Genomic DNA, 56751 nt, shown 5'->3' with positions numbered 1-56751 from the left:
CTCCGGCAAGATCCGCGCCGACAGCGTGACCTCCGGCGGCACTGCCGTTACCAGGATCGATGTCGACCTGAAGCGCGACGGGGACTGGACCGGCTTTTCCGGCGGCGCCACCGTGAAGAACATTCCGGCGAAAGCGGCCGGCCGGGTGAAAGTGGCGAACGGCACGACGACCGTCGAACTCGCGTCGGGCCAAGCGACGGTGCAAGGCATCAAGGCGGCGATCGCGCAGGCCTCGACCGTGACCATCGCCAACGGCGCGACGACGCTCGACCGGCTGGTGCTCAATCTCGGCGGCGGTACGGCGACGGTGATGGGCAAGGTCACGCAGACGCTCGACATCAACGCCAATCTGGCCAGGGTGCCGGTCTCGCTCGCAAACAGTTTCTCGCCTGGCCTCGATGCGGCAGGCTCGATCTCGGGCACGGTCAAGGTCTCCGGCGCGCCGGCCACTCCGACGGTCGCCTTCAATGTCGATGCCTCGGGCGTGCAGACTTCGCAGACGCGGGGCGCAGGCCTCGGCGGCATGAACGTATCCTCGTCGGGAACCTTTGCCGGCAGCAAGCTTGCCTTCGACGCCAACATCAGCGACGGCGCGGGCCTTGGTCTCAAGGGCGGCGGCACGGTGACGACGGCAGGCGGGCCGACCCTCGCGCTCGATTTCAAAGGCAAGGTGCCGTTTTCCTTCCTTGCCTCGAAACTCGCCGTGCAAGGCCTGGCGCTCAACGGAACCGCCAATGTCGACGTGCAGGTGCGCGGTCCTGTATCCGCGCCGGTGATCAGCGGCAAAGTCACGACGTCGGGCGCCCGTCTCATAGACGCGCGCTCCGGGCTGGCGGTCAACGACATCGGGGCCGACGTCTCGATCGGCGGCGGCGTCGCCAGGATCAATCGCCTGACGGGCACGTTGTCGACGCGCGGCAGCCTTTCGGCGAGCGGCACCGTCGGCATCATGCCGGCGCAAGGTTTTCCGGCCGACCTGTCGATAAAACTCACCGACGCCCGCTACACCGACGGCAGGGTGGTGACCGCCAATCTCGGCGGCGACCTGACCATCAAGGGGTCGCTCGTGTCGGCGCCGGTGCTCGCCGGCACCATCAATCTGGCGAGGACGGTCATCACCGTGCCGGACAAGCTGCCCGGTTCGCTCTCGGAGTTGGATGTGAAGCATAAGAACCCGCCGCGCGCGGTGCGCGCGCAGGACAGGGCACTGAACCCGCCGACATCCAGCAGCGGAGGCAGCAGCGGCAGCGGCCTTGTCCTCGACGTGACGGTCAACGCGCCGAATCAGATCTTCATCCAGGGCAGGGGCGTCGATGCCGAGCTAGGCGGCTCGCTGAAGCTGACCGGCCCGGCATCCTCGCCGCAGGCCGTCGGAACCTTCACCTTGCAACGCGGCCGGCTGACGATCCTTGCCAAGCGGCTGACCTTCACCGAGGGCACAGTCGGGTTCCAGGGTTCGCTTGTGCCTTACCTCAACCTGACCGCGACCACGACGACCAGCAGCGCCACCGTCACCATCGTCGTTTCGGGCGAAGCGACCAACCCGAAGTTCAACTTCTCCTCCGCACCGGCGCTGCCTGAGGACGAGGTGCTGGCGCAACTGATCTTCGGCCGCTCGATGTCCAATCTCTCGCCGCTGCAGATCGCCCAGCTTGCCGACGCGGCCGCGCAATTGGCAGGGGCCGGCGGCACGACCTCGCTGCTGGACAATCTACGCAGCGCGATCGGCATCGACGATCTCGACGTGACGACCGACGAGAAGGGGGGCACCGCGGTTTCGGCCGGCAAGTACCTCAACGACCGTACCTATGTGACAATCCAGAAGGGCGACAAACCGGGCTCCGGCAAGGCGACGATCGATCTCAATGTCGGGAGGGGCGTGAAGCTGCGCGGCGAGGCCAACGACGCGGGCGAAGCCAAGGGCGGCGTATTTTACGAACGCGAATATTGACGGTGTTGCCCGCCCGGCAGGCTGAAGAGGACGTTTGGCGCGCGCACGAGTCCCTGTCCGCCGGCAATGTCTTGATTTGATTGCCCTGTTAATTTTCGGAAATGTGCGGTGGACTAACAAATTTGCGTCAAGGCTGTCGCTATCACGCCAACCGGCCCAATTCCAAAGTTGCACATTCCCCACCATGTTCCAATTCCAAACCGGCTTTTGACATCACGGTCTGGATGCGGAATGTTAAAAGGCAGAAAGCCAAACAATGGGAGTCAGTCATGGCAATCTATAAAAGTAACGGTGACCGCGTTCCGGACCACATCCTGGCGATGGCCGAAGCGGCCAAGTCGGGCACGGTGGACCGCCGTGAATTCCTGGCTTTGGCCAGCGTTTTCGGTGCATCGACGGCAATGGCTTACGGCATGCTCGGTCTCGCCGCGCCGACGCCGGCCAAGGCCGAGGACGTGCAGGGCAAGAAGGGCGGCGTGCTGAAGGTCGCCATGTCGATCAAGGATCCCAAGGATCCACGCACCGCCGACTGGTCGGAAATTGCGAACGCCGAGCGCCAGGCGCTCGAGCCGCTGGTGAAGTACACGAAGGAGTACACCTTCGCGCCTTACCTGCTGGCAAGCTGGGATATCAACGACGACGCCACCGAATACACGCTGCATGTGCGGCCAGGCGTCGAATGGAATAACGGCGACAAGTTCACCGCCGACGACGTGATCTACAATTTCACCCGCTGGGCCGACAAGGCAGCGGAAGGCAACTCGATGCCTGGCCGCCTCGGCAGCCTGGTCGACGACGGCACCAAGAAGCTGCGCGAAGGCTCCGTCGTCAAGGTCGACGACATGACGGTCAAGCTCAAGCTGAGCAAGCCCGACATCGCCATCATCCCGAACATGTGCGATTATCCGGCACTGGTCGTGCACAAGACCTTCGATGAGAAGGGCGCCAACTTCAAGAATTGCCCGATCGGCACCGGTCCGTTCGAGCTTGTCTCCTACGATGTCGGCCAGAAGGTGGTCTACAAGCGCCGCGAGACCGGCAAGTGGTGGCAGGGCGAAGCTTTCCTCGATGGTGTCGAGTTCATCGATTACGGCACCGATCCGGCGGCGACGGTTTCGGCTTTCGAATCCGGCGAAGTCCAGACCAACCACGAAACGACCGCCGACTACATCAAGATCATCGCTGATGTCGGCGCGCCGGTTTCGGAGGTCGTCACGGCCGCCACCGTGGTGTCGCGCTTCAACATCACCCACAAGCCGTATGACAACCAGAAGGTTCGTCAGGCGATGTTGCTTGCGGTCGACAACGCCACGGTGCTGCAGCTCGGCTACGGCAATGCCGGCACCCCGGCTGAAAACCACCATGTCGCGCCGATCCATCCGGAATATGTCAAGCTGCCCGAGGTCAAGCGCGACATCGCCAAGGCCAAGCAGATGCTGACGGAAGCCGGCGTGATCGATTTCGAGCACGAACTGATCAGCAACGACGAAGACTATCACAAGAACACCACGGACGCGATCGCGGCCCAGCTGCGCGAAGCGGGCATCAAGGTGAAGCGCACCGTGCTGCCGAGCTCGACCTTCTGGAACGACTGGACGAAGTATCCGTTCTCGCAAACCAACTGGAACATGCGCCCGCTGGGCATCCAGGTCATCTCCATCGCCTATCGCTCCGGCGAAGCGTGGAACGAGACGGCCTACGCCAATCCCGACTTCGACAAGAAGGTCAACGAGGCGCTCGGCATCGCCGATGCGGAGAAGCGCAAGGTTGTGATGAAGGACATCGAGCAGACCCTGCAGGATTCCGGCATCATCATCCAGCCTTACTGGCGCAAGCTCTACATCAACATCAAGCCCGAGGTGAAGAACCACTCGATGCACCCGACCTATGAGCACGACTTCGGCAAGGTCTGGCTCGAACAGGCGTGATCCTTTTGCGACAAATATGAGGGGCGTCAGCCCCTCTTATTTGCAGCTTCGTCGCCGTTGCGTATTGTGCAACGGTGGCGGAGCCTCACAAGGTATCCGACACAGGGTTGAACCTATCTGACCCCAACCCGGCCGGCAGGGGAGCGCGCATGTTCTCATTCATTGCCAGACGCATCGGCACGATTCTGCTCACGATGCTATGCCTGACGCTGGTCGTCTTCTTTCTCGTCAATCTCGAGCCCAACTTGAAGAAGCTGGCGATCAGCCAGACCGAGATGCACACGTCGGCCGAACAGCTCGAAAGCTGGCTGGTCAATCACGGCTACCGGCAGAACTTCTTTGCGCGCTACGGCCAATGGCTGGGCGTCCTGCCCAAGCAGCCGATCACCGATCCTGCCACCGGCAAGGTGACGCAGCGCTTCTCCTTCTGCAACGACCCGGTCGAGCCGAAATTCTCCGGCGTGCTGCAGGGCGATTTCGGCTGTTCGACCAAGTTCAAGACGACGGTCGCGGCCAAGCTGTTTCCGGCACTCGGCGCCACCGGCATATTGATGTTCTGGGTGCTGGCGGTGATGGTGCCGATCTCGCTGCTCATCGGCATCCTTGCCGGCATGCGCGAAGGCTCGCGAACGGACCGGACCCTGTCGGTGGCCTCGATCGCCTCGACGGCGACGCCCGAATATGTGTCGGGCGTCATCTTCACCGTCATCTTCGCCTCGTGGTTGGGCTGGCTGAACGGCTCGGCGGCATCCGCCAGCCAGGGCATCACCTTCTACAATTTCACCCTGCCGGTGATCACTCTGGCGATCTACGGCACCGGCTATATCGCGCGCATGACACGGGCCTCGATGGTCGAGGTGATGACGCAGCAGTATATCCGCACGGCCCGCCTCAAGGGCCTCTCCTTCGGCAGTGTGGTGATCAAGCACGCGCTACGCAACGCGCTGATCGCGCCTTTCACCGTCATCATGCTGCAGTTCCCGTGGCTGCTCACCGGCGTCGTCATCGTCGAGGTGATGTTCCGCTACCAGGGTTTCGGCTACACGCTGGTCGAGGCCGCCGGCAACAACGACATCGACCTTCTGCTCGGCTGCTCGCTGGTCTCGGTATTCATCGTGCTGATCACCCAACTCATCTCGGATGTCGGCTACGCGTTTCTCAATCCGCGCATCAGAGTTCAATAGGGGGCAGGGCGGATGCAGATCGAATATATCGGTGCCTTCGATGTCGTGCTCGGCGTGCTTTGGCGCTTCTGGCCGGTATGGGTCGCGCTTGTCCTGGTGATGGGCGTTAGCTTTACCTACAAGAAGAAGCTCGGGCTCTACGGCCAGCTCTTTGACAGCGGCGTCGGCATTGCCGGCGTCGGCATCTGCCTGTTCTGGCTGTTCACGGCGATCTTCGCCTCGACCATCTCGCCTTTCGATCCGCTGGCCCAGGTGTCGATCATGAAGGATACGCTGCCCGGCGCGATCGAGCCGACATCGAAGCTCGTCTACTATTTCGGCGGCGACAAGCTTGCCCGTGACGTGTTCTCGCGCATGGTCTATGGCAGCCAGATCGTGCTGATCATCGCGCCGGCGGCGACCGGTTTTGCGCTGATGGTCGGCATCACGCTCGGCCTGCCGGCCGGTTACTACGGCGGCAAGATCGACACGGTGCTGTCCTTCCTCGCCAATCTGGTGCTGGCCTTCCCGGTGATCCTTTTGTTCTACCTGCTGGTGACGCCAGGCATCATGGATACGCCTATCCCGTACGCCCTGGCGGGGCTGTTCTTCCTGTTCCCGATCATCTTCTTCTGCGTGCTGTTCTGGACCCGCTACAAGAACCGGCCGGACCGGCTCTATCTCCTGCTCGGCCTGACGCTCGTCATCGGGGGCTGGATCTATACGGGCCTCGTCTTCGACAAGGATCCGCTGAGGATCGTCCACATCGATCCCAACCAGCTCAACATCTTCGTGGCGGTGGTGTTCGCCTCCAGCCCCGGCGTGTTCCGCATCGTGCGCGGGCTGACCATGGATATCAAGACACGCGACTACGTGGCGGCGGCGCAGACGCGCGGTGAATCGCCCTGGTACATCATGCTGTGGGAAATCCTGCCCAATGCACGCGGACCGCTGATCGTCGATGCCTGCCTGCGCATCGGCTATACGACGATCCTGCTCGGCACGCTAGGTTATTTCGGCCTGGGGCTGGCGCCCGAGAGTCCCGACTGGGGCACGGCGATCAAGGATGCCAGTCGGCTCTTGCGCTCCTTCATCCACCCGGCGCTGCCGCCGACGATCGCGCTGATGTCGTTCGTGCTGGGCCTGAACCTTTTGGCGGATTCGCTGCGCGAACAGTCGATGAAGGATTGATGGCGGGGCTTCGGGCCCCATCTTCCAGGAAGCAAGGATTGGAGCGACCCATGAACGAGGCAGTTCGAGATCCAGCCAAGACGACCAATGGGCCGATCATCGAGATCGAGAACCTCTCGATCTCCTTCTTCACCCGCAAGGGCGAGATCCCGGCGGTGATGGACTTTTCCTGCACGGTCATGCCCGGCGAGGCGATGGGCATCGTCGGCGAATCCGGCTGCGGCAAGTCGACCGTGTCGCTCGGCATCATGCGCGACCTCTCAAACATCGGAAAGATCGTCGGCGGCCGCATCAAGTTCCAGGGCAGGGACATGGGCGAGATGTCCGACGAGGAGCTTCGGGCCATCCGTGGCAACAAGATCGCCATGATCTATCAGGAGCCGATGGCGAGCCTCAATCCGGCGATGAAGGTCGGCCAGCAATTGATGGAAGTGCCGCTGATCCACGACAAGGTCTCGAAGGAAGAGGCCCATAACCGTGCACTGGAGATGGTGCGCGCGGTCAAGCTGCCCGATCCGGAGCGCATGATGCGCTCCTATCCCCACCAGCTTTCGGGCGGCCAGCAGCAGCGCATCGTCATCGCCATGGCGCTGCTGTCGAAACCGGCGCTGCTGCTCCTCGACGAGCCGACGACGGCGCTCGACGTCACCGTCGAGGCCGGCATCGTCGAACTGGTCAAGGGGCTGGGCCAGAAGTTCGGCACCTCGATGATCTTCGTGTCGCACAATCTCGGCCTCATTCTCGAGACCTGCGACAAGATCACGGTGATGTATTCCGGCGAGGCGGTCGAGACCGGCAAGATCGAGGACGTGTTCGACCGGATGCGCCACCCCTATACGCAAGGGCTGTTCCGCTCGATTCCGTTGCCTGGCGCCGACAAGAATTCGCGGCCGCTGATCTCCATTCCCGGCCAATTGCCGCTGCCGCATGAGCGGCCGAAGGGATGCAATTTCGGACCCCGCTGTCACCATTTCGTCGAGGGCGTCTGCAACGCCGCCGAAATTCCGATGGTTGCCGTCGAGGGGCATGAGGGCCATTTCTCGCGCTGCGTGCGTTTCAACGAGATCGACTGGGAAGCGCTGCCGCCCGGCGCCAAGAAGGTCAACGAAAAGGTCGAGCCCGGCGCGCCGGTGCTCAAGATCGACAATCTCAAGAAGTATTACAAGGTCGGCGGCAGCGAGGTGTTCGGCTCCAGCGAAGGCCGCGTCGTCAAGGCCAACGAGACGATTTCGTTCACCGCGCGCGAGTCCGAAACGGTCGCGATCGTCGGCGAGTCCGGCTGCGGGAAATCGACGCTCGCCAAGGTGCTTCTGGGGCTTGAGACCGCAAGCTCGGGCACCGTGACGCTGGGCAACAAGGAGATCCAGTCGACCGGCATCGAGAGCCGCAATGTCGAAACGGTGTCGTCGATCCAGATGGTTTTCCAGAACCCGTTCGACACGCTGAACCCCAGCCATACGGTCGGCTCGCAGATCATCCGCACGCTGGAGAAGTTCAATGTCGGCAAGACCGTCGCCGAGCGGCGCAAGCGCATGCTGGAGCTGCTCGACCTGGTGAAGCTGCCGCGGGCGTTCGAGACCCGCAAGCCGCGCCAGCTCTCAGGCGGCCAGAAGCAGCGCATCGGCGTGGCCCGCGCCTTCGCTGGCGACGCCAAGGTGGTGGTGGCCGACGAGCCGGTCTCGGCGCTCGACGTCTCGGTGCAGGCGGCGGTGACCGAACTCTTGATGGACATTCAGCGCAAGAACAAGACGACCATGCTGTTCATCAGCCACGACCTGTCCGTGGTGCGCTACATCGCCGACCGCGTCGTCGTCATGTATCTCGGCTATATCGTCGAGCAGGGGACGACGGACCAGATATTCTCGCCGCCCTACCATCCCTACACCGAGGCGCTGCTCTCGGCGATCCCGATCGCCGACACCAGCGTGGTCAAGAAGCACATCGTGCTCGAAGGCGATATCCCATCGGCGATGAACCCGCCGACCGGCTGCCCCTTCCAGACGCGCTGCGGCTACAAGAAGCTGGTGCCGGACAATCTGTGCGAGACGACGGTGCCGCCGGTGAAGAATCTCGGCAACGGCCATATGAGCCTGTGCTGGCTGTCGGACGATGTCTTGGCGAAGATGGAGCCGGTCATCAAGTTCGACAAGGAGCATGCGGCACATGAAGGCGTGCCGGACGACGCGCCGCACGGCACTGGGCCGGGCTTTGCCGGCACCCCGCCCAAGCGCCCGAGGGGCAAGAGGCCGAAGCCGAACTAAAACTTCGCCGGGTCCCGGCCTCAGTTCCCACATTGCCGCAACTGGGCGGCGTAGTCGCGGGCCATTTGGTCCGTGGCGCGCGCGTAGTTCTGCACGCCGGCATCGCCGCGATTGCCGCGTCCGTAGGCCGACCAGCCGAGATAGTAGGCGAGATAGAGACTGTAGGTGTCGTTGCGGGCGACGCCGAAGCTGTCGACAGTCTTGGAATGATACCAGCCGACGAAGTCGATGGCGTCGGCGAAACGGCTGCGGCGCGCCGCCCAGTTGCCGGTCTCCATCTGATATTGCGACCAGGTGCCGTCCAGCGCCTGCGAATAGCCCACGGCGGTGGAGACATGTTTCCAGGGAATGAAGCCGAGCAGCTTGGTGCGCGGTGGCCGGGCGTTGCTCTTGAAGCCGGATTCCTTGCGCACCGTCGCCATCAGCACCGGAACGGGAATGCCGTATTTTTGTTCGGTGCGCTCGGCGGCGGACTGCCAGTTGTCGAACCAACCGTCATTCTGGTCGAAGACGGCGCAGACATTGTTGATGTGGCTGGGCGCCGTCGCGCAGGCCGAAAGCGCCAGCAGCACAGAGACAACGACAGTTTTACTAAAACTCGAGCTAGGCATCGGAAGACGAATAGGGCGAAATCATAAAAGGAATCTTTCGAGCTTCCTTAACGCCGACCGAGGCTCCTCGATCTGGGCTCTATCGATATTTCGACTTCACTCGTCGCATTTGTCTTCATCAGAACGAAAAAATGCCGCCTTAGCTAAAATCACGCCGGCAAATGGCGAATTCCTGACAGCTCGCGCCTGACGTCGGCGCTCTGATAGACGCATGACCGAACCAAGACGAAAACGCGGCGCCGAACGGACCAGCAACCGCGGGCCCGCCCCCATTCCGCAGCTGCCGCCACGGCGTGTGGTCAACCCTTACCCGCCCATGGCGGTGCTTTCGGCCGACCAGATCGAGTCCATTCACCAGGCCTCGATGCATATTCTCGAAAGTTTCGGCATCGAGGTGATGAGCCCGCGAGCGCTCGCGCTGTTCGAACGCGCCGGCGCCAAGGTCGATCACAGCTCGATGAATGTGCGCCTCGATCGGGGCATGGTCGACGAAGCGCTGAAGACGACACAGGCCGGCTACACACTTACGCCACGCAACCCGGCTCACGCCGTTTATCTCGGCGGCAACACGATCAACTTCACGCTGGTGGCCGGGCCGCCCAATGTGCACGACATGGAGCGCGGCCGCCGCGCCGGCAATCTCGCCGACTATTGCGATCTCGTCCGGCTGGCGCAGCATTTCAACTGCATCCATATGCTGGGGAACCAGGTCTGCGCGCCGATCGAGCTGCCGGCGAATTCGCGGCACCTCGACACCTACTTCGCCAATCTGACGCTGACCGACAAATGCTTCCATGTCTCGGCGATCGGCCGGGGCAGGGCGCTGGACGGCATCGAGATGATGGCGATCGCGCGTGGCTTGACTCTCGACCAGATCGGCCGGGATCCCGGCGTCACCACCATCATTTCCGTCAACTCGCCGCGCCGCTTCGACGAGATGATGGCCGAAGGGCTGATGACCATGGCCGAGTTCGGCCAGTCGGTGGCGGTGACGCCGTTCACGCTGATGGGCGCGATGAGCCCGGTGACGCTTGCCGGCGCGCTGGCGCAGCAAAATGCCGAGGCACTGTTCGGCATCGTGCTGACCCAATTGGTGCGGCCCGGCGCGCCGGTGATGTATGGCGCCTTCACTTCCAATGTCGACATGAAGTCCGGCGCGCCGGCCTTCGGCACGCCGGAGAACACCAAGGCCAACATCGCCTCCGGGCAATTGGCGCGGCGCTACAATCTGCCGTACCGCACGACGCCGGGCTCGGCGTCCAATGCCGCCGATGCGCAAGGCGCCTATGAGACGCTGATGGCGCTGTGGGGTGCCGTGCTTGGCCACGGCAATCTCGTCTATCATGCCGCCGGCTGGCAGGAGGGCGGACTGACGGCCTCATTCGAAAAACTCATCATCGATGTCGAGATGATGCAGCACATGATGGAATTCCTGCGGCCGATCGTGGTCGACGAAGGCGAATTGGCGGTCGACGCATTGGGCGCCGTGCCCACCGGCGGCCACTTCTTCGGCGAGCCGCATACGCTTGAACGCTATGCCACCGCCTTCTATCAGCCGATGCTTTCCAACTGGCAGAACTACGAGGCCTGGCAGGAGGCCGGCGCGCTTGACACGACGGCGCGCGCGACCCGGCTCTGGAAGAAGGCGCTGGGAGAGTACGTTCAGCCGACAATGGACCCAGCCGTGCGCGAGGCACTTGAAGCCTATATGGCGCGCCGCAAGGAAGCGATCGGGCACGGCGAGCCGTGACTTTTCCGTCGGCGCGAGGCACCCCCCTCTGTCCTGCCGGACATCTCCCCCTCAAGGGGGGAGATTGGATGTCACCTCGGCCTTCGCCAATCTTCAGCGCGGGGAATTTAGCGAGACGCATGAACTGCCAATCTTCTCCCTTGAGGGGGAGATGGCCGGCAGGCCAGAGGGGGGTGCCTGGTGCTGCCTTTCCGATTCAATTTGTCTTCCCAACTCACTGAGATAACGAGAAGAACCCATGAAGTCGCATGCAAAGGTCGTGGTCATCGGCGGCGGTGTCGTAGGATGTTCCGTGCTGTTCCATCTTGCCCGCCACGGCTGGACGGACGTGGTGCTTCTGGAGCGCGATGAGCTGACCTCGGGCTCGACCTGGCATGCGGCCGGCGGCATGCACACCATCAACGGCGATCCCAACGTCGCTAAGCTGCAGAAATACACGATCTCGCTTTACAAGGAGATCGAGGAGCTTTCCGGCCAGGCTACAGGCGTGCATCTGACCGGCGGCGTGCTCTTGGCAGCAACCGAGGCGCGGCTCGACTGGCTGCGCGGGGTCGTCTCCAAGGGCCGCTATCTCGGCATCGACCTCGAGGTGATCTCGGCGAAGGAAGCGGCCGAGTTGATGCCGCTCATCGATCCGAAGCAATTCGTCGGCGCCGTGCGCAACAAGGAGGACGGCCATCTCGATCCCTCCGGCGTCACCCACGCTTACGCCAAGGCGGCGCGGAAGCTGGGCGCGGAAGTGGAGCGCTTCACCAAGGTCGAGGACATCGTGCGCCGGCCCGACGGGCTTTGGCGCGTCATCACCAACAAGGGCGATGTGATCACCGAGCATGTCGCCAACGCCGGCGGTCTTTGGGCGCGCGAGGTCGGCCGCATGGTCGGGCTCGAACTGCCGGTGCTCGCCATGGAGCACATGTACCTGATCACCGAGGACATGCCGGAGGTCGCCGACTGGAACAAAAAGACCGGCACGGAAATCATCCATGCGGTCGACTTCGACGGCGAGCTCTATCTGCGCCAGGAGCGCGGCGGCATGCTGATGGGCACCTACGAGAAAGCCAACAAGGTCTGGTCCGAATTCTCCACACCCTGGAATTTCGGCCATGAGCTCTTGGAGCCGGATATCGACCGTATCGCGCCTTCGCTCGAAATCGGCTTCCGTCACTTCCCGGCCTTCCAGAAAACCGGCATCAAGCAGATCATCAATGGACCTTTCACCTTTGCGCCGGATGGCAATCCGCTGGTCGGTCCGGTGCGCGGCCTGCCGGGCTTCTGGGTCGCCTGCGGCGTCATGGCGGGTTTTTCCCAAGGCGGCGGTGTTGGCCTGGCGCTCGCAAACTGGATGATCGAGGGTGATCCCGGCGCCGATATCTGGGCGATGGACGTGGCGCGCTACGGCGACTGGGCGACGATGGCCTATACCAATGCCAAGGTGCGCGAGAATTACTCGCGCCGCTTCTCGATCCGCTTCCCGAACGAGGAACTGCCGGCCGGGCGTCCGCTAAAGACAACGCCCCTTTACGACACATTGTCGGCCAAGGGCGCGCAATGGGGCGTCGCCTTTGGGCTGGAAGTGCCGCTCTGGTATGCGCCCGAAGGGGTCAAGGACGAGTTCTCCTGGCGGCGGTCGACCGATTTCGACCATGTCGGCAGCGAAGTGGCCGCCGTTCGCAACGGCGTCGGCCTCTCGGAGATCTCGAGCTTCGCCAAGTACAAGGTGACGGGCGAGGGGGCGGCAGCCTGGCTCGACCGTCTGCTTGCCTGCAGGTTGCCGAAACCCGGCCGCATGACGCTGGCGCCGATGCTGAAGGAAGACGGCAAGCTGATCGGCGATTTCACGCTCGCCAACATCGACGACAGCGACTGGTTCATCGCCGGCTCCGGCGTCGCCGAGCAGTACCATATGCGCTGGTTCGAAGCGCATCTTTCGAAGGACGGCTCGGTGGAGATAAAATTGCTGGGGCAGAAGCTCACCGGCCTAGCCATCGCCGGGCCGAAGGCGAGGGCGGTGCTGGCCAAAGTCACCCGCGCCGACGTCTCCAGCGCGGCGTTCCCATTCATGGCCGTCGCCAGGATGGATATCGGCATGGCGCCGTGTCTTGTCGGCCGCGTCAGCTACACCGGCGATCTCGGCTATGAGATCTGGGTGGCGCCGGAATATCAGCGCGCCGCCTACCAGGCGCTGGTCAAAGCGGGCGAGGAATTCGGCATCGGCCTGTTCGGCTCACGCGCGCTCAATGCGCTCAGGCTCGAAAAGAATTACGGCTCATGGGCGCGCGAATACCGGCCGATCTACGGACCGGTCGAGGCCGGGCTCAACCGTTTCGTCGCCTATGGCAAGGAGGCCGACTTCATCGGCAAGGAAGCAGCACTTGCCGAGCGCAAGCAGGGCGGCAAGCTCCGGCTGCGCGCCTTCATCGTCGAGACCACTGATGCCGATGTCATCGGTGACGAGGCGATCTGGCATGACGGCGTCGTGCGCGGCTGGGTGACGTCCGGCGGCTATGCGCACAATGCAAAAAAGTCCATCGCCATGGGCTACGTGCCGAAGGAGATCGCCGACAGGCCCGACGGCTTCGAGATCGAGATCCTCGGCAAGCGCCACGCCGCGCGCATTCAGGCAACGCCGCTGTTCGATGCCAATTTCGAGCGGATGCGCGCCTGAAAAACAGGCGCGCGTCCGCACAGGGCATCAGGCGCTGCGGCGGTTGTCGAGCGCGAAAGCGCCGGGACCGGCAAAGACCAGATAGAGGAAAATGAAGCAGAACGAGATCGCCGCGTCGCCGCCATTGTTAATGGGGAAGAAGTCGCGCGGGAAATGCGCCATGAAATAGGCGATGGCCATTTCGCCGCAGAGCAGGAACGCCACGGGTCGGGTCAACAGCCCCAGCGCCAGCAGGATGCCGCCGGCGAATTCAAGGATTGCGGACGTCGGCGCGAGCCCCGTCAGCGCCCCGGCATGGGCGCCGGCGGGGAAATTGAACAGCTTCTGGGTGCCGTGCTCGGTGAACTGCAGCGCCGTCATGATGCGAAGCACGCCCAGCGCCTGCGGCTGATAGCGGGAGAGACCTTCTAAAAGCTTCATCTAAACTCCATCTTGCCCTTCCGGACCCGCCATAAATTATCGCCCGGAAGCGGACCATTCACTTCCCATGCCCTGCCATCAACAATCGGTGAGTGGGCATGAGTTCACCTCTTCCGGCTTATTCTCGCCGTGGTTGCAATTGTCTCTCATAAGTTGTATTGATGCGCGGATACACCAAATCATCCGGGAATCCATCGCCATGAAAAAATTCGCCATCAGCCTCTTCGCATTCCTTGCAGGCACGAGCTTCGCCATAGCTGCCGATGCTGGTTGTGATGCTTTCAAATGGCCGGTGACACGCGAGCAGGCCCTGTTTCCGTCAGCGTCCGCCGCCCAGTCCGGCGCGGCCCTGACAGTCGGGCAAGCGGCGGATTTCTCACTTGCAGCGGTCGACACGATCGGCTTTGAAGTTCCGCCTGGACGTGCACCGGCAGCCGGCACGTTCGGCGCGATGGCAAGCGTGACCGTACCGGCTGAAGGTGAGCTCCAGTTCAGCCTGTCCGATGAGGTCTGGATCGATGTCGTCCAAGACGGCCGCGCCGTGAAGTCGGCGGGCTTCAGCCGCGCGAAGACCTGCCCAGGCATTCGCAAGAGCGTGCGCTTCAAGCTGTCGGCCGGTCCGGCCACCGTGCAGCTCAGCGGCGCCAAGAAGGCCGATCTCAAAGTGGCGGTGCTGACGCCGGAGTGACGCCCAAGAGGGCGACGCTGGCGCCGGGCCAGCGCTCCCCTCTGCCCGGCCCGACCTCCGCAGCAGCTGCGCCGCGGCTGCGGAGGGTGGACCGGACATCTCTCCAACAAAGGGAAGCGGCAGTTTCTACCGCCCAGGCGCCAGCAGCGCGAAATGCGCGCCCTGCGGGTCCTGGCATTGGATGATCCACTGCGCGCTCGGCACCTCCATCGGTCCCATCAATACCTTGCCGCCATTGTCGGTGACGCGCTTGGCGGCGGCGTCGATTGCGTCGACGTTGAAATAGAACTGCCAGACCGGGACCGGGATCTGCGGCGGCTTGTTCATCATGCCGCCGCCGGATTCGGGGCCGGCGCCGAAGGTCTGGTAGATGCCCATCTCGCCCATGTCGAACTGACCGGCGCTCTCCCATCCGAACTGGCTGGAATAGAAGTCGAAAGCGGCTTTCCAGTCCGAGGTGTAGAGCTCGTGCCAGCCAACATGGCCGGGCGTGGTAGCGGGTACCGGCGGCTGCTCGGGCTGGTTGGGCTGCAGGAACATGAAGGTCGCGCCCTGCGGGTCGGCGACGACGGCGAAGCGACCGACGCCGGGAATATCATCCGGCGCGCGATGAACGGCACCGCCAGCGTCCTTGAGCGCCTTCGTCGAGGCATCGACGTCCTTGGTGTAGATGTAACCGAGCCAGGCCGGCGGCATGCCCATCTTGGCGGCATCCTCCGGCATCGTCATCAATCCGCCGACGCCGCGCAGGCTGGAATTCACCACGATATAGCGCGGCATGCCCGGCGCCTTGTCGAAGGGCTCGGCCCGCCAGCCGACGACAGCAGTATAAAAAGCCTCGGCGGCGTCGAGGTCGGTGGTCATCAGTTCGTACCAGAAGAAGGGTTTTGCGGCATTCGGCATGGTCGGTCTCCTCACCGGTTCAGGCAGCGATCGCGGTTCCGATCCATCGTAGGACGATCTCGGCGACAGAAATCCGACATCTGGACCAGAAATCGAGAACGGCAAGGCGCTCATGCATGTCACTCAAAAATGCGCAGCGGTTTTGGGCGGCCGACACGCATCAAATCGGAGCTTGAAGCGCGTCGGCCTATCCGTTCTGCGCGAAGCGCCATAGGAACGGTGATCTTGCATGGCCCGGGGTTTTAGCCTTTGCTGCGGGCAACGAGGGGCTGTCTTCCCTGCGTCGAATGTCGCTTGCGCCCAAGAGCGGCTTTGCCATCGCGAGGAGCTCGACCCTGGTCCGAGCGGGGACTGGACCCAGCTTAACGACGACGATTTCCGCGCGCTCGCCTCGCGCCTGTCAGACGAGGCCGACGAGGGGCCGCTCTGGGTGTTCGCTTATGGCTCGCTGATCTGGAAGCCGGCGTTGGAATCCATCGAGCAACGCCGCGCCTCCGCCTATGGCTGGCATCGCTCCTTCTGCCTCGACATGGTGCGCTGGCGAGGCAGCGCCGCGCAGCCGGGGTTGATGATGCTCGAGCGCGGCGGCTTTGTGACGGCGTCATCTATCGTCTGCCGGACGGCGAGAAGCCCGCCCAGATCGAGAGATTGCTGCGGCGAGAAATCGACGATCATGAAAGCGTCAGCTCGGTCCGGTGGGTTCCGGTACGCACGGCGCAAGGATCGCTGCGGGCGCTGGGTTTCTGGGTCGGGGTACGGGTAGGGGCACGTCGCTCAGGCAGCCGCTCGAAAGGGTGGCAAAGATACTGACACGCGCGTGCGGCCATGTAGGTTCCGGCGCCGAATATCTTTACTACACCGTCAGCCACCTCGAAACATCCGGCATCCATGACCGCAATCTGTGGCGCCTGCAGGAGCTCGTGGCCGACGAGATCAGGTCGATCCATCCCTCCAGGATTGAATGCGCTGAACCGACAGACATCGGCGTGGCGAAACATGACTGATATTATCATGTTTTTATGCAAGTAATACAGCAGCTTGGCCGAAAATTGACCAATTGATAAAAAAATAAAACGTGCTAGCCTTCCTCAAAACAAACAAGGGGAACTGGAATGGCGACTGGTCATTTCATCGAAGGCATAGCCGGCGGCCGGCTGTCTGCCGAGCAGTATGCCGATAATTTTTCCGACCTGCACCCGCCGCTCGATCATCACGAGGCGCTGGTCGAGTCCGATCGCTGCTATTTCTGCTACGATGCGCCGTGCATGAATGCATGCCCGACCTCGATCGATATCCCGATGTTCATCCGGCAGATCGCGACCGGGAATCCGCTGGGCTCGGCCAAGACCATCTTCGACCAGAACATTCTTGGCGGCATGTGCGCCCGCGTCTGCCCAACGGAGACGCTGTGCGAAGAGGTCTGCGTGCGCGAGGTGGCGGAGGGCAAGCCGGTGCAGATCGGCCGCCTGCAGCGCTATGCGACCGACGTCGCGATGGATGAGGGCAAGCAGTTCTACAAGCGCGCCGAACCGACCGGAAAAACGGTCGCCGTGGTCGGCGCCGGGCCGGCGGGCTTGGCGGCGGCCCATCGCTTGGCCCGCCACGGCCACGATGTGACGATCCTCGAAGCGCGGCCGAAGGCTGGCGGCCTCAATGAATACGGCATCGCGGCTTACAAGAGCGTCGACGATTTCGCTCAGGCCGAGGTCGACTACGTCACCGCGATCGGCGGCATCGACATCCAGAACGGCAAAGCGCTCGGACGGGACTTCCAGCTTTCCCACCTGATCCGCAACTACGATGCGGTGTTCCTTGGCCTCGGGCTCGGCGGCGTCAATGCGCTGCGCGCCGAAGGCGAGGATACGGATGGCGTCGCCAACGCGGTCGAGTTCATCGCCGAACTCAGGCAGGCAGGCGACCTTTCCAGCCTGCCGGTCGGCCGCCGCGTCGTCGTCATCGGCGGCGGCATGACGGCGATCGACGCCGCGGTGCAGTCGAAGCTGCTCGGCGCCGAGGAGGTGACGATCTGCTACCGGCGCGGCCAGGAGCATATGAATGCCTCCGGCTTCGAGCAGGATCTGGCCGCCGCGAACGGCGTCACGATCCGCCACTGGCTGCAGCCGAAGCGCGTCATCGCCGAGAACGGCAAAGTGTCGGCGATCGAGCTCGAATACACAGCCATGAATGGCGACAAGCTCGCCGGTACCGGCGAAATGCTGAGGCTCAACGCCGACCAGGTGTTCAAGGCGATTGGCCAGAGCTTTGTGCCGGCCCATCTCAACGGCAGCGTTGCCTCCATCGAGCTCGATGGCGGCCGCATCAGGGTCGATGCCGAGGGCCGCACCTCGCTGGCGAAAGTCTGGGCGGGCGGCGACTGCATCTTCGGCGGCGACGACCTGACGGTCTCGGCCGTGGCGCAAGGCCGCGACGCCGCCGAATCCATCCACCGGGCACTGACCTCTAACGGGAGGGCATGAGCATGGCAGACATCCGCAACACCTTCGTCGGCATCAAGTCGCCAAATCCGTTCTGGCTGGCTTCGGCGCCGCCGACCGACAAGGCCTATAATGTCGAACGCGCCTTCAAAGCCGGCTGGGGCGGCGTGGTCTGGAAGACGCTTGGCGAAGAGGGCCCGCCGGTCGTCAACGTCAACGGCCCGCGCTACGGCGCGATCTGGGGCGCCGACCGCCGGCTGCTCGGCCTGAACAATATCGAGCTGATCACCGACCGCGACCTGCAGACCAATCTGCGCGAGATGAAGCAGGTGAAGATGAACTGGCCGGATCGGGCGCTGGTCGCCTCGATCATGGTGCCTTGCGAGGAGGAAAGCTGGAAGGCGATCCTGCCGCTGGTCGAGGAGACCGGCGCCGACGGCATCGAGCTCAATTTCGGCTGCCCGCACGGCATGAGCGAACGCGGCATGGGCTCGGCGGTGGGCCAGGTGCCGGAATATATCGAGATGGTGGTGCGCTGGTGCAAGCAGTACACGCGCATGCCGGTCATCACCAAGCTGACGCCGAACATCACCGACATCCGCAAGCCGGCGCGCGCCGCCAAAGCCGGCGGCACCGACGCGGTGTCGCTGATCAACACCATCAACTCGATCACCGGGGTTGACCTCGACAGTTTCGCGCCGCAGCCGACCATCGATGGCAAGGGCTCGCATGGCGGCTATTGCGGCCCGGCGGTGAAGCCGATCGCGATGAACATGGTGGCCGAGATCGCGCGCGATCCGGAAACGCACGGCCTGCCAATCTCGGGCATCGGCGGCATCACAACCTGGCGGGATGCTGCCGAATTCATGGCACTCGGCGCCGGCAACGTGCAGGTCTGCACCGCGGCAATGACATACGGCTTCAAAATCGTGCAGGAGATGATCGCGGGGCTGGAGAACTGGATGGACGAGAAGGGCCACGCCTCGCTGTCCGACATCATCGGCCGCGCCACACCCAATGTCACGGACTGGCAGTATCTCAACCTCAACTATGTCGCTAAGGCGCATATCGACCAGGACGCGTGCATCAAATGCGGGCGCTGCCACATCGCCTGCGAGGACACCTCGCACCAGGCCATCACCAGCATGGTCGACGGTGTCAGGCATTTCGAGGTGATCGAAGCCGAATGCGTCGGGTGCAATCTTTGCGTCAATGTCTGCCCGGTCGAGGGCTGCATCACGATGGAACCGCTGGCCGCCGGCGTGCTGGATCAGCGCACGGGCATGCCGGTGTCGCCGGTCTACGCGAACTGGACGACGCATCCGAACAATCCGATGGCTAAGGTTGCCGCGGAGTAGGGAACACTTTTGAACGAATGCGGCGCCTTCGGGTGCCGTTTTTCGTTCCCGCTATTGAGATAAAAATTATCCATGATATAAACTATCCATGAATCGGAGTCAAAGATCGTGAAGCTGGGAGAGGGCGTCGAAGCGGCGATCCACTGCGCCGCCATGCTTGCCGGCGTCGACGGCAACAGCACCATGTCGGGCGCGGCCATGGCCGAGGCGTTCGGCCTGTCGCCGAGCTATCTCTTGAAGCATCTCAATCAGCTGACAACGGCGCGCATCCTGGAATCCGTGCCGGGGCCGGCAGGCGGCTACAGGCTGGCGCGGCCGGCCGAGCGGATCACGCTGCTCGACATCGTGCTTGCGGTCGAGGGCAGGGAGCCTGCCTTCCGCTGCGGCGAGATCCGCCAGCGCGGCCCGGTCAAGCTCGACGCGTCGGCCTATGTCAAACCGTGCGGCATCAATGCCGCGATGCTGAGGGCCGAGCGCGCTTATCGCGCCGCGCTTGCCGATGCAAAGCTCTCCGACATCGTCGCCGATTTCATGAACGACGCCGATCCCCGCACCGTCGCCGCAAGCTGCGCCTTCGTCGAACGCCATCAGCGGGCGCAGAAAGTTCAACAACCAAGCAAAGCGTGAAAGGTAAGAGAATGAAACAGAGGCTGCAGTTCTTCGCCAAGGCGCCTGAAATCATGAAGGCGGTGATGGCGCTCAACAAGGCCGTCGAGGAGTGCGGGCTGGAAGAAAGCCTGATGCACCTGGTCAAGCTCAGGGCTTCGCAGATCAATGGCTGTTCCTATTGTGTCGAGATGCATAGCCGCGAGGCAAGGCGAGATGGCGAAACGGAGCAGCGGCTTTATTTGGTCGCCGCCTGGAAGGAGTCGCCGCTGTTTTCCGAGCGCGAGCGCGCCGCGCTCGCCTGGACCGAGAAGGTGACAAACATCTCCGACAACGGCGTTCCGGACGATCTCTACGCCAGGACGCTGGAGCAGTTCTCCGAGGAAGAGCTGGTCAAGCTGACAGTGGTGATCGGCATGATCAACACCTGGAACCGGCTCTGCGTGTCGTTCCACGCCATCCATCCGATGCCGGCCGCCAAGGCTGCCTGATCATCCAAAGCCGCGCGGATCCGAAGACGGTTCCGCGCGGCTTTCATTTGCGAGATCAATGACATGTTTGAGAATCTTCAAAGCGAGATTCTGTTTGCCGCGCGCCTGCTGCTCGGCGGCGCCTTCGTCATTGCCCGGCCTGCGCAACGCCCAGCACAAGACCTGCTCATCCTGATGATGGCGGCACGCCGCGTGCCGGCAGGGCCGGCATTGTGGCTGGGCATGTCCTGCAGGTCGCTCCGGACTGCTGGTGATCGGCGTCTTGTTCACCGCGCTGGCGGCGGCAAGCCTGACCCTGTTCCTGATCGTCGCGACGCCGATGTTTCACAATTTCTGGGATCATCAGGGCCGGATCGCGCCTCACGCATAAACGGCTTCGTCGCCAATGTCGCCCTGGCCGCGGGTTCCTGGCGCGGGTTCTATGCCTGACAACTGCACTCGGATTCCGCGCAGTCGATGGCGCCGCGTTAATCGGTTTGTCGCGATTGTCCTGTATTAGCAAAAAACAGGTTCGCCCGTCGGAGCGTTCATGGAGCAGAACTGGACTGCATTCTGGGCACGCGTTTCGGATGCCTTCCACCAGGCGCTGGCTCCGTTCCGTGCAGTCGCGGGAGCCTTCGGCCAGCATCCGAGCGACATTCAGATATGGTGCTTTCTGTGCGGCGTCTTCTTCCTCGCGGTCGTCGCCATACAGACCTATGGCGACATCATGCTCAGGCGACGCGGCGCCTTTGCCACCGGCAAGGTGATCGGCATCGACAAGTCGAGCGACGGGCCGGACACGCCGATCATCGAATTCGCCGACCGACTGGGCAAGACCTGGCGTTTCTACTCGCACCTGCCGGTCAACAGAACGATTGGGAACGTCGGCGCAGCGGTCGAAGTGATTTATGACCCTCTCCACCCGAAGCGGGCGCGGGAAGTGGGCCGCCCGCTGATGAAGGCAGTCCACCTGGTTGTCTGGTATGCGGTCGTCGCCGGGCTGATGGTGCTGGCCTTCCTGCCCGGCCTCTTTTCCAATTGATCCATTCAGGCGGCGAAGCGCAAGCCGCCGTCGCAGGTCAGCACTTGGCCGGTCATGAAACCGTTGGACACCAGGAAGGCGATCGCGTCGGCGACGTCCTCGGCGCGGCCGATACGGCCGACCGGCGTCTTTCCGGCGTACTCGGCAAAGACCGCCTGCCGCTCTTCGCCCGATAGAAAAGCCCACCAGGGCGTATCGATGACGCCGGGGACCACTACGTTGACGCGCAGCGGCTTCAGTTCGACGGCCAGGATCGGGACTACGGTCAGAAGCATGCCGTTGATGGCGCCGATGCCGGCAATGCCGGGTGCTGCGATCTGCGCCGAGACGGCCGAAATGAAAGTGACCGATCCGGCTTTGTTCAAGGCCTGCAGGGCTGCTTGCAAGCAGCCTAGCTGCGGCTTGATCTTCTCGTCGACGCCGCCGCCGATGTCGGCAAGGTCGAGGGTCGCGAACGGCCCAAGGCCCTTGCCGCCGCTTGCGGCGAGAACGAGATGATCGAATGGGCCGAGACCATCGAAGAAGTGCCGGACCGCGTCCGGCTTGGTCGCGTCGAAAGCGGCCTTGCCGACGGTGCCGCCGAGGCTCTTCCAGGCGTTGTTCAGCTTGTCCTCGCTGCGGCCGGTGATCGTCACCTTCATCGTGGGGCTGAGCAGCCGTTTGGCTGTGGCAAGGCCAATGCCGGACGAGCCGCCGATGATGACGCAATGTTCGATGCTCATGAATGCTGTTCCTTGGATGTCGCGGAAGATTGTTCGGTCAGTTCGAGGCTGAGCGCCCGCAACCGGCTGCGGGCTTTTTCGTCATAGGCCTGGGCATCGGCGCGCGATTCCCGCTGGCCATCGAAATAGAGGCCGCTGCGCCCTTCGAGCGCCGGAGATATTGCCAAGTTGAGGATCGCGTCGGCGCCGGTCTCGACCGAGCTCCACGGTGTGATGCCGGCCTGCCGGACCATGGTGGTATCCATGTAGCTTGCTGGATGGAGTGCATTGACGGTGACGCCGCTGCCTTCGAGCTGCTCGGCCAGATCGATGGTGAACAAGATCTGCGCCAGCTTGCTCTGGCAATAGGCGCGCACGCCGCTGTAGCCGCGGGCCAGATTGATATCGTCGAAATCGATCGCCTGCTGGCCGGCGGAGGCGACATTGACGATGCGCGCCGGCGCGCTTGCCTTCAGCAAGGGCAAAAGCTCCGACGACAGCAGGAAGCCTGCGAGATAGTTTACGGCGAAGCGCATTTCGTAGCCGTCGGCGCTCACTTGCCTTTTTGCGCCTTCGCCGCCCGTGCCGACGCCGGCATTGCTGATCAATATGTCGAGCCGGTCGGTTCCTGCCCGCACGGCGTCGGCAAGGCGGCGCACTTCGGCGAGCGACGAAAGATCCGCAAGCAGAAATTCGGCGTTGCCGCCCTCGGCTTCGATGGCAGCGACTGTCGCCTTGGCGCGAGTTTGGTCGCGGCCATGCACCAGCACGCGGGCGCCGGCAGCGCCGAGCCTTTCAGCGACCACGCGGCCAACCCCGTCGGTCGAGCCGGTGACGAGAACGGTCTTATTCTTAAGTTCCATGTTCAGAACCTCCTTATGCTGCTCTGAACGAAGATGGGGCGCGGCGCGCAGGCCAAACAGTTCAATTTTTATCCTGGTATCGATACTGCTATAATAGCTGCATGGATGCCGTGCCCCATTCCCCTGACGACAGCCGCCGCCGCGAGCTCGGCGCTTTCCTGCGCTCGCGCCGGGAGCGGCTCTCGCCTGCCGACATTGGGATTGCGAGCGGCGCCAGGCGGCGTACGCCCGGGCTGAGGCGCGAGGAAGTGGCGATGATCGCCGGCGTCGGCACCACCTGGTACACCTGGCTGGAGCAGGGGCGGGACGTGCGGCCCTCGGTCGAGGTGCTGACCGCGCTCTGCGAGGCGCTGCGCCTGGACGCCGTCGAGAAGCGGCATCTGTTCATCCTTGCCGGCCGCCAGCAGCCGGAGCAGCGCGCGGCGACGTCTGAAAAGGTCGACGCCACACTGCTCCACATGCTGGGGAGCCTCGTCCTGCAGCCGGCTTATGTGGTTGGCCGGCGTTGGGACGTGCTCGCCTGGAATCCGGCGGCGGTCGCCGTCTTCGGTGACTATGGCCTGCTGGAGGGCGATGCCCGCAACATCGTCCATCTGGTGTTCACAAGCCCGCATCACCGCCGGCTGCTGGTCGATTGGGAAGAGCTTGCCCGCGTGGTGCTCGCTTCGTTTCGCGCGGAGAGCGCCAAATATGTCGGCGATCCGGATTTCGAGCGGCTGATCGCGCTGATGATGCGCTCAAGCCCGGAGTTCCGTGATTGGTGGCCGCGGCGGGACGTGGCGAGAAGGCTGACGGGCGTGAAACACGTCCGCCATCCCACAGCCGGCCCGATGGCTTTCGAGCATATGAGCCTGTCGATCGACGACGGCTCGGACATGCGGCTGATCGTCTACACGCCGTTGCCCGAGCAGAATACGATCGCCAAGCTCAAGAAGCTGCTGGAAGAGAAGCCCGCCGAACGGCGCAGCGCCTGATCTTCGCCCGACCTAAGCTTTCGGCTTCAGCCCATCGAGGAACAGTTGCTCCAGGAACCGGGCAGCATCCTCGAAGCGGCCGTCGCCGCCGCGGTCGGGGCCGAGCACGGCGCGCACCTGGACGTCGAAATCGGCGTAATGCTGCGTCGTCGCCCAGATCGAGAAGATCAGATGCCAGGGGTCGGTGCGGGCGATCTTGCCGGAGCGCATCCAGCCCTTGATGACGGCGGCCTTCTCCTCGACCAGCGTTTTCAGCTCGCCCTCCAGCATCGGCATGATGCGCGGCGCGCCCTGCAGGATCTCGTTGGCGAAGAGCCGGCTTTCGCGTGGAAAATCGCGCGCCATTTCGAGCTTGCGGCGGATGTAGCTTCTGAGCTCGGTCATCGGATCGCCGATATCGTCAAGCTCGCGGAGCGGCGCCAGCCAGGTGTCCAGCAGCCGCTGCATCAATGTCTCGTGAATGTCCTCCTTGCGGCGGAAGTAATAGAGAAGGTTCGGCTTCGACATGCCGGCGGCTTCGGCAATCTGGTCGATGGTCGAGCCGCGAAAACCGTTGGCGGAGAAGACTTCCAGCGCGGCTTCCAGGATGAGCTCGCGCTTTTCCTGCTGGATGCGGGTGCGGCGTGGAGCTGAGCCTTCCATCCTGTCCGTCATCCTTGCCGGCTGCTGCCGTGTGGGCACTCTGGACCAATTCTCTGGACCAGTTTTTCTCCGAGCCGTGGAGCGCGCTTTCGATGCCGCATTTCCGTTAGTAGTCCCTTGACCGCCGACAGGGCGGTGCTAACGTTTGTCCAACCGGTCAAAATTTTGCGTAGCACGAAAACGCAACGAAGACCAAGCCTTGGGAAGACCAAGCGTTAGCGCATAGAAACAGGTTACAAGGGGAAATCTTGGTCATGTCCAACCGGCTGAAAGTCACGCCGAACGATCTCAGCGCATTCTGGATGCCGTTCACGGCAAATCGGCAGTTCAAGCAGGCGCCGCGCATGTTCGTGTCCGCCAAGGACATGCACTACACGACGAGCGATGGCTGCAAGGTGCTCGACGGCACTGCAGGCCTCTGGTGCGTCAACGCCGGCCACTGCCGGCCGAAGATCACCGAGGCCATTCAGCAGCAGGCCGCCGAACTCGACTATGCGCCGGCCTTCCAGATGGGCCACCCGATCGTCTTCGAACTGGCGAACCGCCTGGTCGATATCGCGCCGAAGGGCATGGACCATGTGTTCTTCACCAATTCCGGTTCGGAGTCGGTCGAGACCGCGTTGAAGATGGCGATCGCCTATCACCGTGTCCGAGGCGAGGGCTCGCGCACCCGGCTGATCGGCCGCGAGCGCGGCTATCACGGCGTCAATTTCGGCGGCATTTCGGTCGGCGGCATCGTCGCCAACCGCAAGATGTTCGGCACGCTGCTCGGCGGCGTCGACCATCTGCCGCACACCCATCTGCCGGAGAAGAATGCCTTCTCGAAGGGCGTGCCTGAGCACGGCGCCGAATTGGCGAACGAGCTGGAGCGTCTCGTCACCCTGCATGACGCCTCGACCATCGCGGCGGTCATCGTCGAGCCGGTCGCAGGCTCGACCGGCGTCATCCTGCCGCCGAAAGGCTACCTGCAGAAGCTTCGAGAAATCTGCACCAAGCACGGCATATTGTTGATCTTCGATGAAGTGATCACCGGCTTCGGCCGTCTTGGCGCGCCATTCGCCGCCGATTATTTCGGCGTCACGCCGGATATCATGACGACGGCCAAGGGCGTGTCCAACGGCGTCATCCCGATGGGCGCGGTTTTCGTGAAGAAGGAAATCCACGACGCCTTCATGAACGGCCCGGAGCACATGATCGAGTTCTTCCACGGCTACACCTATTCGGGCAATCCGATCGCCTGCGCCGCGGCTCTCGGCACTTTGGACACCTACAAGGAAGAAGGCCTGCTAACCCGCGGCGAGGAGCTGGCGCCTTACTGGGAAGACGCGCTGCATTCGTTGAAGGGCGAGCCGCATGTCATCGACATCCGCAATATCGGCCTGATCGGCGCGATCGAGCTTGCGCCGATCGCCGGTAGCCCGACCAAGCGGGCCTTCTCGGCCTTCGTCAAAGCGTTCGAACGCGGCGCGCTGATCCGCACAACCGGCGACATCATCGCGCTGTCGCCGCCGCTGATCATCACCAAGGGCCAGATCAACGAACTGATCGACCATGTTCGCGATGTTCTGCGCTCGATAGACTAACTGCTCAAACCGCTCGGGCGGCGACGGGAACCGCCGCCCGACCGGAGACCTGAAATGAGAGGACTTTGAATGGCCGCCCCCGGCGAGAATCTGCGAATCAATTCAGACCGTTTGTGGGATTCCATCATGGAGATGGCGAAGATCGGCCCCGGCATCGCCGGGGGCAACAATCGCCAGACGCTGACCGATTCCGACAAGCAAGGCCGCGAACTGTTCAGGTCCTGGTGCGACGAGGCCGGGCTCACGATGGGCGTGGACCAGATGGGCACCATGTTCATGACGCGGCCCGGCACCGATCCGGACGCGCTGCCGGTCTATGTCGGTTCCCATCTCGATACCCAGCCCACCGGCGGCAAATATGACGGCGTGCTCGGAGTGCTCTCTGGCCTCGAGGTCGTGCGCTCGCTCAACGATCTCGGCATCAAGACCAAACATCCGATCGTCGTCACCAACTGGACGAACGAGGAGGGAGCCCGTTTCGCGCCGGCCATGCTCGCCTCCGGCGTGTTCGCAGGCGTTCACACGCAGGATTATGCCTATGCCCGCAAGGATCTCGACGGCCTGAGCTTCGGCGACGAGCTGAAGCGGATCGGTTGGGTCGGCGACGAGACGGTCGGCGCGCGCAAGATGCACGCCTATTTCGAGTACCATATCGAGCAGGGGCCCATCCTCGAGGCCGAGAACAAGCAAATCGGCGTGGTGACTCACTGCCAGGGCCTGTGGTGGCTGGAATTCACGCTGACCGGCAGGGAGGCGCATACCGGCTCGACCCCGATGAACATGCGCGTCAATGCAGGGTTGGCGATGGCGCGCATACTGGAGATGGTGCAGACGGTCGCGATGGAGAACCAGCCTGGCGCCGTCGGCGGTGTAGGCCAGGTGAAGTTCTCGCCCAACTCCCGCAACGTTTTGCCGGGCACGGTGATCTTCACTGTCGATATCCGCTCGCCCGATAAGGCGAAGCTCGACGGCATGCGCGCGCGCATCGAGAAGGAGGCGCCGAAGATCTGCGAGCCGCTCGGCGTGAAATGCGCCGTCGAGGCGGTCGGCCATTTCGATCCGGTGACCTTCGATCCGACGCTGGTCGGCCGTGTCCGCACCGCCGCCGAGAAGCTGGGCTACAGCCATATGAACATCATCTCCGGCGCCGGCCACGACGCCTGCTGGGCGGCCAAGGTCGCGCCGGCGACCATGGTCATGTGTCCCTGTGTCGGCGGGCTCAGCCACAACGAGGCCGAGGACATCTCCAAGGAATGGGCGGCGGCAGGCGCCGATGTGCTGTTCCACGCGGTGGTCGAGACGGCAGGAATCGTCGAATGACCGAATAGAAATCACCTCGAAAAAGCCGCTCGCAAAGAAGCGTGAAAAGATCAGGGGAACGGATATGACCAAAGTCATCAAGAACGGCACCATCGTCACCGCCGACCGCACGTGGAAAGCCGACGTGCTGATGCAGCACGGCAAGATCATCGCCATCGGCTCGAACCTGCATGGCGATCACGAGTTCGACGCCACCGGCTGCTATGTCATGCCGGGCGGCATCGATCCGCACACCCATCTCGAAATGCCCTTCATGGGCACCTATTCGGCCGACGATTTCGAATCCGGCACGCGCGCGGCGCTTTCGGGCGGCACGACCATGGTCGTCGATTTCTGCCTGCCGGCGCCGCAGCAGTCGCTGCTGGAGGCGCTGCAGATGTGGGACAACAAGACCTCGAAAGCTGCCTGCGACTATTCCTTCCACATGGCGATCACCTGGTGGGGCAAGCAGGTCTTCGACGAGATGGCCACCGTCGTCGACAGGGGCATCACCTCGTTCAAGCACTTCATGGCCTACAAGGGCGCGCTGATGGTCGACGACGACGAGATGTATTCCTCGTTCCAGCGCTGCGCCGATCTCGGCGCGCTGCCGCTGGTCCATGCCGAAAATGGCGACGTGGTCGCGGCACTCTCGCAGAAGCTGCTTGCCGCCGGCAATAACGGCCCCGAGGGGCATGCCTATTCGCGTCCGCCCGAAGTGGAAGGCGAGGCGACAAACCGCGCCATCATGATCGCCGACATGGCGGGCGTGCCGCTCTATGTCGTGCACGTCTCCTGCGAGCAGAGCCATGAAGCCATCCGCCGGGCACGCCAGAAGGGCATGCGCGTCTATGGCGAGCCGCTGATCCAGCACCTGACGCTCGACGAGAGCGAATATTTCAACAAGGACTGGGACCATGCGGCGCGGCGCGTGATGAGCCCGCCTTTCCGCAGCAAGTGGCACCAGGATTCGCTATGGGCAGGCCTGCAGGCCGGATCGCTGCAGGTGGTGGCGACCGACCACTGCTCCTTCACCACCAAGCAGAAGCGCAACGGCGTCGGCGACTTCACCAAGATCCCGAACGGCACCGGCGGCCTCGAGGATCGTTTGCCCGTGCTTTGGACCAGCGGCGTCAACACCGGCCGGCTGACGATGAACGAGTTCGTCGCGGTGACCTCGACCAACATCGCCAAGATCCTCAACATGTATCCGAAGAAGGGCGCGATCGTCGAAGGCGCCGATGCCGACATCGTCGTCTGGGACCCGAAGCGCAACAAGACGATCACGGCCAGGAACCAGCAGTCGGTGATCGACTACAACGTCTTTGAGGGCTTCGAGGTGACGGGGCTGCCGCGCTTCGTCTTTTCCCGCGGCGAACTGTCGATCGAAGAAGCGGACGTCAAGGCCAAGGTCGGGCACGGGGAGTTCGTGGCGCGCGAACCGAACGCCGCTGTCAACCGCGCGCTTTCGACCTGGAAGGAGATCAGCGCACCGCGCAAGGTGGAGCGCACGGGCATTCCGGCGACCGGAGTTTGAGCGTGCGCGCAACTCACCTTCTCGTCGTGGCAGCCGTGCTGCTGGCCGCCGGCCAAGCTTTCGCCGCCAGCATCGATCTCTCCAAGCCCTGGGGCAATAAATCCGGCTGCATCAACAAGAACGGCCAGGAGGTCTATGCCGAGGACATGCTGCTGTTGACCAGCGAGGCGTTCGTCACGGTCGCCAGCGCCTGCACCTTCACCGACAAGAGACCCCAGTCGGATGGCTCCCTCATGGTGACGGCGCAGTGCGAGGCGGAAGGCGAGGAGGGGCAGACGCCGGCCCAGTTCATCATCAAGCGCAGCGCCAAGAACGCCAAGAGACTGGTGATCGCCGACAAGGACGGCAACGCGATGCGAGAAGTCTCCCGGTGCAAATGACGGCGGTCCCGTCGACCTCAGACAACCAACGCATCCAGTTCCGGCATCAGGACCACGCTTTCCTGCTCGTTGGGATCGGTGCGGGCGATGACCGCCGAAGAGGGCGCACCGCTCAGATTGGCGGGCAGATGCGGAACGCCCGCCGGAATGTAGAACAGGTCGCCGGCCTTGACGACTTCGTGATGCTCGAGCCGGTCGCCATACCAGGTGTGGACCTCGCCGGAGAGCACATAGATCGCGGTCTCGTGGTTCTCATGCATATGCGCCTTGGCGCGGGCGCCGGGCGGCATGGTGAGAAGATGCATACAAATGCCGGAGGAGCCGACGGTTTCGGCGGCTATACCGGCGAAATAGCTCAAGCCTTGCTTGCCTTCATAAGTGCTTTCAGGGCGAACAAGGTGGCATGTGGGTTTAGGCGACATCGGCAAGGCTCCGGGCGTCGATCAAGTGGGACTGGACGAGTGGAAAGCAAGGCAATCGTAAAATCAACCGGATTCCGGCCGGCGCGGCAGCGGCTGCGAAAGACAGGTTTCTGCCGATGAGCGGACAGTCGCCAGCCGTCGTTTCGGCAAGCAAGCTCGGCCTCACCTTCCAGACCAATGACGGTCCGGTGCAGGCGCTGTCCAATGTCGATCTCACCATCGGCAAGGGTGAGTTCGTCTCCTTCATCGGCCCCTCCGGCTGCGGCAAGACAACCTTGCTGCGCGTCATCGCCGATCTGGAGAAGCCGACCTCGGGAACGATCTCCGTCAATGGGATTTCGCCGGAGCAGGCGCGCGAGAAGCGGGCTTACGGCTATGTCTTCCAGGCGGCGGCGCTGTTTCCTTGGCGCACAATCGAGCGGAATGTGGCGCTGCCGCTGGAAATCATTGGCCTCAGCCAGGCCGAGCAGGCGGAACGCATCAAGCGAACCCTCGAACTCGTCAACCTCTCCGGCTTCGAGAAGAAGTATCCCTGGCAGCTGTCCGGCGGCATGCAGCAGCGCGCCTCGATCGCGCGCGCGCTCGCCTTCGACGCCGATTTGCTTTTGATGGACGAGCCGTTCGGCGCGCTCGACGAGATCGTGCGCGATCATCTGAACGAACAGCTTCTCGAACTCTGGGATTCGACCAACAAGACGATCTGCTTTGTCACTCACTCGATCCCCGAGGCGGTCTATCTGTCGACCCGCATCGTGGTGATGTCGCCGCGGCCGGGCCGCGTCACCGACGTGATCGAATCCACCTTGCCCAGGAAGCGGCCGCTCGACATCCGCGAGACGCCGGAATTCCTGGCGATCGCCGCGCGCGTGCGCGACGGGTTGAGGGCGGGGCACAGCTATGATGATTGAGGGTGCTTGCCAGCGGACGGACACCCGCTGCTTCGACATCCTGGGGCGGAGCAAGCGCGAAGCCGCGCGCGTGGCGGGAGCCGGCCGCCGTGATTTCGTTATCCTAGGGTGGAGCGACGCGAAGCGGAGCGCAGACCCTAGGATCCATGCCGGGACGTCGACCGAAGGCCGTAAGCGGCTCAGAATACCCGACGAGCTGAGCGCGGCGCAGGGAGCCGTATTCTGCGCCACAGCGGAGCGTCGAGGTAACGGCATGGATCCTAGGGTCCGCGGCGGGCCGCTTCGCTCCTTGCTCCGCCCTATGATGACGAAAAACGCGCAGCGCCGCGTGCTGCCGTTGCGCCGGGGGAAGGCCCGCTAAATGGACTCCTTCCGTTCCAAGATCATCCCGGTCACGTCAATCCTCGCCGGCGTGGTGGTGCTCTGGTATGTCTTCGCCGTCATCCTCAATGCGCCGTTCCAGCGCGATCTCGACGCCAGAGCCAACGAAACCCCCGGCACGGTCGAATTCATCGGCAAGACATTATCGCAGCCGAAGCCGACGCTGCCGGCGCCGCACCAGGTGGCGGTGAACTTCTTCGAGAACACCTTCCTGCGCGGCATCACCTCGAACCGCAGCCTTGTCTACAATGCCTGGGTGACGCTGTCCTCGACGCTGCTCGGCTTTGCTTTCGGCACGGCGCTCGGCATCGTAATCGCCGTCGGCATCGTGCATGTGACGACGCTCGACCGCAGCCTTATGCCGTGGATCATCGCCTCGCAGACCATTCCGATCCTGGCGGTGGCGCCGATGATCATCGTGGTGCTGGCGGCCATCGGCATCACCGGGCTGATCCCCAAGGCGCTGATCTCGACCTATCTGTCGTTCTTCCCGGTTGCGGTCGGCATGGTGAAGGGATTGCGCTCCCCCGAGCTCATGCATCTCGACCTGATGCACACCTATAATGCCAGCGCCTCGCAGACCTTCTGGAAGCTGCGCGTCCCCGCATCGGTGCCGTTCCTGTTCACGTCGATGAAGGTGGCGGTGGCCGCGAGCCTAGTCGGCGCCATCGTCGGCGAATTGCCGACGGGTGCTGTCGCCGGAATCGGCGCCAAGCTGCTTTCCGGCGCCTATTACAGCCAGACGATCGACATCTGGTCGGCGCTGGTCGCGGGGTCGATCGTCGCGGCGCTGCTGGTCATGGTGGTCGGCATCGCCGGCCGCCTGGTCGACCGCGCCATGGGTGGGAGGCCGGCATGACCTGGCTGAAACCATCGTGGCAAGCGGTGCTGGCGATCCTTCTTTGCGTCGTCGCCTTCGCGCTCGGAGCGATGTCGACACCGGAAGCGGCGGCGCTCGCCGAGCCTGCCGCGACGGTTGCCTACCCATATATGGGCACCAAAGGCCTCATCCTCGGATTGCTGCTGATCGCGGCGCTGGTTTCAACGGTGAGACTCGCGCCACTTGTCGAAGCGGTTGTCCTGTTCGTCGGCGCTCATGTCGCAGCGCGGCTTCTGGTCAGGGGCATCGGAGGCTTCGAGGGCACGGCGCTGGCGCCGTACTTTCTGGTTCTCGCTGCCGCCTGGCTGCTTGCCTGGCGCTGCGTCGCGCTGTTGTCCTCGCTACGGACTGCAGCCAGCGGGGCCAAAACGGCGCTTCGCCTGATCATTCCGGCGATCTTCGGCGCCTGGATCCTGATCATCTGGGAAGCGGTGACGCGCGGCGCCGGCATTCCCTTCATCCTTTTGCCACCGCCGAGCGCCATCGGCGCGCGCATCGCCAACTCGCTGCCGATCCTGGGATCGGACGTGCGGCAGACGATCTTCAAGGCGGTGCTGATCGGCTACATCGTCGGCAATCTCGCCGGCTTCGTCGTCGCTATTCTCGCCGACCGTGTGCCGTTCCTCAGGCGCGGGCTGCTGCCGATCGGCAACATGGTATCGGCGCTGCCGATCATCGGCGTCGCGCCGATCATGGTGATGTGGTTCGGCTTCGACTGGCCGTCCAAGGCGGCGGTCGTGATCATCATGACCTTCTTCCCGATGTTGGTGAACACCGTCGCGGGGCTTGCCGCCTCCGGCCACATGGAGCGCGATTTGATGCGCACCTATGCGTCGGGCTACTGGCCGACCTTGCTGAAGCTGCGGCTGCCGGCGGCAATGCCGTTCATCTTCAATGCGCTGAAGATCAACTCGACGCTGGCGCTGATCGGCGCCATCGTCGCGGAGTTCTTCGGCACGCCCGTGGTCGGCATGGGATTCCGCATTTCGACGGAAGTCGGGCGGATGAACATCGACATGGTCTGGGCCGAAATCGCAGTTGCAGCACTTGCGGGTTCGGTCTTTTATGGCGTGGTCGCTCTTGTCGAAAGAGCTGTCACGTTTTGGCATCCCTCTGTCCGTGGTGGATAGGGGCGGTGGGTTTGGGTGCTAACTTCAGAGGGTAAAAACATGAAAAGACTGGTAATTTCTGCTCTGGCCGGGGCGATGTCGCTGGCCGCTTTCCAAGCGATGGCGGCCGACAAGGTGACGCTGCAGCTGAAATGGGTCACGCAGGCCCAGTTCGCCGGCTACTACGTCGCCAAGGCCAAGGGCTTCTACGAGGCCGAAGGGCTCGACGTCGACATCAAGCCGGGCGGGCCGGATATCGCGCCCGAGCAGGTGATCGCCGGCGGCGGCGCCGATGTGATCGTCGACTGGATGGGCGGCGCGTTGGCCGCCCGTGAAAAAGGCGTGCCGCTGGTCAACATTGCCCAGCCGTTCAAGAAAGCCGGCATGGAGCTGGTCTGCCCGAAGGACGGCCCGATCAAGACCGAAGCCGACTTCAAGGGCCACACCCTCGGCGTCTGGTTCTTCGGCAACGAGTACCCGTTCTACGCCTGGATGAACAAGCTCGGCCTCAAGACCGACGGCGGCAAGGACGGCGTCACCGTGCTGAAGCAAAGCTTTGACGTGCAGCCGCTGATCCAGAAGCAGGCGGACTGCATCTCGGTCATGACCTATAACGAGTACTGGCAGCTGATCGACGCCGGCTACAAGCCGGAGCAGCTCACCGTCTTCAACTATTCAGCCATGGGCAACGACCTGCTCGAGGACGGCCTCTACGCGCTGGAGAACAAGCTCAAGGATCCGGCCTTCGAGGACAAGATGGTGCGCTTCGTGCGCGCCTCGATGAAGGGCTGGAAATACGCCGTCGACAATTCGGATGAGGCGGCCGAGATCGTCATGGATAATGGCGGCCAGGACGAGAACCATCAGAAGCGCATGATGGGCGAAGTCGCCAAGCTGATCGACAATGCCGACGGCAAGCTCGATCCGGCCACCTATGAGCGCACCGCCAAGGCGCTGCTCGACCAGAAGATCATCGCGAAGGAGCCGTCGGGCGCCTATACGACCGCGATAACCGACAAGGCGATCAAGTAAGGTCGACCTCGCCAGTCGAGACTTAACGGGGGCGGGTGACCGCCCCTTTTTCTTTGCTGTGGTAAAATATCCGTGTGCAGGGATACAAGCGGCCTGCCAACCGTTGCAGTGGGGCATCCGCGCGCCGGGGGAGCCGCGGCGGGGCGGATGCGCGCCAGCCAAGGAGGTTCTCCAATGCGCATCCAATCATGGCCGATGCTTTCGGCCTTTGCTGTCTCGACTGCTTTGCTGCTCGCATCTTCGGCCTTGGCCGAAACTGTGAAGTACAATGCGACGCTCGACGGTAGCCAGCAGAGCCCGCCCGTCACCACCAAAGGCAAGGGAACCGCCACATTCACCTTCGACACCGCCAAGAAGAAGCTCAGCTGGAACGTCAAATATTCCGGCCTCAGCGGACCTGCGACGGCTGCTCACATTCACGGCCCGGCCGCGTCGGGTGAAAACGCACCTCCGGTGATCCCATTCAAGAAGCTCAAGAGCCCGATCAAGGGATCGGCGACGCTGACCGACGCGCAGGCAGCCGACCTCGAGGCCGGCAAGTACTACGTCAACGTCCACACCAAGGCGAATCCGGACGGCGAGATCCGCGGCCAGATCGAGAAGGCAGGCGGATCGATGTAGCGGAGTTTCCTGGCAGCAACGAGGGGGGCGACCGCCTCGTTCTGCCGGATCAGGACTTGTCGCGTATCTGTGTCAGCGTGCGGGTCGGCGTGATGGCTTCAGGATCGAGCCTGATCTCGACGATCGCCGGCTTGCCGCTGGCGCGTGCGCGCTCGAAGGCCGGAGCGAAGTCTTCGGTCCTTTCGACGGTCTCGCCATGGCCGCCATAGGCGCGGGCGAGGGCGGCGAAATCCGGGTTCTTGAGGTCGGTCGCCACGACGCGGCTCGGATATTCCCGCTCCTGATGCATGCGGATCGTGCCGTAAATGCCGTTGTTGACGACCACCACGATGATCGGCAGGTCGTATTGCACGGCGGTCGCGAACTCCTGCCCGTTCATCAGAAAACAGCCGTCGCCGGCAAAGGCGATGACCTCGCGATCCGGGTATAGGGCCTTGGCCGCGACCGCGGCCGGCGTGCCGTAGCCCATCGAGCCGGAAGTCGGCGCCGCCTGCGTGGCGAAGCGGCGGAAGCGGTGGAAGCGATGTACCCAGGTGGCGTAGTTGCCGGCGCCGTTGGTGAGGATGGCGTCTTCCGGCAGCGCCTTTTCCAGATAGGTCATGATCGGCCCCATCTGCACAGCGCCGGGGCCGGTCTGAGGCGGCGTCGACCATTCGAGATAGGCGGCATGCAGCTTTGCCGTCTCCGCCGCCCAACCGGGCGCGGCCGGACCTTTGCGTCTGGCGAAGGCTCGCACGAAGGCGGCGGGGGAGGCGTTGATCGCCAGGGTCGGCCGATAGACGCGGCCAAGCTCGCCGGCGTCGGCGTGGACATGCACCAGCATCTGGTCCGGGTAAGGGCTTTTCAACAGCGTATAGTCCGAGGACGGCATCTCGCCCATGCGGCCGCCGATGAGCAGCACCAGGTCTGCCTGCTTGACCGTTGCCGCCAGCTTCGGATTGATGCCGATGCCGACATCGCCGGCATAGTTCGGATGCAAGTGGTCGAACAGCATCTGGCGGCGGAAGGAGCAGCCGACCGGCAGTGACCAGGCCTCTGCGATACGGGTGACGTCCTGAACCGCTTGAATATCCCAGCGCGTGCCGCCCAGGATGGCAATCGGCCGTTTGGCGGCATTGAGCAGGGCCTCAAGCCGGTCGAGTTCGGCTTCACCAGGGCTTGTTTCGACCAGCGTATGAGCCAGCGCCGTTGGGGCCTCGACCTCGCTGGTCAGCATGTCCTCGGGCAGCGAGATGACAACTGGGCCAGGGCGGCCTGACGTCGCCACCGCGAAGGCGCGGGTGACGAATTCCGGGATGCGTGAGGCATCCTCGATCTCGACCACCCATTTGGCGATGTCGCCGAAGAAGCGCTTGTAGTCGACCTCCTGAAAAGCCTCGCGCTCCTTGGCGTGACTGGCGACCTGGCCGATGAACAGGATCAGCGGCACCGAATCCTGCATGGCGATATGAATGCCGGCCGAAGCGTTGGTGGCGCCGGGGCCGCGCGTGACAAAGCATATGCCGGGCTTGCCGGTCAGGCGCCCCTGGCAGTCGGCCATCATCGCCGCTCCGCCTTCCTGACGGCAGACGATGGTGCGGATCGACGAGTCATGCAGCGCGTCGAGCACCGCCAGATAGGATTCGCCAGGAACGCAGAAGATGCGGTCGGTGCCGTTCGCTTCGAGCGCCTCGACGATCAATTGTCCGCCCGTTTTCATTTTGCTGCTCTCTCCAGTTCGGCAAGGATTTCCTCAGTGTGCTCGCCGAGACGCGGCGAGGGGCGCTCATAGACGAGCGGCGTGCCGGACATCACCATCGGCGCACGTACCGAAGGCAGCAAATTGCCATGGCCGTCCTCCAGGTCGAGCTTCATGCCGCGCGCGATCGTCTGCGGGTCGGCGAACATCTGGCCGATCGTGTTGATCGGGCTTGCCGGCACGCCGGCCGCCTCGAGCTTCGCCAGCAGCGGATCGCGATCCCACGTGCTCAGCTTCTCGATGATCCGCTCGCGCAGCTTGGCGCGATTGGCGACGCGGGCGGGGTTGGTGGCGAAATCGGAATCGGCGGGCAACTCGGTCAGCCCGACCACTGCGCAGAACTTGGTGAATTGTCCGTCGTTGCCGACCGCGAGGATGATATGGCCGTCCCTGACCGGCAGCACCTCGTAAGGCGCGATGTTCATATGCGCGTTGCCCATCTGCACGGGCGACTTGCCGGAGACCAGATAGTTGAGATTCTGGTTGCCGAGCGCCGAGATCTGGCTGTCGAAGAGCGCCATGTCGATATGCTGGCCTTCACCGGTCCTTTCTGCGTGGCGGAGCGCCGCCTGGATGGCGATCACCGAATAAAGGCCAGTGAACAGGTCGGAGATGGCGACGCCCGCCTTCTGCGGCTCGCGGCCGACCTCGCCGGTGATCGACATCATGCCGGCCATCGCCTGGATGATGAAATCGTACCCAGCGCGGGGCGCGTAGGGCCCGTCCTGGCCAAAACCGGTGATCGAGCAATAGACGAGACGCGGGTTGATCCTCTTCAGGCTTTCATAGTCGAGCCCGTATTTCTTGAGACCGCCGAGCTTGAAGTTCTCGATCAGCACGTCGGCCGTGGCGACGAGGCGGCGGAGCGTGTCGGCGCCCTCGGGCTTGGAGAAATCGATGGCGACCGAGCGCTTGCCGCGATTGCAGGAATGATAGTACGCCGCCGAAAGGTTCTCGCCGTCATGGCTCATGACGAAGGGCGGGCCCCATTTGCGGGTGTCGTCGCCGCCGTGCGGGCTCTCCACCTTGATGACATCGGCGCCGAGATCGGCGAGCAACTGCCCGGCCCAGGGGCCTGCCAGGATGCGAGCGAGTTCGATGACGCGGATGCCTTTCAGCGGGGGTTCAGCCATGGATCACCGTGAAGGGTTGAAAGCGCAGCGTCTACCAACAGAGGTCGCCCCTGTCACGACCCATGCAATGGGCCAATGCCGCTAGGTTTCAGCGTATGATCCGCCCAGGCGGCGAAATCATTCATGATGATGTCGCGGTTGACCTCGTTCAGGCTCTCGTGGCGGGTGTCGGCGTAAACCTTTGAAACCAGATTCGAAAAGCCCATTTTGTCCATACGCCGGGCAAGGTGGTGAACCGCTTTGCCGTAGTCCGATGCCGGATCCTTCTCGCCGCCGATCAGATTGACGAAGAGGTCGCGGCGCACGCCGGCGAAGCTCGATTCCCTGCCGGCGTAGAGCGCCAAGTTGACCACATCGCGCCACATGGAGACCGAGGGATCCCAGCCGCAGAGCGGGTCGGCGATGTATTTGTCGACCTCGACCGGATCGCGCGACAGCCAGTCGAACAAGGTCCGGTGATTGGGCACGGCCTTGCCCCAGGCCTGGAAGGTCAGCTTGGGCAGCAGCCGAGATGGCACGTCGGAGCCCAGCCGCATCCTTTCCCAGCCCAGGATGGCCAGGGCCAGCTGGCCGAGCAGGCCTTGCGAGAAATTGCCGTTCCAGATCGCGGCGGCATGGACGCGACCGGAGTGGCGGAGCACGAAATTCAGCGCGATCGAGGCGCCGAGCGAATGTCCAAAAGCGATGACCGGCAATCCCGGATGATCAACGGCGATCAGATCATGCACCGCGCCGACATCGGCAATCACCTTGGCGATGCCGTCGGTATCGGCGAACCGGCCGAGCGGCGCATCGGGCGCCTTTGTCGCGCCATGGCCGCGATGGTCATGGGCGTAGACATGGAAGCCGCGCGCGCCGAGGAAGTCGGCAAAGCGGGCGTAACGCGCCGCATGCTCGGCCAAGCCGTGATTGATCTGGATGACGGCGCGCGGGGATAGTTGCGCATGTCTCACATAGAGGTTGAGGTCGGCCCCGGTCGGTGAGGCCAGCCTGGTCTGCTTGTCGAATGGCATGTCTCGCTCCCTTGGCGACTGATGGGCGAGGGCTTCGGCGGCGTCAAGAGAGCGCGATCCTTTCGAGCCATGTGGAGTGCGCTTATCGCTCTCCTGGGGATTATTTTCGCGCGACGACAAAGATCGCAATTCTGACACGTCGCCTGTTCTAATGTGCCGAATCCAATACGGTTCGATGATCGCCGGGAGAGCGGGAATGCGGGTTTGGCCAGTATGGGGTTCGGTTGTTCTGACCCTGGTTGGCGCCGGCGCGGCTCAGGCCGATGTGAAGATGAGCGGCACCTTCGTGGCCGACAGCGCCTGTCCGGCAACGCAAGCCATCAAGAGCGGCAAGAACTCCGGCAACGTGTCTACCCAAGCGGGACAGACCTATCAGCTTCTGGCAGGCAACAAGGACGAGCCTACCCATTATCTCATCCAGGTTCCTGGCGCCGATCCGGAGCGACGCTGGGTGAAGATCAACTGCGGCCATGTCATCGGCGGCAGCGCGTCCGCCACGCCCTCGCCGGCCGATCCGATGAAGCCGTCGCAACCTGGTTCCGGCAAGCCTGAATATGTGTTCGCGCTGAGCTGGCAGCCCGCATTCTGTGAGACCAAGGCCAACAAACCCGAATGCAAGGCGCAGAATCCCAACGAATTCGACGCTTCGCACTTCACGCTGCATGGGCTGTGGCCGCAGCCGAACGGCAATTTCTATTGCCAGGTGTCGGCGGGCGACAAGGCCAACGACAATCCCGCGCATTGGGGAGATTTGCCACCCGTCGAACTCGACGCCAACACGCGCGCCGAGCTCGACCAGATGATGCCGGGCACGGCGTCCAAGCTGGAGCGCCATGAATGGATCAAGCACGGCACCTGCTACGGCAAGAGCCAGCAAGAGTATTTCTCCGACGCGCTCAATCTGATGCGCGCGGTGAACGCCTCGCCGGTGCGCGATCTCTTTGTCAAAAACATCGGCAAGCAGCTGACATCGGAGCAGATCCGCAATGCCTTCGACCAGGCCTTCGGCAAGGGCGCCGGGGACCGCGTGCGCGTCTCCTGCCTTGTCGATCCGTCGAGCGGAAGGCGGTTGATCGGCGAGCTGACGCTCGGTCTCTCCGGTCCGATCGGCCCCGACAGCAAGCTCGCCAGCCTGCTGATCGCCTCGGCGCCGACGAGCAAGGCGGGCTGCCCGAAGGGCACGGTCGACGCGATAGGGTTCCAATAGGGCGCGTGCCAGGCCCCGATCTGGCCGCCGAACCGAGCATGATCGCCGGCTGGTGAAGATCGCGGCGTGCCGAAAGCGATTGCCGTTCGGCGCTTCATCGCCTACATAGCGCGCAACCCCACCCAATTCGACAGTTCAGTTTCAGGGAAAGCGCGCGTGGCTCGCCAGTTCATCTATCACATGTCAGGCCTGTCGAAGGCCTACGGCACCAAGAAGGTGCTCGACAACATCCACCTGTCCTTCTATCCGGACGCCAAGATCGGCATCCTCGGCCCCAACGGTTCGGGCAAGTCGACCATCCTGCGCATCATGGCCGGGCTCGACAAGGAGTTTCAGGGCGAGGCGTGGCTGGCCGAAGGCGCGACCGTGGGCTATCTCGCTCAGGAGCCGCAGCTCGACAACAGCAAGACCGTGCGTGAAAACGTCATGGACGGCGTCGCCAGGAAGACCGCCATCATCGAGCGCTACAACGAGCTGATGATGAACTATTCCGACGAGACGGCGGACGAGTCGGCCAAGCTGCAGGACGAGATGGACCGGCTGAACCTGTGGGATCTCGAGCAGCAGGTCGAGATGGCGATGGACGCCCTGCAGTGCCCGCCGGCCGATTCCGAAGTGACCAACCTGTCGGGCGGCGAGCGGCGCCGCGTGGCGCTCTGCCGGCTGCTGCTCGAGCAGCCCGACCTGTTGCTGCTCGACGAGCCGACCAACCATCTCGACGCCGAGACCACGCAATGGCTGGAAAAGCACCTGCGCGACTATCCGGGCTCGGTGCTGATCATCACACACGACCGCTACTTCCTCGACAACGTCACCGGCTGGATTCTCGAGCTCGACCGCGGCCGCGGCATTCCCTACGAGGGCAACTACACCAAATATCTCGATGCCAAGGCCAAGCGCCTGATCCAGGAAGGGCGCGAGGACGACGCCCGCCAGAAGGCGATCTGGCGCGAGCGCGAATGGATCCAATCCTCGCCGAAGGCGCGCCAGACCAAGTCCAAGGCGCGCATCAAGGCCTACGAGGAATTGGTCGAGCAGTCGCAGAACCGCAAGCCGACCGACACGCAGATCGTCATCCCGTCGAGCGAGCGCCTCGGCAATGTCGTCATCGAGGTCGAGGGCCTCAACAAGGGCTTTGCCGACGAGCTTTTGATCGAGGATCTGTCGTTCAAACTGCCGCCGGGCGGTATCGTCGGCGTCATCGGCCCGAACGGTGCCGGCAAGACGACGTTGTTCAGGATGATCACCGGCCAGGAAACACCGGATGCCGGCTCGATCCGCAAGGGCGAGACGGTGAAGCTCGGCTATGTCGACCAGAGCCGCGACGCGCTCGACCCGAACAAGACGGTTTGGGAAGAGATCTCGGGCGGCGCCGAGGTCATCAAGCTCGGCAAGCACGAGGTCAACAGCCGCGCTTACTGCTCGTCCTTCAACTTCCGCGGCGGCGACCAGCAGCAGAAGGTCGGCAATCTTTCCGGCGGCCAGCGCAACCGCGTGCATCTGGCCAAGATGCTGAAGGGCGGCGGCAATGTGCTGCTGCTCGACGAACCGACCAACGATCTCGACACCGAAACGCTGGGCGCGCTTGAAGATGCGCTCGAAGCCTATGCCGGTTGCGCGGTGATCATCAGCCACGACCGCATGTTCCTCGACCGCATGGCGACCCACATGCTCGCCTTCGAGGGCGACGCGCATGTCGAATGGTTCGAAGGCAACTTCGAGGAATATGAGAAGGACAAGCTGCGCCGCCTGGGCGCGGAGGCGGCAACCCCGCACCGCATGACGCACAAGCGGCTGACGCGGTAGCAAAGTCCATGAGCGGCGAACACATATGAGGTTCTGAAATGGCTGACTGGTCCGCCGCCCAATATCTGAAGTTCGAGGACGAGCGCACGCGGCCCGCGCGGGACCTGGCAGCACAAGTCCCGGTAGATTTCCCGCGCCGCGTCGTCGATATCGGCTGCGGTCCGGGCAACTCGACGGAGCTGCTGGTCGAGCGCTGGCCGGATGCGGAGGTCAGCGGCTTCGACACCTCACCCGACATGATCGAGAAGGCGAAGGCGCGGCTGCCCAACGTCAATTTCGAGCTAGCCGATGCTTCCGCCTGGCAGCCGGCACAGCCCGTCGACGTGATCTTCGCAAACGCGGTCTTTCAATGGCTGCCGGAGCATCCGGCGGTGTTCCAGCAGCTGATCGGGCTGCTCGCGCCGGGCGGCGCCTTGGCCATCCAGATGCCCGATAATCTTGGCGAACCCTCGCATCGGTTGATGCGCGACACCGCGGCCGAGATGCCGTTCTCGGCCAAGCTCAGGAGCGCCGCCCGCGCGCCGCTGCCCCCGGTTTCCTTCTACTACGATCTTCTGTCGCCGCTCGCCGATCGCGTGGATATCTGGCACACGATCTACAATCATCCGTTGGCCAATGCCGAAGCGATCGTCGAATGGGTCAAGGCGACGGGGCTGAAGCCGTTCCTCGATCCGCTCGACGCGGACGAGAGAAAGACATTCCTCGAAAGCTACACCGCAAAGATCGCAAAGGCCTATCCGAAGACGGCGACCGGCAAGGTGCTGCTGCGCTTCCCGCGCATCTTCATCATTGCCAAGCGGGCCTGACCGTTTCCGGTCAACTCATCGCGATAGCCGGAACTGCGATTTAGGCTGGCATAAACCGGCCAAATGCGACAAGGGTAGCGCGCTCCGGCACAAAGGCCGTGCCTCGGACGGATTGGACATGCATCGCGTCATCATCAGCGGCATCGGCGCCGAAATCCCCGAGCCTGTCATCACCAATGAAGAGCTGGTCGAAAGCTTCAACAGCTGGGTCGACACCGAGAATGCGCGCCGCGCCGTCACAGGCGAGACGCTGCTGCAGAAGTCGGACAGCGACTTCATCGTCCATGCGTCGGGCGTGCAGACCCGCCATGTGATCGAACGCGAAGGCATCCTCGATCCAACCCGCATGGCGCCGCGCATTCCGGCCCGGCCGGACGACGCGCTGTCGCTGCAGGCGGAGTTCGGCATCGCTTCGGCCAAAAAGGCCATCGCCCATGCCGGCGTGGAAGGCTCGGATATCGATCTGGTGATCTGCTCGGCCTCGCATCATCAGCGGCCTTATCCGGCGATCGCCATCGAGATGCAGCAGGCCCTGGGCACCAATGGCGCCGGCTTCGACATGGGGCTCGGCTGCTCTTCCGCCGCGGCGGCGCTGCACATCGCGGTCAACCTGGTCAGGGCAGGGGCGCACAAGCGCATCCTGGTGTCGACGCCCGAAATCATCACCGGCCATCTCAACTTCCGCGACCGGCAGACGCATTTCATCTTCGGCGACGCCTCGGTCGCCATGATCGTCGAAGGGCTCGACCAGGGCGAGAAGCGGCCGGGACGCTTCGAGGTGCTCGACACGCGCACTTGGACGCAAATGTCGAACAACATCCGCACCAATCTCGGCTACCACACCCGCACTGCCCAGGACGATCCCTACCAGATCAACCTCGAGGGCAATCTGATCAAGCAGGTCGGCAACAAGGTGTTCAAGGAAGTCACGGTCGCGGGCCACAAATTCATCGTCGAGTTCCTGGCCGAGCATGGTCTGGCGCCGCAAGGCATCCGCCGCTTCTGGCTGCATCAGGCCAATGCGCGCATGAATGCGATGATCCTGAAACTCGCCTTCGGCCATGATGTCGACCATGACCGCGCGCCGATGGTGCTGGAGCGGCTCGGCAACACGGCGGGCGCCGGCGCCATCGTGGCACTGTCCGAAAATCATGCGGACATGAAGGCCGGCGATTTCGGCCTGCTCTGCGCCTTCGGCGCAGGCTATTCGATCGGCGGCGCGCTGCTGAGGATGTTGTAAACCGGCTCAGGCGGGAACGAACGGCACCAGCATCGGCACGCGCCTGGCATAGTCGTCATAGGCGGGGCCGAGCTCGCCGCGCAGGAAGCTCTCTTCCAGCCTGGCCTTGACGACGATGCCGACGAGCAGCAGGGCAGCGCCGGCAACACCCCAGACAGTGCCCTTGGCTGCCATGGTGGCGAGGATCGACACCAGCAGGCCGGTGTAGATCGGGTGGCGGACCAGCCGATAGGGACCGCTGTCGACCACGCGGTGATCGGCTTTGGCGGTGACGGTGCCCGACCACAGCCGACCGAGATGCAAGCGCGCCCACCAGGCGAAAGCGATGCCGATCGCGATCAGGGCGACGCAGATCCAGCCCTCGGCAAGCGTCGGCGTCCACAGCCGCAATCGGCCGACATAGCCGTGCGCCGGCGCGAACAGCAGAAAGGTGCCGGCCAGCCAGAAAACCCGGTAACGGGCCTCAGCCTTGAAGTCCGCGCGCTTTTGCGCTGGATCGGCCCACGCGGCGGCCAGCACCCAAGACACCACCCAGGCCAACCAGAGCGCGGCGATCGCATGTTGAACCTGCATGATCTGAACCCTCCCAAGTTCGCGCCGCCATTTACGCCGCCGGCGCGGCGGCAATGCGGCGGAATGTGAAAGCGTGCGGCATCTTCAGGTAAGAAAGTCGTGATCGCCATGAAGCGCTGTGATCGGATCATCAGCGCTTTCGACTGGACCGAGTAGCCGAGCGTCTCTAGACCAACGCTATGCAGGAAACGAACCTAGAGCTTTTTCCGTCGGCGGAGCCGACGGCCGACATCGTCGCCGGCCGCAAGCTGACAGCATTGGCAGCGGCACTCTATGCCGCGCAGTCCGATCATTTCGAGACAAGGCCCGTGGACGAATTGCGCCTTGGCTTCGACGGGATCGAGGGTGACTTCCATGCCGGCGCGACGCGGCGCTCCGGCGGGCGCGAGCCCTGGTACCCGCGCGGCACCGAAATGCGCAACGAGCGGCAATTGTCGCTCGTCGCCGCGGATGAGCTCGCCATCGTCGCCCACCGCATGGGCCTCGAGGAGATCAAGGCGGAATGGATCGGCGCCAACCTGATGATCGAAGGCCTGCCGCATCTTTCGATGCTGCCGGCGGGGTCGCTGTTGTTCTTCAAGGGCGGCGTGACGATCAAGATCGACGGCCAGAACAAGCCCTGCCGGGTCGCCGGGCAATCGATCGCCGAACATGTCAACGCGGCGGATCGCGACGCGACGGCCTTGCTGTTTCCGAAGACGGCGAAGAGGCTGCGCGGTCTGGTCGCCTGGGTCGAAAAACCCGGCATCATCAGGACCGGCGAAGAGATTTCGGTGCGGGTGCCGGAGCAGTGGATCTATCGCGCGTGATCGGGCTTCGGCTTTGGATGTCGCCGGTTCAAGTCTCGCTCGAGTGAACTGTTGGAGTGGCTTTGGTTGTCATCCGTAGCGCACTGCGCTCGACCAGGCCGGATCCTCGTGCTTTTGCCAGTAGAGGCGCATCAGACGCTCAGTGATCGCCCCGACCTTGCCATCGGCAACCGGAGCACCGTCGATCATCGTGACGGGCATGATGCCGCCGGCCGTCGAGGTGATGAAGACTTCGTCGGCTGACTTGAGCGCGGCCACGCTGACATCCGCGGCAACCGTGGGCAGTCCCGCCTCGGCGCACAGGTCAAACACGGTGCGGCGCGTTATGCCGGGCAGCACGCCGACGGCGGGCGTGGTCAATTTGCCTGCCCTGACACAGAACACGTTGAAGCCTGGACCTTCGGCGAGGTTGCCGTTGAAGTCGAGGACCAGCGCGGTGTCGGCGCCGCGGTCATAAGCGTCGTAGAGCCCGCGCACCAGGTCCAGCCAATGGTAGTTCTTGATCGAGGGATCGATCGAGGCAGGTGGGATACGGACTTTGTCGCTGATCGCGACGTGGAGGCCGCTTCGCAATTGTTCGGCATTGGCGACCGAGCCGAAGGGGACGGCGAAAGCCATGAACCGGTTGATCGCCTGACGCGGATCGCGGCTGAAGGTCGGCGAGGCGCCGCGCGTGCACAGCATCTCGACATAGGCACCGCGATGGCCGGACAGCGCGACGCAATTGTGCAGGATTTCGGCAACGCCGTCGCGGCCGAACGGGATGGTCATGCGAAGCTTTTCCAGCCCGCCGAAGAAACGGTCGAGATGCAGATCGAGACGGAAAAAGCGGCCGTCCCAGACATGGACCGTGTCGTAAGTGGCGTCGGAATGCAGAAAGCCCCAGTCCAGCACCGACACCTTTGCCTGCGACATCGGCAGATATTGTCCATCGAGGTAAGCGACGCCGTTGGGATAGGCATGCGGATCGAGATGACGCTCTGACAGAATGGGTAGTGGCGCGGCAGGCGCGGGGGCGGCTTGGCTCATTTCGCTCCATCTTCGTCGTTGTGGAAAGGCAGGTTAGCGTCCAGCTTCGAATGAAGTAAGAGCCAGGCCAACGGCGCTGTCTAGCCTAGCCTGTGCTTTACTCGTCCTCGTCATCCTCTTCCAGCAGCCGCGTCGCGCGCCAGCGGGTCAGCACCTCATTGGTCTCGTCGATGACAAAGAAGCGTGCCGAGTCGCGGTCATAGCCTTCGGCCAGCAGTTTGTCATAGTCGGTATGGGTGTGGCGGACATGCGCGATGGTTGCCAGCCACACCGCGATCGTCGGCGGCAAGCTCTTCATATGCACGGCTCCGGCATCGGCGCGGATTTTTTCCATGTCGGAATAGGGGGCGAGCGGCAAGAGCGCGGTGAGCGCCTTGGCAATCGCGCGGCGGCGGCCGGTCGGCGCGCTCATTTCTCCTCCCGTCCGGCAATGGCCGCCTCAGGGAAGGCATCGGTCGACGCATAGTAGGGCTTGATGTCGACGACCGGCGTGCCGTCGAGCACGTCGATGGCGTCGATCTCGATCCGGCCTTCCTCGATATCGAGCGCGACGAGCTTGGCGATGTGCAGGCCGACAGGGTTCGGCCGGGCAGGGGAGCGCAGCGAGAAAACGCCTTTCGGTTCAGCCGCATGGCGCGGCTTCTGCACAATCAGATTCCGTGGGGCATGATCGAGCCAGGACAGGATGACGATGTGGCTGGCGCGATCGAGGTTCTGCAGCCCCCGGCGGTAGGGCTTGTCGATCAGGATGGCCCCAGTCCGACCGGTCTCGCGGGCGGCGCGCATGTTCTTGGGACAATCCTCGCGGCTCGTCCAAGGCGAGGCGATCCGGCCGATGAAGACGACATGGCCGTCCGGCGGCAGATTGGCCGGGTCGTTTTCCAGGAGCGTCTCGTCCTCGCGTCTCTCGAACATCGTTCAATCAATCCGCGGACGCATGGCCTGCAATGCGCGGACCATGGCTGCGCCATTTTCTTGTCCGAGAGCGACATAACGCTTGCCAGGGTTTTAAATTCGACATAAACATATCTTTATATCTTTCAGCGAGAACCTTTCATGCATGTCACGCTCGACACGATGGTAGATACATTGAAGGCGGCTGCCGAATCCAGCCGCCTGCGCATTCTGGTGCTGCTGTCGCGCGGCGATCTCACGGTCTCCGACCTTACCGAAATCCTTGGCCAGTCGCAGCCGCGCGTCTCACGGCATCTGAAGCTACTGCTCGATGCCGGGCTGATCGGCCGCTACCAGGAAGGGTCCTGGGCCTTTTTCAGGCTGTCGGACACAGACAGCTCGCGCGATTTCGTTCAGCGGCTCGTCTCGGGCGTGCGCGAGGCCGATCCGCAGGTGGTGCGCGACCTGGAGCGGCTGGCCGCTGTCAAGCGCAAGCGGCAGGACCGGGCCGCGGAGTATTTTTCGGAGAACGCCGCCAGCTGGGATCGCATCCGCTCGCTGCATGTGCCGGATCGCGCGGTGGAAGCGGCACTGCTCAAGCTTGTCGGCAAACGGCCGTTCCAGTCGATGCTCGACCTCGGCACCGGCACGGGCAGGCTGCTGGAGATCTTCGCGCCGCTCTACCGGCGCGGCGTCGGCATCGACATGTCGCGCGAGATGCTGACCGTGGCGCGCGCCAATCTCGACAAAGCCGGCGTCGCCAATGCGCAGGTGCGCCAGGGCGACATCTTTTCGCCGCCGGTCGAGCGCAACGCCTTCGATCTCGTCACCATCCACCAGGTGCTGCACTATCTCGACGATCCGGCCCGCGCCATCGGCGAGGCCGCGAGGCTGCTGCGTCCGTCCGGCAGGCTGGTGATCGTCGATTTCGCGCCTCATAATCTGGAGTTCCTGCGCGACCAGCACGCGCATATGCGGCTCGGCTTTTCCGACCGGCAGATCGCCGACTGGTTCGAGGAGGCAGGGCTTGACCTCGAAGAGAGCCAGGAGTTCGAGCCGCGCGGCCAGGCCGAGGCGAGACTCACCGTCAAGCTCTGGTTGGGTCGCGATCGCCGCCTGCTGATCGCCGATCCGTCCAACGACACACTTCCAGCAAGGGAAACAGCCTGATGAACCAGTTCCGCTTTTCCCGCCGCCCCGACATTGGCGACAAGGTCCGGGTTTCGTTCGAGTTCTTCCCGCCGAAAACGGATGAGATGGAAGCAAGGCTCTGGGACACCGTCACAAGGCTCGAGCCGCTCAAGCCGCGCTTCGTCTCGGTGACCTACGGTGCCGGCGGCTCGACCCGGGAGCGCACGGCGCGCACCGTGAAGCGCATTCTGCACGAGACGACGCTGACGCCGGCGGCGCATATGACCTGCGTCGACGCGGCCCGGCATCAGGTCGACGCCGTCATCCAGGAATTCGCCGACTTTGGCGTCACCCGTTTCGTCGCCTTGCGTGGCGATCCGGCAGCAGGCGTGGGGACCGCCTATCGTCCGCATCCCGATGGTTATGCGAACGGCGCCGAACTGGTCGGGGCGCTGAAGAGCGTCGGCGATTTCGACATCTCGGTCTCGGCCTATCCGGAAAAGCATCCGGAAAGCCCGGACTTCGCCACCGACATCGACATGCTGAAGCGCAAGGTCGACAATGGCGCGACGCGGGCGATCACCCAGTTCTTCTTCGATAACGACCTCTACGAGCGCTATGTCGAGCGCGCGCGCCGCGCCGGCATCTACATCCCGATCGTGCCGGGTATCCTGCCGGTGCACAACTTCACCCAGGTCGCCAATTTTTCCTCCCGCTGCGGCGCGCTGGTGCCGGCCTGGCTGGCCGAGCGCTTCGAAGGGCTGGAGAACGATCCGCAAACGCATGCACTGGTGGCCTCAGCGGTCGCGGCAGAGCAGGTCCATGATCTGGTCGAGCGCGGCGTCGGCGATTTCCATTTCTACACGATGAACCGTGCCGATCTGGTCTTCGCCGTCTGCCACATGATCGGCATCCGCTCGCATGAGGCGGAGGCGGCCGGCTCGGCCGCGGCCTGATCAAACTCGCCGAAAAGTGTGCAGCGGTTTTGCGAAACGACATGCATTCAAAACAATGATTGAAACGGAAAAGGCCGGGCGGAACCCGGCCTTTTCGAATCGGTTGGACTCATCCTCGGTGCTGGTCTTCCCGGCTTCGGCGGGTCAGGGAAGAACGCCCATGATAAGGGCGCCGATGAATGCAAACGCAGCACAAATCATCAATGCGTTGATTGGCCTCGTCAGTCCCATGCCATAGCCTCCTCTTAAGAGCTATGGCCGGAATCTAGAGTCATTTGGGTCACAGGCAAGCGGAAAATGTGCTGCATTGCGACGTGATTGTGGAATTTGCGACCTCGAATTTGCCGTTAGCCATTGAAACTCTTCGGCAAAAATCGATCCAAGAGTTTGTGAATATATTATGGCGAAGCCGTGGCATGGCACCGCTACCATCGGCCGAACAGGCGCCCGTCAATGGTGATCAGACCGACTCCGATCAGCGCCATGCCGCCCATTTCGAAGAGCTGCAGCCGCTCGCCCAGAAACAGGAATCCGAGCAGCACGGCACTCACCGGTACGATCAAAGTGACCAGCGAGGCGTTGGTGGCGCCGGCCGAGGCCACGAGGTTGAAATAGAGGATGTAGGCAAAGGCTGTGGAGAGCAGGGCCAGCCCGAGCACCGCGGCCCAGACTGGCGGCGAGACCGAAAACAGTCCGGTCGGGCCGTAGGCAATCAGCACGACGGGGATCATGATGATGGTCGATGCGGTCAGTTGCCCGGTGGCGATGACCGGCGCTGGCACCCCCTTGAACCGGCGCGCGATCATCAGGGCAATCGCGTAGGACACCGAGGCGCCGATCAGCGCGAACTTGGCCCAGGCCGGCTCGCCGAGGCCAGCAGCCAAACCAGGACCGATCATGACAGCTGTTCCTGCAACGCCGAGCGAGATGCCGGCCAGCTTGTTCCAGGACAGTTTTTCGTCAGCGGTGAGCGCATTGGCGAGGAGCAGCGTCCAAAATGGCGTCGTGGCATTGAGCACAGAGGCAATACCGGCGCCGAGCTCGGTCTGGCCGGCGAAGATCAGCGAAAACGGAATGACATTGTTGGCCAACGCCAGCAGGAAGAACAGGCCGGCGTGGGGAAAGGCGAGACGGAAGGACGGGCCGCGGATCGCCAGATAGAGCTGAAGCGCGGCCGCCGCGATGGCGACGCGAAACAGCACCAGCGCCAAAGGATGGATCTCCGCCACGGCAATGCGGGCAAAGAAGAAGGAGCCGCCCCAGATCGCGCCGAGCAGCAGGAGCTGCGCCCAATCTCTGAGCGTCATCGGTCCGCGTGTCGGCGCGGCGCCAGCCGCCATCGTCATGTCGTCACCCCTCCCATGCCGATCGCTCCCTCAATCCGCCGAACCAGCTCCAACCGATATACGGTTCGGTGGCAAGGGCCACCCGAAACCTGCCCAATGGTTTAGCGTGGCGCAAAAGGGTGCGGCCGCTCGCAGGCGAAGGCGAGACACAGAACTGTTTTCTTTGGCGGCTAGCTAGGATTAATTGTGCGCGCCGAGATCAAGGATTCGTCCATGCAGCGATTCGAAAATGCCCGCGAGGCGGCACTGGCGCTTCGTCCGGACGATCCGGTCTATTGCTTCCGCCCGCAGGTGCTTAAGGCCGATGCTTTGCAGTTCATGGGCATGTTCCCGGGCAAGACCGCCTATGCGGTCAAGACCAATGGCGAGCAGATCGTGCTGAAGACGCTGGTCGAGGCCGGCGTGAGCGCCTTCGACGTCGCCTCGCCCGGCGAGTTCGCCGCTGTGCGGGGGGTCTCGCCCGAGGCCGAAATGCTCTACATGCATCCGATCAAGGCGCAGTCGGACATCAAGCTGGCGCTGGAGAAATACGGCATCCGCGTGATTTCGCTCGATCATGAGGACGAGATCACCAAGCTGACGCGCGTGGTGCGTGCGCTAGACATCGATCCCGGCGCTCTCACCGTCTTCGTGCGCATCCAGACCAAAGGCCACGCGGCCTATGAGCTGTCGAAGAAATTCGGCGCCGGTCCCGCCAATGCGGTGGAGCTTGCCGAGCGGCTCAACCGTACCGGCTACAAGGTCGGGCTGTGCTTCCATGTCGGCAGCCAGATCGAGGACCCCGACACCTACGAGCGCGCGTTGGCCTCTGCCGACTGGGTGCGCAACCGGCTGACCTTCGACATTGCCGGGCTCGACGTGGGCGGCGGCTTTCCGGCCGAGTACGGCCACGATCCCAACCGCAAGCACATCGAGATGCCGTCGCTCGGCCAGCTCATGTCGCGGCTGGCCGGCGACCTCAAGGAATACCGGTTCGACGAGATGCCGCTGGTCGCCGAACCCGGCCGCGTGATCGTGGCGCGCTGCCTGTCGCTGATCGTGCGCGTGCTCTTGCGCAAGGGCAAAAGGCTCTACATCAATGACGGCATCTGGGCGTCGCTCTCGGATTCATGGACCGGCAAGATCACGCTGCCGGCGCGCTTCATTCCCGATCCGGCGATCCGCACGCGCAATGGCAGCGACAAGACGGTCGTGCCGTTCAAGGTCTGCGGCGCAACGTGCGATTCCGTCGACATATTGTCGAGGCCGTTCTGGCTGCCGGAAACGGTCGACACGGGCGACTGGATCGAGATCGGCCACATCGGCGCCTACTCGCTGTCGCTGAGGACGCGATTCAACGGGTTCTATCCCGACACGTTCGTGGAGGTGACGACGCCGTTCGACGAGGGCGACGCGCCGCAAGGTTTCGCGAGCTTGGAGACGATGGCGGATTGAGCTCCCCCTTCTCCCCTTGTGGGAGAAGGACAGGGCGCTACAATTTCGCCAGCAATTCCGGCGTCGGCCAACCGTCCACGGCCATGCCTAGGCGCATCTGCTCCTTGCGGATCGCTTCGCGGGTATTCGTGCCGAGGATACCGTCGACCGTGCCGACATCGTAGCCCTTGGCCTCAAGCTTGGTCTGCAGGGCCTTCATCTGGTCACCGTTGAGGCCGGGCTCGGGCGTGCGCGGATCGAATTGCGGCGCCCCGGCCAGACGGGTCGCCAGCACCGCAGCGGTGAGCGCGTAAGTGAAGGACTGGTTCCATTCCAGATAAACGTCGAAATTGTCGTAGGTCAGGAAGGCTGGACCCTTGCGACCCATGGGCAAGGCGAGCCCGGCCTTCAGGCCGTTGTCGACGAGCGGCGTGCCGTCCGGATTGGTCACGCCCCATTGGGCCCATTGCGACAGCGGCAGCTTGTTGGTGCGGCCGGTCTGGTCCCAAGGCATGTCGTCGGGAACACGCACCTCCTCGACCCAGGGCTGGTCGCGCTTCCAGCCGCGCGACAGGATTTTGTCAGCCGTGGTCATGATCACGTCCGCCACGCTGTTCCGGAGATCGACCTTGCCGTCGCCGTCGCCGTCGACGCCGCGGGCGAGATAGTCGGTCGGTAGAATCTGCGTCTGGCCGATCTCGCCGGCCCAGGCGCCCTTGACGTCGGCCGGCAGCACGCCGCGGTCGATCAAGGTCAGCAACGGCACCAATTGCGGCCGGAACAACTGAGGGCGGCGGCAGTCATGCGCGAGGGTGACCAGCGCGTCCAGCGTGTGGAAATCGCCCTGCACGGCGCCGAAATCCGTCTCCAGTCCCCAGAACGCTGTGATGACGGCCGGCTGCACACCGAATTCCTTGTCGGCGCGCGCGAAGACGTCGGCATATTTCTTGAGGTTGGCCGCGCCCTGCTTCAGGCGATAGGCCGAGATCATGCGGTTCGAGAATTGGGTGAAGGTCTGGGCGAACACCCCTTGAGCGCGGTCGCGCGCCAGCACCTTTTCATCGATCGCGGCATTTTCCAGCGCCTTCAGGCCAACGGCGCCGACGCCGGCTGCCTTGGCTTCCGCGGCCACGCCCTGTTTCCACGCTTCGAAATCGCCGCCGCATTCCTGCGCCGCCGCAGGCCAAGCGAAAGCGCCGACCAGCAGCGCCGCCAGGATTTCAACGCGCAATCGCATCGCTTCCCTTACGAGACCGGGGCATGATCACGGCCGGGTGCGGACGCATCATGCGTAGATTTCAAAATTCAGGAGCGCCGTGCGGCACCCCGGTGGGGTGCGCCGCTCCGCATCGCCAGCGGTTGCAACTATCACCGCCCGCCATGTCGAAAGCAGGCAAGGGGGCCGATGTCAACGGGTGTTCTGCCGCAGCCACTTGTTCCAGGCGGCTTCCGAGCCGTTGAAAACATTGATGTCGGACTTGCCGGTCATGCCGGGCACGATGCCGGTTCCGGTGTACTGCCAAAAGGTGAAAGGATGGCTGCCATACTTTTGGCGCGGATGGCCGGCGACCGAGCGCAGCCAGTAAGGATAGCCGCGGAACGTCGCTAGGTTATTGTCATCGAAGAAGTCGAGCGACGTATAGATGATCGGCTTCTTGCCATAATGGCGCTCGACGATCTCGAGAAAGGTGGTCATCTCGCTGCGCACCGTCGCGGGATCGGGGCGCAGTCGGCAGGTCGGGGACTTCGGGTTCCATTCCATGTCGAGCACCGGCGGCATCGCCGACGGATCTTTCGGAACATTGGCGATGAACCAGCGCGCCTGGGTGGCGGCCGGGGTGCAGAAATAGAAGAAATGATAGGCCGCGCGCGGGAGTCCGACGGCCTTGGTGCGTGCCCAATGCTCGTTGAAATAATCGTCGAAGCGATCGCCGCCCTCGGTCGCCTTGATGAAGGCGAAGGAGATGCCGCTGGCCTTGGCCGTCGGCCAGTCGACAGAGGTCTGGTATTTTGAGACGTCGGTGCCGTGGATCGCATAATTCCACGGCGCGCCGCTGTCCCATTCATGCGGTTTGGAATCTTCGAAACGGGGCGCGCGCAGGGCGACCGTCTGCGATGACGGCGCCAGCGGCGATAGATCGTCCACGGTCGAGCAGGCGCTCAACAGCGTCAGCATCAGGATGGCCGCAAGACGGCGCATGATATCCCCCGAGCCGGGATCAGCCGGCCGCTGATGGGTCCTTCACTGATGGTGGTCGCTTCCGCAGGCCCCCTCCGGACGGTCGCCCCACAGGACCGCCCAGTCTCTCCGTTCATCGCCGAACATGGTTGATAATCCATTGACGGCGCTCGACATCGACCATGATTTTGGAGAAGCAATGGCGGCAAATCAATGACATAAAGCGAACCGGAAAACCCAAGGGCGGAAAGATGCGGGCTGTCGTGAAGTTCATCAAATGGCTGTTCGGCCTCATTGTGCTGGCGCTGATCGCGCTCTTCGCCTGGCTCTACTTTGCGCCGCCCGAACTGATCCGTGTCGGCTCGGGCTATACGGCCAAGATCGTCTGCTCCAACGTGTTCATCGCCGGCCGCGACCCGAATGAAGTGCTGGCCGTCGACGTGCAGGCGCCGGGCCATCCGCTGCTCAAGCTGATGAAGGTATCCGTCGACAAGGAAAGGGGCCTTGTTTCGGCGGGCCTGCTTTGGACGCTGGGCAAGAGCGTCGCCGTAGAGCGCCACGGGGTCGGCTGCGCGTCGGTTCCGGATGGCGACACCGGCAGGGCGCGGCAGACCTCCGTCCATATCGAGCCTTTGGCGGTGGCCTCGCAGGATGCGCTCTGGCCGGAGGGCGAAAGGGTGGACGCCCTGCAAAACCCCGCCGTCACGAAGATCGTCGACGATGCCGCGATGGTCGGGACAGGCATGCGCGCGGTCGTGGCGGTGAAGAACGGCCGCATCGTCGCGGAACGCTATGGCGAGGGTTTTTCGGCCAAGACGCCGCTGCTCGGCTGGTCGATGACCAAGACGGTGAATGCCGCGATTGTCGGCACGCTGGTCAAGGACGGCAAGATGGCGCTCGACAAGAAGGGCCTGTTCTCGCCGTGGAAGGCCGACGGTCGGGCGGCGATCAGCCTTGCCGACATGATGGCGATGTCGAGCGGGCTGGAGTTCAACGAGGATTATGGCGACGTCGCCGACGTGACGCGCATGCTCTATCTCGAGCCGGACATGGCGGGCTTTGCCGAGGCCAAGCCGCTCGGCGGCGAGGTGGGCAAGGCATTTTCCTATTCGAGCGGCACGGCCGTCATGCTGTCGCGGCTGTGGCAGGAGGCAATCGGCGACAAGGCGAAGGCGCTGACCTGGCCGCGCACGGCGCTGTTCGAGCCGCTCGGCATGCACAGCGCGGTGCTCGAAACCGACGAGCGAGGCACTTTCGTCGGCTCGTCCTATCTCTACGCCACGGCGCACGACTGGGCCCGCTTCGGCCAGTTCCTGCTGCAGGGCGGTGTCTGGAACGGCGCGCAGATCCTGCCCGCCGGATTCGTCGACTGGATGCGGCAGCCGGCGCCGGCCTCGAAGGTCTACGGCAACGGCCAGGTGTGGATCGAGGGTCCGGGCGATGAGGAGAATCCGGGCGCGGGCGCTGCCGCCGGCCTGCCCAAGGACACCTACTGGATGGAAGGCCATGACGGCCAGACGGTGGCCATCATTCCGTCGGAGCAATTGGTGGTGGTGCGGCTCGGGCTGACACCTGCCAAGCTCGGCTATCGGCCGCAGGCGATGGTGGCCGCGCTGGTGAAAGCTTTACACCAGTAAGGCTCTCTACATCCGAGCTCCGATGACGCCGAGCCAGGCATAGCCGCGATAAAGCGTTCTGAAACGGAAGGTTGCGCCGGTCCGTTTCGACTCCGAGTCAAGGACGTCGCGCAGCGAGGCGCGCGGCGTGACATGGAATTTCCGCAGCCAGCCGCGCAGCAAGGCCCGGAACCAGTTTGGCAGACCTTCCTGCTGGCCGAAATCGACGACATGCAGCGAGCCGCCGGGTGCGAGCGCGGCAAGCGCGGCCGACACGGTCTTCTCCCAGCCGGGGATCATCGACAACGAATAGGATATGAAGACACGGTCGAAGCGCTCGATGCCGAAGAGCGCCGCCGGATCGAAATCCGTGGCGTCGCCGCGCGCCAGTTCGACCCTGTCGGAGAGACCTTCGCGAGCGATAGCCGCGTTTGCCGTCTCCAGCATCTCGGCCGAGATATCCAAACCGAAGAAGCGGGCGTCTGGATAGCTCCGGGCGGCAAGAACGATGTTGCGGCCGGTACCGCAGCCGAGCTCGAGCACGGTGCCGCCTTGCGGCACGTCGAGCCCCGCTATCAGCCGGTCGCGGCCGAGCAGGTAGTATTTGCGGGTAATGTCGTAGATATGGCGCTGCCAGCGATAGACGCCATCCATCAGATCGGCATGGCGGACCGGCAGCTCCGTCGTGCTCATGCGGCGCGCTTCACATAGAGATGGAAGCCGCCATAGATCGCCGAGCGATCCCTGGCCGAGAATTCGCGCGAGGCCTCGGCTTCGTAGCGCCACTGGTCGAGCAGGGAACTGGAGACGCGGCCCGGCAGCAGGCTGGGCTCGGCCGCGGTGCGGAAGATCACGCGCGCGCCAACCGGGGCCGTGCGGGTGATCTCGGTCCACAGATCGTTGAGCAGGTCGTCGGTCATCCAGTCCTGGGCATCGAGCAGGACGAAGCGATCGACCGAGCCCGCATCCTTGCCGGCGAGGAATTTGATCAAGTTGGCATGATGGATGGCGACGCGTTCGGTGTTGGCGCGGATCGTCCTGTAGTTGCGCTGTTCCAAATAGGCGGGCAGGGCTGCCTCGCCGGG

General features: G+C 63.5%; 52 protein-coding genes and 1 pseudogene (2 of these 53 only partly in view). 33 read left to right on the top strand and 20 right to left on the bottom strand.

The window, feature by feature from the left end; all coding sequences use genetic code 11:
* The 5 genes from P9228_RS09890 to P9228_RS09870 all read left to right on the top strand — a co-directional run.
* A protein-coding gene (locus P9228_RS09890) for a translocation/assembly module TamB domain-containing protein (protein WP_278054039.1) crosses the window boundary here: on the top strand, window positions 1-1951 show its 3' end. Its footprint begins 5969 nt before the window's first position; the window shows 1951 of its 7920 coding nt (coding positions 5970-7920); the start codon falls outside the window, past its left edge; its stop codon occupies window positions 1949-1951.
* Window positions 1952-2220: 269 nt separating this feature from the next.
* The gene (locus P9228_RS09885) at window positions 2221-3879 is read left to right on the top strand and encodes an ABC transporter substrate-binding protein (RefSeq protein ID WP_095779087.1); all 1659 of its coding nucleotides are present in this window, start codon (window positions 2221-2223) and stop codon (window positions 3877-3879) included.
* Between the two features lie 149 nt (window positions 3880-4028).
* Window positions 4029-5063, top strand: coding sequence for an ABC transporter permease (locus tag P9228_RS09880; RefSeq protein ID WP_067328931.1), 1035 nt, complete (start codon window positions 4029-4031; stop codon window positions 5061-5063).
* A 12-nt stretch (window positions 5064-5075) separates the two neighbouring features.
* Window positions 5076-6233 carry an ABC transporter permease gene (locus P9228_RS09875; protein ID WP_278053224.1) on the top strand — a complete coding sequence of 386 codons (1158 nt, stop codon included), beginning with the start codon at window positions 5076-5078 and terminating at the stop codon, window positions 6231-6233.
* Window positions 6234-6283: 50 nt separating this feature from the next.
* Window positions 6284-8494 carry an ABC transporter ATP-binding protein gene (locus tag P9228_RS09870; protein ID WP_066990565.1) on the top strand — a complete coding sequence of 737 codons (2211 nt, stop codon included), beginning with the start codon at window positions 6284-6286 and terminating at the stop codon, window positions 8492-8494.
* A gap of 20 nt (window positions 8495-8514) precedes the next feature.
* On the opposite strand, the gene P9228_RS09865 is transcribed toward P9228_RS09870, so the two are convergent.
* Complete coding sequence (locus P9228_RS09865) at window positions 8515-9105, bottom strand: transglycosylase SLT domain-containing protein (protein WP_278053220.1); 591 nt, start codon at window positions 9103-9105, stop codon at window positions 8515-8517.
* Window positions 9106-9316: 211 nt separating this feature from the next.
* Between P9228_RS09865 and P9228_RS09860 the strand changes: the two genes are divergently transcribed.
* On the top strand, window positions 9317-10855 hold the full coding sequence (locus P9228_RS09860; protein WP_278053218.1) for a trimethylamine methyltransferase family protein: 1539 nt from the start codon (window positions 9317-9319) through the stop codon (window positions 10853-10855).
* Window positions 10856-11093: 238 nt separating this feature from the next.
* Window positions 11094-13520 carry an FAD-dependent oxidoreductase gene (locus P9228_RS09855; RefSeq protein ID WP_278053217.1) on the top strand — a complete coding sequence of 809 codons (2427 nt, stop codon included), beginning with the start codon at window positions 11094-11096 and terminating at the stop codon, window positions 13518-13520.
* Window positions 13521-13547: 27 nt separating this feature from the next.
* On the opposite strand, the gene P9228_RS09850 is transcribed toward P9228_RS09855, so the two are convergent.
* Complete coding sequence (locus tag P9228_RS09850; protein ID WP_278053216.1) at window positions 13548-13940, bottom strand: DoxX family protein; 393 nt, start codon at window positions 13938-13940, stop codon at window positions 13548-13550.
* A gap of 199 nt (window positions 13941-14139) precedes the next feature.
* Between P9228_RS09850 and P9228_RS09845 the strand changes: the two genes are divergently transcribed.
* Window positions 14140-14628, top strand: a complete 489-nt coding sequence (locus P9228_RS09845; protein WP_067328944.1) for a hypothetical protein — start codon at window positions 14140-14142, stop codon at window positions 14626-14628.
* Between the two features lie 126 nt (window positions 14629-14754).
* Here the strand turns inward: P9228_RS09845 and P9228_RS09840 are convergent, their stop codons facing one another.
* Window positions 14755-15531, bottom strand: coding sequence for a VOC family protein (locus P9228_RS09840; RefSeq protein ID WP_278053214.1), 777 nt, complete (start codon window positions 15529-15531; stop codon window positions 14755-14757).
* Between the two features lie 278 nt (window positions 15532-15809).
* On the opposite strand from P9228_RS09840, the pseudogene P9228_RS09835 reads away from it, so the two are divergent.
* The 5 genes and pseudogenes from P9228_RS09835 to P9228_RS09815 all read left to right on the top strand — a co-directional run bounded on the left by P9228_RS09835 (window position 15810) and on the right by P9228_RS09815 (window position 20421).
* Window positions 15810-16535: pseudogene (locus tag P9228_RS09835) on the top strand (gamma-glutamylcyclotransferase).
* Window positions 16536-16643: 108 nt separating this feature from the next.
* Window positions 16644-18008, top strand: a complete 1365-nt coding sequence (locus P9228_RS09830) for an NAD(P)-dependent oxidoreductase (RefSeq protein WP_278053212.1) — start codon at window positions 16644-16646, stop codon at window positions 18006-18008.
* A 2-nt stretch (window positions 18009-18010) separates the two neighbouring features.
* The gene (gene preA / locus P9228_RS09825) at window positions 18011-19324 is read left to right on the top strand and encodes an NAD-dependent dihydropyrimidine dehydrogenase subunit PreA (protein ID WP_095828934.1); all 1314 of its coding nucleotides are present in this window, start codon (window positions 18011-18013) and stop codon (window positions 19322-19324) included.
* 108 nt (window positions 19325-19432) lie between these two features.
* Entirely contained in the window at window positions 19433-19951 is a 519-nt protein-coding gene (locus P9228_RS09820) for an Rrf2 family transcriptional regulator (RefSeq protein ID WP_067328950.1), read from the top strand.
* An 11-nt stretch (window positions 19952-19962) separates the two neighbouring features.
* Entirely contained in the window at window positions 19963-20421 is a 459-nt protein-coding gene (locus P9228_RS09815) for a carboxymuconolactone decarboxylase family protein (RefSeq protein ID WP_067328952.1), read from the top strand.
* On the opposite strand, the gene P9228_RS09810 is transcribed toward P9228_RS09815, so the two are convergent.
* Window positions 20422-20580 carry a hypothetical protein gene (locus P9228_RS09810; protein ID WP_278054087.1) on the bottom strand — a complete coding sequence of 53 codons (159 nt, stop codon included), beginning with the start codon at window positions 20578-20580 and terminating at the stop codon, window positions 20422-20424. It abuts the gene before it with no gap.
* A 370-nt stretch (window positions 20581-20950) separates the two neighbouring features.
* Between P9228_RS09810 and P9228_RS09800 the strand changes: the two genes are divergently transcribed.
* Window positions 20951-21445 (top strand): DUF3592 domain-containing protein, encoded by a 495-nt coding sequence (locus tag P9228_RS09800; RefSeq protein WP_278053210.1) that lies wholly within the window; start codon window positions 20951-20953, stop codon window positions 21443-21445.
* 5 nt (window positions 21446-21450) lie between these two features.
* On the opposite strand, the gene P9228_RS09795 is transcribed toward P9228_RS09800, so the two are convergent.
* Both P9228_RS09795 and P9228_RS09790 read right to left on the bottom strand, forming a co-directional pair.
* Window positions 21451-22167: an SDR family oxidoreductase gene (locus tag P9228_RS09795; protein WP_278053208.1), complete on the bottom strand. Its 717-nt coding sequence runs from the start codon at window positions 22165-22167 to the stop codon at window positions 21451-21453.
* On the bottom strand, window positions 22164-23009 hold the full coding sequence (locus P9228_RS09790; protein WP_278053207.1) for an SDR family NAD(P)-dependent oxidoreductase: 846 nt from the start codon (window positions 23007-23009) through the stop codon (window positions 22164-22166). The genes P9228_RS09795 and P9228_RS09790 overlap by 4 nt, the downstream gene beginning before the upstream one ends.
* A 101-nt stretch (window positions 23010-23110) precedes the next feature.
* Between P9228_RS09790 and P9228_RS09785 the strand changes: the two genes are divergently transcribed.
* Complete coding sequence (locus P9228_RS09785) at window positions 23111-23983, top strand: helix-turn-helix transcriptional regulator (protein WP_278053206.1); 873 nt, start codon at window positions 23111-23113, stop codon at window positions 23981-23983.
* A gap of 12 nt (window positions 23984-23995) precedes the next feature.
* Here the strand turns inward: P9228_RS09785 and P9228_RS09780 are convergent, their stop codons facing one another.
* Window positions 23996-24625: a TetR family transcriptional regulator C-terminal domain-containing protein gene (locus P9228_RS09780; protein WP_067329152.1), complete on the bottom strand. Its 630-nt coding sequence runs from the start codon at window positions 24623-24625 to the stop codon at window positions 23996-23998.
* A 254-nt stretch (window positions 24626-24879) separates the two neighbouring features.
* Between P9228_RS09780 and P9228_RS09775 the strand changes: the two genes are divergently transcribed.
* From P9228_RS09775 to P9228_RS09760, 4 genes are all read left to right on the top strand, one after another.
* Window positions 24880-26208, top strand: coding sequence for an aspartate aminotransferase family protein (locus P9228_RS09775; RefSeq protein ID WP_278053205.1), 1329 nt, complete (start codon window positions 24880-24882; stop codon window positions 26206-26208).
* 69 nt (window positions 26209-26277) lie between these two features.
* A complete protein-coding gene (locus tag P9228_RS09770) occupies window positions 26278-27528 on the top strand; it encodes a Zn-dependent hydrolase (protein WP_278053204.1) in 1251 nt (416 codons plus the stop codon).
* Window positions 27529-27592: 64 nt separating this feature from the next.
* Window positions 27593-29044 carry a dihydropyrimidinase gene (gene hydA / locus P9228_RS09765; protein ID WP_278053203.1) on the top strand — a complete coding sequence of 484 codons (1452 nt, stop codon included), beginning with the start codon at window positions 27593-27595 and terminating at the stop codon, window positions 29042-29044.
* A gap of 2 nt (window positions 29045-29046) precedes the next feature.
* Complete coding sequence (locus tag P9228_RS09760) at window positions 29047-29424, top strand: hypothetical protein (RefSeq protein ID WP_278053202.1); 378 nt, start codon at window positions 29047-29049, stop codon at window positions 29422-29424.
* A 17-nt stretch (window positions 29425-29441) separates the two neighbouring features.
* Here the strand turns inward: P9228_RS09760 and P9228_RS09755 are convergent, their stop codons facing one another.
* Window positions 29442-29852 carry a cupin domain-containing protein gene (locus tag P9228_RS09755; protein WP_278053201.1) on the bottom strand — a complete coding sequence of 137 codons (411 nt, stop codon included), beginning with the start codon at window positions 29850-29852 and terminating at the stop codon, window positions 29442-29444.
* Window positions 29853-29962: 110 nt separating this feature from the next.
* On the opposite strand from P9228_RS09755, the gene P9228_RS09750 reads away from it, so the two are divergent.
* The 5 genes from P9228_RS09750 (at window position 29963) to P9228_RS09730 (ending at window position 34777) form a co-directional block, all read left to right on the top strand.
* A complete protein-coding gene (locus P9228_RS09750) occupies window positions 29963-30754 on the top strand; it encodes an ABC transporter ATP-binding protein (protein WP_066990627.1) in 792 nt (263 codons plus the stop codon).
* A 361-nt stretch (window positions 30755-31115) separates the two neighbouring features.
* Window positions 31116-31994 (top strand): ABC transporter permease, encoded by an 879-nt coding sequence (locus tag P9228_RS09745; RefSeq protein ID WP_095802394.1) that lies wholly within the window; start codon window positions 31116-31118, stop codon window positions 31992-31994.
* Window positions 31991-33145 carry an ABC transporter permease gene (locus P9228_RS09740; RefSeq protein WP_278053199.1) on the top strand — a complete coding sequence of 385 codons (1155 nt, stop codon included), beginning with the start codon at window positions 31991-31993 and terminating at the stop codon, window positions 33143-33145. The genes P9228_RS09745 and P9228_RS09740 overlap by 4 nt, the downstream gene beginning before the upstream one ends.
* Window positions 33146-33184: 39 nt before the next feature.
* Window positions 33185-34156, top strand: a complete 972-nt coding sequence (locus P9228_RS09735; RefSeq protein WP_066990642.1) for an ABC transporter substrate-binding protein — start codon at window positions 33185-33187, stop codon at window positions 34154-34156.
* Window positions 34157-34330: 174 nt separating this feature from the next.
* Entirely contained in the window at window positions 34331-34777 is a 447-nt protein-coding gene (locus tag P9228_RS09730) for a CHRD domain-containing protein (protein ID WP_127243160.1), read from the top strand.
* A gap of 49 nt (window positions 34778-34826) precedes the next feature.
* Here the strand turns inward: P9228_RS09730 and P9228_RS09725 are convergent, their stop codons facing one another.
* From P9228_RS09725 to P9228_RS09715, 3 genes are read right to left on the bottom strand one after another with little or no spacing between them, the layout of a single operon-like run.
* Complete coding sequence (locus tag P9228_RS09725; RefSeq protein ID WP_278053197.1) at window positions 34827-36476, bottom strand: thiamine pyrophosphate-binding protein; 1650 nt, start codon at window positions 36474-36476, stop codon at window positions 34827-34829.
* Window positions 36473-37648 carry a CaiB/BaiF CoA-transferase family protein gene (locus tag P9228_RS09720; RefSeq protein WP_278053195.1) on the bottom strand — a complete coding sequence of 392 codons (1176 nt, stop codon included), beginning with the start codon at window positions 37646-37648 and terminating at the stop codon, window positions 36473-36475. The genes P9228_RS09725 and P9228_RS09720 overlap by 4 nt, the downstream gene beginning before the upstream one ends.
* Before the next feature lie 53 nt (window positions 37649-37701).
* Entirely contained in the window at window positions 37702-38661 is a 960-nt protein-coding gene (locus tag P9228_RS09715; RefSeq protein WP_278053193.1) for an alpha/beta hydrolase, read from the bottom strand.
* Between the two features lie 196 nt (window positions 38662-38857).
* Here P9228_RS09715 and P9228_RS09710 point away from each other — a divergent pair, with 196 nt between their 5' ends.
* The 4 genes from P9228_RS09710 to P9228_RS09695 all read left to right on the top strand — a co-directional run bounded on the left by P9228_RS09710 (window position 38858) and on the right by P9228_RS09695 (window position 43720).
* The gene (locus P9228_RS09710; RefSeq protein ID WP_278053191.1) at window positions 38858-39868 is read left to right on the top strand and encodes a ribonuclease; all 1011 of its coding nucleotides are present in this window, start codon (window positions 38858-38860) and stop codon (window positions 39866-39868) included.
* Between the two features lie 156 nt (window positions 39869-40024).
* Complete coding sequence (ettA, locus tag P9228_RS09705) at window positions 40025-41674, top strand: energy-dependent translational throttle protein EttA (RefSeq protein ID WP_067328984.1); 1650 nt, start codon at window positions 40025-40027, stop codon at window positions 41672-41674.
* Between the two features lie 38 nt (window positions 41675-41712).
* On the top strand, window positions 41713-42480 hold the full coding sequence (gene tam, locus P9228_RS09700; RefSeq protein ID WP_127216251.1) for a trans-aconitate 2-methyltransferase: 768 nt from the start codon (window positions 41713-41715) through the stop codon (window positions 42478-42480).
* A 118-nt stretch (window positions 42481-42598) separates the two neighbouring features.
* Window positions 42599-43720: a beta-ketoacyl-ACP synthase III gene (locus tag P9228_RS09695; protein ID WP_095824938.1), complete on the top strand. Its 1122-nt coding sequence runs from the start codon at window positions 42599-42601 to the stop codon at window positions 43718-43720.
* 6 nt (window positions 43721-43726) lie between these two features.
* On the opposite strand, the gene P9228_RS09690 is transcribed toward P9228_RS09695, so the two are convergent.
* Window positions 43727-44293 carry an isoprenylcysteine carboxylmethyltransferase family protein gene (locus P9228_RS09690; RefSeq protein WP_278053188.1) on the bottom strand — a complete coding sequence of 189 codons (567 nt, stop codon included), beginning with the start codon at window positions 44291-44293 and terminating at the stop codon, window positions 43727-43729.
* Window positions 44294-44472: 179 nt separating this feature from the next.
* On the opposite strand from P9228_RS09690, the gene P9228_RS09685 reads away from it, so the two are divergent.
* Window positions 44473-45102: an MOSC domain-containing protein gene (locus P9228_RS09685; RefSeq protein WP_095802403.1), complete on the top strand. Its 630-nt coding sequence runs from the start codon at window positions 44473-44475 to the stop codon at window positions 45100-45102.
* A gap of 69 nt (window positions 45103-45171) precedes the next feature.
* Here P9228_RS09685 and P9228_RS09680 read toward each other — a convergent pair whose 3' ends face one another.
* The 3 genes from P9228_RS09680 to tsaA form a co-directional block, all read right to left on the bottom strand.
* Entirely contained in the window at window positions 45172-46131 is a 960-nt protein-coding gene (locus tag P9228_RS09680) for a D-amino acid aminotransferase (protein ID WP_095824936.1), read from the bottom strand.
* Between the two features lie 97 nt (window positions 46132-46228).
* Complete coding sequence (locus P9228_RS09675) at window positions 46229-46543, bottom strand: DUF2293 domain-containing protein (protein ID WP_066990672.1); 315 nt, start codon at window positions 46541-46543, stop codon at window positions 46229-46231.
* Window positions 46540-47046: a tRNA (N6-threonylcarbamoyladenosine(37)-N6)-methyltransferase TrmO gene (tsaA, locus tag P9228_RS09670; protein WP_067328995.1), complete on the bottom strand. Its 507-nt coding sequence runs from the start codon at window positions 47044-47046 to the stop codon at window positions 46540-46542. The genes P9228_RS09675 and tsaA overlap by 4 nt, the downstream gene beginning before the upstream one ends.
* 141 nt (window positions 47047-47187) lie before the next feature.
* Here tsaA and P9228_RS09665 point away from each other — a divergent pair, with 141 nt between their 5' ends.
* Both P9228_RS09665 and metF read left to right on the top strand, forming a co-directional pair.
* The gene (locus tag P9228_RS09665) at window positions 47188-48195 is read left to right on the top strand and encodes a metalloregulator ArsR/SmtB family transcription factor (RefSeq protein ID WP_067328997.1); all 1008 of its coding nucleotides are present in this window, start codon (window positions 47188-47190) and stop codon (window positions 48193-48195) included.
* Window positions 48195-49112, top strand: coding sequence for a methylenetetrahydrofolate reductase [NAD(P)H] (metF, locus tag P9228_RS09660; RefSeq protein ID WP_127245810.1), 918 nt, complete (start codon window positions 48195-48197; stop codon window positions 49110-49112). Before P9228_RS09665 ends, metF begins: the two co-directional genes overlap by 1 nt.
* A gap of 425 nt (window positions 49113-49537) precedes the next feature.
* On the opposite strand, the gene P9228_RS09655 is transcribed toward metF, so the two are convergent.
* A complete protein-coding gene (locus P9228_RS09655) occupies window positions 49538-50458 on the bottom strand; it encodes a DMT family transporter (RefSeq protein ID WP_095802406.1) in 921 nt (306 codons plus the stop codon).
* 213 nt (window positions 50459-50671) lie between these two features.
* On the opposite strand from P9228_RS09655, the gene P9228_RS09650 reads away from it, so the two are divergent.
* Window positions 50672-51892 (top strand): alanine racemase, encoded by a 1221-nt coding sequence (locus tag P9228_RS09650; protein WP_067329154.1) that lies wholly within the window; start codon window positions 50672-50674, stop codon window positions 51890-51892.
* A 37-nt stretch (window positions 51893-51929) separates the two neighbouring features.
* Here P9228_RS09650 and P9228_RS09645 read toward each other — a convergent pair whose 3' ends face one another.
* Complete coding sequence (locus P9228_RS09645) at window positions 51930-53108, bottom strand: lytic murein transglycosylase (RefSeq protein ID WP_067329003.1); 1179 nt, start codon at window positions 53106-53108, stop codon at window positions 51930-51932.
* Between the two features lie 171 nt (window positions 53109-53279).
* On the bottom strand, window positions 53280-54071 hold the full coding sequence (locus P9228_RS09640; RefSeq protein WP_067329008.1) for a GH25 family lysozyme: 792 nt from the start codon (window positions 54069-54071) through the stop codon (window positions 53280-53282).
* 230 nt (window positions 54072-54301) lie between these two features.
* Between P9228_RS09640 and P9228_RS09635 the strand changes: the two genes are divergently transcribed.
* A complete protein-coding gene (locus tag P9228_RS09635) occupies window positions 54302-55687 on the top strand; it encodes a serine hydrolase (protein ID WP_278053181.1) in 1386 nt (461 codons plus the stop codon).
* 6 nt (window positions 55688-55693) lie between these two features.
* Here P9228_RS09635 and P9228_RS09630 read toward each other — a convergent pair whose 3' ends face one another.
* Both P9228_RS09630 and P9228_RS09625 read right to left on the bottom strand, forming a co-directional pair.
* Entirely contained in the window at window positions 55694-56359 is a 666-nt protein-coding gene (locus P9228_RS09630) for a class I SAM-dependent methyltransferase (RefSeq protein WP_067329011.1), read from the bottom strand.
* Window positions 56356-56751 carry the final stretch of a DUF3419 family protein gene (locus tag P9228_RS09625; protein WP_278053180.1) on the bottom strand. Its footprint extends 852 nt past the window's final position, so only the last 396 of its 1248 coding nucleotides appear in the window; its start codon lies beyond the right edge, outside the window; the stop codon is at window positions 56356-56358. Before P9228_RS09625 ends, P9228_RS09630 begins: the two co-directional genes overlap by 4 nt.

Origin of the sequence: Mesorhizobium sp. WSM4898, from assembly GCF_029625845.1 — a bacterium.
In the GTDB taxonomy this organism is placed as follows: domain Bacteria; phylum Pseudomonadota; class Alphaproteobacteria; order Rhizobiales; family Rhizobiaceae; genus Mesorhizobium.
The sequence above is the reverse complement of the archived record's forward strand: the minus strand, read 5'-3'. Positions and strand labels throughout refer to the sequence as shown.

Excerpts from the sequence above, each read along its gene's own strand:
- P9228_RS09885 (WP_095779087.1), top strand. The coding sequence starts at position 2,221 with ATGGCAATCTATAAAAGTAACGGTGACCGCGTTCCGGACCACATCCTG.
- P9228_RS09880 (WP_067328931.1), top strand. The coding sequence starts at position 4,029 with ATGTTCTCATTCATTGCCAGACGCATCGGCACGATTCTGCTCACGATG.
- P9228_RS09875 (WP_278053224.1), top strand. The coding sequence starts at position 5,076 with ATGCAGATCGAATATATCGGTGCCTTCGATGTCGTGCTCGGCGTGCTT.
- P9228_RS09870 (WP_066990565.1), top strand. The coding sequence starts at position 6,284 with ATGAACGAGGCAGTTCGAGATCCAGCCAAGACGACCAATGGGCCGATC.
- P9228_RS09865 (WP_278053220.1), bottom strand. The coding sequence starts at position 9,105 with ATGCCTAGCTCGAGTTTTAGTAAAACTGTCGTTGTCTCTGTGCTGCTG.
- P9228_RS09860 (WP_278053218.1), top strand. The coding sequence starts at position 9,317 with ATGACCGAACCAAGACGAAAACGCGGCGCCGAACGGACCAGCAACCGC.
- P9228_RS09855 (WP_278053217.1), top strand. The coding sequence starts at position 11,094 with ATGAAGTCGCATGCAAAGGTCGTGGTCATCGGCGGCGGTGTCGTAGGA.
- P9228_RS09850 (WP_278053216.1), bottom strand. The coding sequence starts at position 13,940 with ATGAAGCTTTTAGAAGGTCTCTCCCGCTATCAGCCGCAGGCGCTGGGC.
- P9228_RS09845 (WP_067328944.1), top strand. The coding sequence starts at position 14,140 with ATGAAAAAATTCGCCATCAGCCTCTTCGCATTCCTTGCAGGCACGAGC.
- P9228_RS09840 (WP_278053214.1), bottom strand. The coding sequence starts at position 15,531 with ATGCCGAATGCCGCAAAACCCTTCTTCTGGTACGAACTGATGACCACC.
- P9228_RS09830 (WP_278053212.1), top strand. The coding sequence starts at position 16,644 with ATGGCGACTGGTCATTTCATCGAAGGCATAGCCGGCGGCCGGCTGTCT.
- preA (WP_095828934.1), top strand. The coding sequence starts at position 18,011 with ATGGCAGACATCCGCAACACCTTCGTCGGCATCAAGTCGCCAAATCCG.
- P9228_RS09815 (WP_067328952.1), top strand. The coding sequence starts at position 19,963 with ATGAAACAGAGGCTGCAGTTCTTCGCCAAGGCGCCTGAAATCATGAAG.
- P9228_RS09800 (WP_278053210.1), top strand. The coding sequence starts at position 20,951 with ATGGAGCAGAACTGGACTGCATTCTGGGCACGCGTTTCGGATGCCTTC.
- P9228_RS09795 (WP_278053208.1), bottom strand. The coding sequence starts at position 22,167 with ATGAGCATCGAACATTGCGTCATCATCGGCGGCTCGTCCGGCATTGGC.
- P9228_RS09790 (WP_278053207.1), bottom strand. The coding sequence starts at position 23,009 with ATGGAACTTAAGAATAAGACCGTTCTCGTCACCGGCTCGACCGACGGG.
- P9228_RS09785 (WP_278053206.1), top strand. The coding sequence starts at position 23,111 with ATGGATGCCGTGCCCCATTCCCCTGACGACAGCCGCCGCCGCGAGCTC.
- P9228_RS09780 (WP_067329152.1), bottom strand. The coding sequence starts at position 24,625 with ATGGAAGGCTCAGCTCCACGCCGCACCCGCATCCAGCAGGAAAAGCGC.
- P9228_RS09775 (WP_278053205.1), top strand. The coding sequence starts at position 24,880 with ATGTCCAACCGGCTGAAAGTCACGCCGAACGATCTCAGCGCATTCTGG.
- P9228_RS09770 (WP_278053204.1), top strand. The coding sequence starts at position 26,278 with ATGGCCGCCCCCGGCGAGAATCTGCGAATCAATTCAGACCGTTTGTGG.
- hydA (WP_278053203.1), top strand. The coding sequence starts at position 27,593 with ATGACCAAAGTCATCAAGAACGGCACCATCGTCACCGCCGACCGCACG.
- P9228_RS09750 (WP_066990627.1), top strand. The coding sequence starts at position 29,963 with ATGAGCGGACAGTCGCCAGCCGTCGTTTCGGCAAGCAAGCTCGGCCTC.
- P9228_RS09745 (WP_095802394.1), top strand. The coding sequence starts at position 31,116 with ATGGACTCCTTCCGTTCCAAGATCATCCCGGTCACGTCAATCCTCGCC.
- P9228_RS09740 (WP_278053199.1), top strand. The coding sequence starts at position 31,991 with ATGACCTGGCTGAAACCATCGTGGCAAGCGGTGCTGGCGATCCTTCTT.
- P9228_RS09735 (WP_066990642.1), top strand. The coding sequence starts at position 33,185 with ATGAAAAGACTGGTAATTTCTGCTCTGGCCGGGGCGATGTCGCTGGCC.
- P9228_RS09730 (WP_127243160.1), top strand. The coding sequence starts at position 34,331 with ATGCGCATCCAATCATGGCCGATGCTTTCGGCCTTTGCTGTCTCGACT.
- P9228_RS09725 (WP_278053197.1), bottom strand. The coding sequence starts at position 36,476 with ATGAAAACGGGCGGACAATTGATCGTCGAGGCGCTCGAAGCGAACGGC.
- P9228_RS09720 (WP_278053195.1), bottom strand. The coding sequence starts at position 37,648 with ATGGCTGAACCCCCGCTGAAAGGCATCCGCGTCATCGAACTCGCTCGC.
- P9228_RS09715 (WP_278053193.1), bottom strand. The coding sequence starts at position 38,661 with ATGCCATTCGACAAGCAGACCAGGCTGGCCTCACCGACCGGGGCCGAC.
- P9228_RS09710 (WP_278053191.1), top strand. The coding sequence starts at position 38,858 with ATGCGGGTTTGGCCAGTATGGGGTTCGGTTGTTCTGACCCTGGTTGGC.
- tam (WP_127216251.1), top strand. The coding sequence starts at position 41,713 with ATGGCTGACTGGTCCGCCGCCCAATATCTGAAGTTCGAGGACGAGCGC.
- P9228_RS09695 (WP_095824938.1), top strand. The coding sequence starts at position 42,599 with ATGCATCGCGTCATCATCAGCGGCATCGGCGCCGAAATCCCCGAGCCT.
- P9228_RS09690 (WP_278053188.1), bottom strand. The coding sequence starts at position 44,293 with ATGCAGGTTCAACATGCGATCGCCGCGCTCTGGTTGGCCTGGGTGGTG.
- P9228_RS09685 (WP_095802403.1), top strand. The coding sequence starts at position 44,473 with ATGCAGGAAACGAACCTAGAGCTTTTTCCGTCGGCGGAGCCGACGGCC.
- P9228_RS09680 (WP_095824936.1), bottom strand. The coding sequence starts at position 46,131 with ATGAGCCAAGCCGCCCCCGCGCCTGCCGCGCCACTACCCATTCTGTCA.
- P9228_RS09675 (WP_066990672.1), bottom strand. The coding sequence starts at position 46,543 with ATGAGCGCGCCGACCGGCCGCCGCCGCGCGATTGCCAAGGCGCTCACC.
- tsaA (WP_067328995.1), bottom strand. The coding sequence starts at position 47,046 with ATGTTCGAGAGACGCGAGGACGAGACGCTCCTGGAAAACGACCCGGCC.
- P9228_RS09665 (WP_067328997.1), top strand. The coding sequence starts at position 47,188 with ATGCATGTCACGCTCGACACGATGGTAGATACATTGAAGGCGGCTGCC.
- metF (WP_127245810.1), top strand. The coding sequence starts at position 48,195 with ATGAACCAGTTCCGCTTTTCCCGCCGCCCCGACATTGGCGACAAGGTC.
- P9228_RS09655 (WP_095802406.1), bottom strand. The coding sequence starts at position 50,458 with ATGACGATGGCGGCTGGCGCCGCGCCGACACGCGGACCGATGACGCTC.
- P9228_RS09650 (WP_067329154.1), top strand. The coding sequence starts at position 50,672 with ATGCAGCGATTCGAAAATGCCCGCGAGGCGGCACTGGCGCTTCGTCCG.
- P9228_RS09645 (WP_067329003.1), bottom strand. The coding sequence starts at position 53,108 with ATGCGATTGCGCGTTGAAATCCTGGCGGCGCTGCTGGTCGGCGCTTTC.
- P9228_RS09640 (WP_067329008.1), bottom strand. The coding sequence starts at position 54,071 with ATGCGCCGTCTTGCGGCCATCCTGATGCTGACGCTGTTGAGCGCCTGC.
- P9228_RS09635 (WP_278053181.1), top strand. The coding sequence starts at position 54,302 with ATGCGGGCTGTCGTGAAGTTCATCAAATGGCTGTTCGGCCTCATTGTG.
- P9228_RS09630 (WP_067329011.1), bottom strand. The coding sequence starts at position 56,359 with ATGAGCACGACGGAGCTGCCGGTCCGCCATGCCGATCTGATGGATGGC.